The 56,869-nt window shown below is 72.4% G+C and carries 46 protein-coding genes and 1 pseudogene (1 of these 47 cut by a window edge); 21 read left to right on the top strand and 26 right to left on the bottom strand.

Annotation, left to right across the window (positions count from 1 at the left end):
* The 12 genes from ACFWZ2_RS30260 to ACFWZ2_RS30205 all read right to left on the bottom strand — a co-directional run.
* Positions 1-613 carry the 5' portion of an ABC transporter ATP-binding protein gene (locus tag ACFWZ2_RS30260; protein ID WP_384551038.1) on the bottom strand. 179 nt of this gene lie to the left of the window's left edge, so the window shows 613 of its 792 coding nt (coding positions 1-613); the start codon lies at positions 611-613; its stop codon lies beyond the left edge, outside the window.
* 36 nt (positions 614-649) lie between these two features.
* Positions 650-1,753 (bottom strand): ABC transporter substrate-binding protein, encoded by a 1,104-nt coding sequence (locus ACFWZ2_RS30255; protein WP_384551036.1) that lies wholly within the window; start codon positions 1,751-1,753, stop codon positions 650-652.
* 227 nt (positions 1,754-1,980) lie between these two features.
* Entirely contained in the window at positions 1,981-3,348 is a 1,368-nt protein-coding gene (locus tag ACFWZ2_RS30250) for a sulfate adenylyltransferase subunit 1 (RefSeq protein ID WP_384551034.1), read from the bottom strand.
* A 2-nt stretch (positions 3,349-3,350) separates the two neighbouring features.
* Complete coding sequence (gene cysD, locus ACFWZ2_RS30245) at positions 3,351-4,289, bottom strand: sulfate adenylyltransferase subunit CysD (protein WP_384551032.1); 939 nt, start codon at positions 4,287-4,289, stop codon at positions 3,351-3,353.
* Positions 4,286-4,867, bottom strand: coding sequence for an adenylyl-sulfate kinase (gene cysC, locus ACFWZ2_RS30240; protein WP_384551030.1), 582 nt, complete (start codon positions 4,865-4,867; stop codon positions 4,286-4,288). Before cysC ends, cysD begins: the two co-directional genes overlap by 4 nt.
* On the bottom strand, positions 4,867-5,580 hold the full coding sequence (locus ACFWZ2_RS30235; RefSeq protein ID WP_384551028.1) for a phosphoadenylyl-sulfate reductase: 714 nt from the start codon (positions 5,578-5,580) through the stop codon (positions 4,867-4,869). The genes cysC and ACFWZ2_RS30235 overlap by 1 nt, the downstream gene beginning before the upstream one ends.
* The gene (locus ACFWZ2_RS30230) at positions 5,577-5,756 is read right to left on the bottom strand and encodes a hypothetical protein (RefSeq protein ID WP_384551026.1); all 180 of its coding nucleotides are present in this window, start codon (positions 5,754-5,756) and stop codon (positions 5,577-5,579) included. Before ACFWZ2_RS30230 ends, ACFWZ2_RS30235 begins: the two co-directional genes overlap by 4 nt.
* Positions 5,753-7,450 (bottom strand): nitrite/sulfite reductase, encoded by a 1,698-nt coding sequence (locus ACFWZ2_RS30225; protein ID WP_384551025.1) that lies wholly within the window; start codon positions 7,448-7,450, stop codon positions 5,753-5,755. The genes ACFWZ2_RS30230 and ACFWZ2_RS30225 overlap by 4 nt, the downstream gene beginning before the upstream one ends.
* Before the next feature lie 138 nt (positions 7,451-7,588).
* On the bottom strand, positions 7,589-7,672 hold the full coding sequence (locus ACFWZ2_RS30220; RefSeq protein WP_324611535.1) for a putative leader peptide: 84 nt from the start codon (positions 7,670-7,672) through the stop codon (positions 7,589-7,591).
* 157 nt (positions 7,673-7,829) lie between these two features.
* Positions 7,830-8,417, bottom strand: a complete 588-nt coding sequence (locus tag ACFWZ2_RS30215) for a GNAT family N-acetyltransferase (RefSeq protein WP_384551023.1) — start codon at positions 8,415-8,417, stop codon at positions 7,830-7,832.
* Positions 8,418-8,480: 63 nt separating this feature from the next.
* The gene (locus ACFWZ2_RS30210; RefSeq protein WP_384551077.1) at positions 8,481-9,737 is read right to left on the bottom strand and encodes a GAF domain-containing protein; all 1,257 of its coding nucleotides are present in this window, start codon (positions 9,735-9,737) and stop codon (positions 8,481-8,483) included.
* Between the two features lie 326 nt (positions 9,738-10,063).
* Complete coding sequence (locus tag ACFWZ2_RS30205; RefSeq protein ID WP_384551021.1) at positions 10,064-11,701, bottom strand: acyl-CoA dehydrogenase family protein; 1,638 nt, start codon at positions 11,699-11,701, stop codon at positions 10,064-10,066.
* A gap of 17 nt (positions 11,702-11,718) precedes the next feature.
* Here ACFWZ2_RS30205 and ACFWZ2_RS30200 point away from each other — a divergent pair, with 17 nt between their 5' ends.
* Positions 11,719-12,870 carry a YihY/virulence factor BrkB family protein gene (locus ACFWZ2_RS30200; protein WP_384551020.1) on the top strand — a complete coding sequence of 384 codons (1,152 nt, stop codon included), beginning with the start codon at positions 11,719-11,721 and terminating at the stop codon, positions 12,868-12,870.
* Positions 12,871-12,921: 51 nt separating this feature from the next.
* Here ACFWZ2_RS30200 and ACFWZ2_RS30195 read toward each other — a convergent pair whose 3' ends face one another.
* Positions 12,922-13,761, bottom strand: coding sequence for an NAD(P)H-binding protein (locus ACFWZ2_RS30195; protein WP_384551018.1), 840 nt, complete (start codon positions 13,759-13,761; stop codon positions 12,922-12,924).
* Between the two features lie 80 nt (positions 13,762-13,841).
* Between ACFWZ2_RS30195 and ACFWZ2_RS30190 the strand changes: the two genes are divergently transcribed.
* Positions 13,842-14,780, top strand: coding sequence for an AraC family transcriptional regulator (locus ACFWZ2_RS30190; protein WP_384551016.1), 939 nt, complete (start codon positions 13,842-13,844; stop codon positions 14,778-14,780).
* Between the two features lie 10 nt (positions 14,781-14,790).
* A complete protein-coding gene (locus tag ACFWZ2_RS30185; protein ID WP_384551014.1) occupies positions 14,791-15,546 on the top strand; it encodes a DUF6597 domain-containing transcriptional factor in 756 nt (251 codons plus the stop codon).
* Between the two features lie 51 nt (positions 15,547-15,597).
* Here the strand turns inward: ACFWZ2_RS30185 and ACFWZ2_RS30180 are convergent, their stop codons facing one another.
* Positions 15,598-16,011 (bottom strand): VOC family protein, encoded by a 414-nt coding sequence (locus ACFWZ2_RS30180; RefSeq protein ID WP_384551012.1) that lies wholly within the window; start codon positions 16,009-16,011, stop codon positions 15,598-15,600.
* A 140-nt stretch (positions 16,012-16,151) separates the two neighbouring features.
* Here ACFWZ2_RS30180 and ACFWZ2_RS30175 point away from each other — a divergent pair, with 140 nt between their 5' ends.
* Both ACFWZ2_RS30175 and ACFWZ2_RS30170 read left to right on the top strand, forming a co-directional pair.
* The gene (locus tag ACFWZ2_RS30175; RefSeq protein ID WP_384551010.1) at positions 16,152-16,820 is read left to right on the top strand and encodes a DUF4389 domain-containing protein; all 669 of its coding nucleotides are present in this window, start codon (positions 16,152-16,154) and stop codon (positions 16,818-16,820) included.
* A 37-nt stretch (positions 16,821-16,857) separates the two neighbouring features.
* Positions 16,858-17,268 (top strand): NUDIX hydrolase, encoded by a 411-nt coding sequence (locus tag ACFWZ2_RS30170; protein ID WP_384551008.1) that lies wholly within the window; start codon positions 16,858-16,860, stop codon positions 17,266-17,268.
* 13 nt (positions 17,269-17,281) lie between these two features.
* Here ACFWZ2_RS30170 and ACFWZ2_RS30165 read toward each other — a convergent pair whose 3' ends face one another.
* Both ACFWZ2_RS30165 and ACFWZ2_RS30160 read right to left on the bottom strand, forming a co-directional pair.
* Complete coding sequence (locus ACFWZ2_RS30165; protein WP_384551006.1) at positions 17,282-18,016, bottom strand: hypothetical protein; 735 nt, start codon at positions 18,014-18,016, stop codon at positions 17,282-17,284.
* A gap of 45 nt (positions 18,017-18,061) precedes the next feature.
* Positions 18,062-19,483 carry a hypothetical protein gene (locus ACFWZ2_RS30160; RefSeq protein ID WP_384551004.1) on the bottom strand — a complete coding sequence of 474 codons (1,422 nt, stop codon included), beginning with the start codon at positions 19,481-19,483 and terminating at the stop codon, positions 18,062-18,064.
* A 63-nt stretch (positions 19,484-19,546) separates the two neighbouring features.
* Between ACFWZ2_RS30160 and ACFWZ2_RS30155 the strand changes: the two genes are divergently transcribed.
* Positions 19,547-20,365, top strand: coding sequence for a dienelactone hydrolase family protein (locus ACFWZ2_RS30155; RefSeq protein ID WP_384551002.1), 819 nt, complete (start codon positions 19,547-19,549; stop codon positions 20,363-20,365).
* Between the two features lie 10 nt (positions 20,366-20,375).
* Here ACFWZ2_RS30155 and ACFWZ2_RS30150 read toward each other — a convergent pair whose 3' ends face one another.
* Positions 20,376-23,222 (bottom strand): glycoside hydrolase family 2 TIM barrel-domain containing protein, encoded by a 2,847-nt coding sequence (locus ACFWZ2_RS30150; RefSeq protein ID WP_384551000.1) that lies wholly within the window; start codon positions 23,220-23,222, stop codon positions 20,376-20,378.
* A gap of 186 nt (positions 23,223-23,408) precedes the next feature.
* Between ACFWZ2_RS30150 and ACFWZ2_RS30145 the strand changes: the two genes are divergently transcribed.
* The gene (locus ACFWZ2_RS30145; protein WP_384550998.1) at positions 23,409-24,101 is read left to right on the top strand and encodes a pyridoxamine 5'-phosphate oxidase family protein; all 693 of its coding nucleotides are present in this window, start codon (positions 23,409-23,411) and stop codon (positions 24,099-24,101) included.
* A gap of 39 nt (positions 24,102-24,140) precedes the next feature.
* Here the strand turns inward: ACFWZ2_RS30145 and ACFWZ2_RS30140 are convergent, their stop codons facing one another.
* Positions 24,141-25,436 carry a hypothetical protein gene (locus ACFWZ2_RS30140; RefSeq protein ID WP_384550996.1) on the bottom strand — a complete coding sequence of 432 codons (1,296 nt, stop codon included), beginning with the start codon at positions 25,434-25,436 and terminating at the stop codon, positions 24,141-24,143.
* Positions 25,424-26,680, bottom strand: a complete 1,257-nt coding sequence (locus tag ACFWZ2_RS30135) for a hypothetical protein (RefSeq protein ID WP_384550994.1) — start codon at positions 26,678-26,680, stop codon at positions 25,424-25,426. Before ACFWZ2_RS30135 ends, ACFWZ2_RS30140 begins: the two co-directional genes overlap by 13 nt.
* 127 nt (positions 26,681-26,807) lie before the next feature.
* Between ACFWZ2_RS30135 and ACFWZ2_RS30130 the strand changes: the two genes are divergently transcribed.
* Positions 26,808-29,342, top strand: a complete 2,535-nt coding sequence (locus tag ACFWZ2_RS30130; RefSeq protein WP_384550992.1) for a polysaccharide lyase family 8 super-sandwich domain-containing protein — start codon at positions 26,808-26,810, stop codon at positions 29,340-29,342.
* A gap of 27 nt (positions 29,343-29,369) precedes the next feature.
* Here the strand turns inward: ACFWZ2_RS30130 and ACFWZ2_RS30125 are convergent, their stop codons facing one another.
* Complete coding sequence (locus ACFWZ2_RS30125; protein ID WP_384550990.1) at positions 29,370-29,501, bottom strand: hypothetical protein; 132 nt, start codon at positions 29,499-29,501, stop codon at positions 29,370-29,372.
* A 192-nt stretch (positions 29,502-29,693) separates the two neighbouring features.
* On the opposite strand from ACFWZ2_RS30125, the gene ACFWZ2_RS30120 reads away from it, so the two are divergent.
* On the top strand, positions 29,694-30,605 hold the full coding sequence (locus tag ACFWZ2_RS30120) for a TetR family transcriptional regulator C-terminal domain-containing protein (RefSeq protein ID WP_384550988.1): 912 nt from the start codon (positions 29,694-29,696) through the stop codon (positions 30,603-30,605).
* 18 nt (positions 30,606-30,623) lie between these two features.
* Here ACFWZ2_RS30120 and ACFWZ2_RS30115 read toward each other — a convergent pair whose 3' ends face one another.
* The gene (locus tag ACFWZ2_RS30115) at positions 30,624-30,818 is read right to left on the bottom strand and encodes a ferredoxin (RefSeq protein WP_384550986.1); all 195 of its coding nucleotides are present in this window, start codon (positions 30,816-30,818) and stop codon (positions 30,624-30,626) included.
* 9 nt (positions 30,819-30,827) lie between these two features.
* Positions 30,828-32,027 (bottom strand): cytochrome P450, encoded by a 1,200-nt coding sequence (locus tag ACFWZ2_RS30110; RefSeq protein WP_384550984.1) that lies wholly within the window; start codon positions 32,025-32,027, stop codon positions 30,828-30,830.
* Between the two features lie 182 nt (positions 32,028-32,209).
* Between ACFWZ2_RS30110 and ACFWZ2_RS30105 the strand changes: the two genes are divergently transcribed.
* The 8 genes from ACFWZ2_RS30105 (at position 32,210) to ACFWZ2_RS30070 (ending at position 44,020) form a co-directional block, all read left to right on the top strand.
* On the top strand, positions 32,210-32,827 hold the full coding sequence (locus ACFWZ2_RS30105; protein ID WP_384550982.1) for a TetR/AcrR family transcriptional regulator: 618 nt from the start codon (positions 32,210-32,212) through the stop codon (positions 32,825-32,827).
* A 121-nt stretch (positions 32,828-32,948) separates the two neighbouring features.
* Entirely contained in the window at positions 32,949-33,485 is a 537-nt protein-coding gene (locus ACFWZ2_RS30100; RefSeq protein ID WP_384550980.1) for a DUF4188 domain-containing protein, read from the top strand.
* A 96-nt stretch (positions 33,486-33,581) separates the two neighbouring features.
* Positions 33,582-36,806, top strand: coding sequence for an NACHT domain-containing protein (locus ACFWZ2_RS30095; protein ID WP_384550978.1), 3,225 nt, complete (start codon positions 33,582-33,584; stop codon positions 36,804-36,806).
* A gap of 199 nt (positions 36,807-37,005) precedes the next feature.
* Positions 37,006-39,138, top strand: a complete 2,133-nt coding sequence (locus ACFWZ2_RS30090) for an ATP-binding protein (RefSeq protein WP_384550977.1) — start codon at positions 37,006-37,008, stop codon at positions 39,136-39,138.
* A gap of 6 nt (positions 39,139-39,144) precedes the next feature.
* Entirely contained in the window at positions 39,145-40,743 is a 1,599-nt protein-coding gene (locus ACFWZ2_RS30085; protein ID WP_384550976.1) for an ABC transporter substrate-binding protein, read from the top strand.
* 52 nt (positions 40,744-40,795) lie between these two features.
* Positions 40,796-41,017, top strand: a complete 222-nt coding sequence (locus tag ACFWZ2_RS30080) for a hypothetical protein (protein ID WP_384550974.1) — start codon at positions 40,796-40,798, stop codon at positions 41,015-41,017.
* 207 nt (positions 41,018-41,224) lie between these two features.
* Positions 41,225-42,376, top strand: coding sequence for a ribosome small subunit-dependent GTPase A (gene rsgA / locus ACFWZ2_RS30075; protein ID WP_384550972.1), 1,152 nt, complete (start codon positions 41,225-41,227; stop codon positions 42,374-42,376).
* Between the two features lie 162 nt (positions 42,377-42,538).
* Positions 42,539-44,020, top strand: coding sequence for a DNA-3-methyladenine glycosylase 2 family protein (locus ACFWZ2_RS30070; protein ID WP_384550970.1), 1,482 nt, complete (start codon positions 42,539-42,541; stop codon positions 44,018-44,020).
* Here ACFWZ2_RS30070 and ACFWZ2_RS30065 read toward each other — a convergent pair.
* The 4 genes and pseudogenes from ACFWZ2_RS30065 to ACFWZ2_RS30050 all read right to left on the bottom strand — a co-directional run bounded on the left by ACFWZ2_RS30065 (position 43,959) and on the right by ACFWZ2_RS30050 (position 48,415).
* Positions 43,959-44,327: a PPOX class F420-dependent oxidoreductase gene (locus ACFWZ2_RS30065; protein ID WP_384550968.1), complete on the bottom strand. Its 369-nt coding sequence runs from the start codon at positions 44,325-44,327 to the stop codon at positions 43,959-43,961. The two genes, ACFWZ2_RS30070 and ACFWZ2_RS30065, sit on opposite strands and share 62 nt — an antisense overlap.
* A 43-nt stretch (positions 44,328-44,370) precedes the next feature.
* Positions 44,371-46,721: pseudogene (locus ACFWZ2_RS30060) on the bottom strand (glycoside hydrolase family 95-like protein).
* Positions 46,722-46,852: 131 nt separating this feature from the next.
* The gene (locus tag ACFWZ2_RS30055; protein ID WP_384550966.1) at positions 46,853-47,335 is read right to left on the bottom strand and encodes a DUF456 domain-containing protein; all 483 of its coding nucleotides are present in this window, start codon (positions 47,333-47,335) and stop codon (positions 46,853-46,855) included.
* A gap of 36 nt (positions 47,336-47,371) precedes the next feature.
* Entirely contained in the window at positions 47,372-48,415 is a 1,044-nt protein-coding gene (locus ACFWZ2_RS30050; protein ID WP_384550964.1) for a helix-turn-helix domain-containing protein, read from the bottom strand.
* 205 nt (positions 48,416-48,620) lie between these two features.
* Here ACFWZ2_RS30050 and ACFWZ2_RS30045 point away from each other — a divergent pair, with 205 nt between their 5' ends.
* The 4 genes from ACFWZ2_RS30045 (at position 48,621) to ACFWZ2_RS30030 (ending at position 56,815) form a co-directional block, all read left to right on the top strand.
* Positions 48,621-52,379: a S8 family serine peptidase gene (locus ACFWZ2_RS30045; protein WP_384550962.1), complete on the top strand. Its 3,759-nt coding sequence runs from the start codon at positions 48,621-48,623 to the stop codon at positions 52,377-52,379.
* Between the two features lie 131 nt (positions 52,380-52,510).
* On the top strand, positions 52,511-54,079 hold the full coding sequence (locus ACFWZ2_RS30040; RefSeq protein ID WP_384550960.1) for a protein phosphatase 2C domain-containing protein: 1,569 nt from the start codon (positions 52,511-52,513) through the stop codon (positions 54,077-54,079).
* 70 nt (positions 54,080-54,149) lie between these two features.
* Positions 54,150-55,892: a pyruvate dehydrogenase gene (locus ACFWZ2_RS30035; protein ID WP_384550958.1), complete on the top strand. Its 1,743-nt coding sequence runs from the start codon at positions 54,150-54,152 to the stop codon at positions 55,890-55,892.
* Between the two features lie 155 nt (positions 55,893-56,047).
* A complete protein-coding gene (locus tag ACFWZ2_RS30030) occupies positions 56,048-56,815 on the top strand; it encodes a hypothetical protein (RefSeq protein ID WP_384550956.1) in 768 nt (255 codons plus the stop codon).
* Positions 56,816-56,869: the final 54 nt, after the last annotated feature.

Here is a 56,869-nt window from a genome sequence, read left to right as displayed (position 1 = left end):
CGCGCACGTTGTGCGTGACGAACAGGACGGAGACGTTCGTCTCGCGCCAGACGCGGGTCAGCTCGTCGTGCAGGACGTCCCGGGTGATCGCGTCGAGCGCCGCGAACGGCTCGTCCATCAGCAGGAGTTGGCTGTCCTGGGCGAGCGCGCGGGCCAGCGCGACCCGCTGGCGCATGCCGCCGGACAGCTCGTGCACCCGCTTGCCGTGCGCCCCCTGCAGCCGTACGAGTTCCAGCAGTTCATCGGCCCGGGCGCGGCGCTCCGCCTTGGGCATGCCGCGCAGCTTCAGGGCGAGTTCGATGTTCTTGCCCGCGGTCAGCCACGGGAAGAGCGCGTGGTCCTGGAACATCAGCGCGGGGCGGCCGTCCGTGCTGATGGTGCCGGCGGACGGCCCGTCAAGCCCGGCGACCAGGTTGAGCAGCGTCGACTTTCCGCAGCCCGAGGCTCCCAGGAGGGTGACGAACTCGCCGGGGGCGACATCGAGCGTGATGTCGTCGAGGACGAGCTGCGGCCCGGCGGGTCCGCCGAAGGACTTCGAGACGTGCTCGATCCTGGCGGCGTGCGGTGCCGTGCCGCGGCTGTCCTCCGCGGCCTTGGCGAGGGTGGTTGCCATGGTCGTCACCTCCTGGGAACTGGTCTTCTACCGGGGCTACTTGACGCCGAGACCGGCGTCGTCGACCGGGGACTCGCCCGCGGCCTTCAGGACCTTGTTCAGCGGACCGAGGTCGTAGATGCCCTTGAGGTCGGGCTTCTCCAGGAGTCCGGCCTTGACCGCGTGGTCCGCCTCGGCGTCGAGCGTCGAGGCCAGCGGGTCGTTGGTCGTCTGGATGGACTTCCACGCCGGGTCGATCACCTCGGCGGGCAGCGCCTTGCCGGAGTCCGCCTTCAGCCGGGCGTTCGCGGCGGCCTTGGCCTTCTCGGGGTTCTTCGCGATCCACGCGTTGGTCTTCACCGCGCCGCGCAGGACGGCCTCGACGACCTTCGGGTGGTCCTTCAGGAAGCTCTGCTTCACGATGATGTTCGTGATCACGAACTTCTTGTCCGGCCACAGGTCGGCCTCGTCGAGGAGGACCTTGCCGCCCTCGGCGACCAGCTTGGACGCGGTCGGCTCCGGCACCCAGGCGCCGTCGATGGAGCCGGACTTGTAGGCGTCGGGGGTGATCTTGTTGTCGGTGCGGACCACCGACACGTCGCCCTTGCCGCTCTGCGCGTCGACGTCCCAGCCCTTCTCGGCGATCCAGTTGAGGAAGGCCACGTCCTGGGTGTTGCCGAGCTGCGGCGTCGCGATCTTCTTGCCCTTGACGTCGTCCAGGGACTTGATCTTCTTCGGGTTCACCACGAGCTTCACACCGCCGGAGGCCGAACCGCCGATGATGCGCAGGTTCTTGCCCTGGGACTTGGTGTAGCCGTTGATGGCGGGCGACGGGCCGATCCAGCCGATGTCGATGGAGCCCGCGTTGAGCGCCTCGATCTCCGAGGGGCCCGCGTTGAACTGGGAGTACTTCGCCTCCGTGCCGCCGAGTTCCTTCTGGAACAGGCCCTCCTGGTTGCCGACCAGGGCGGTGGCGTGGGTGAGGTTCGGGAAGTACCCGATCTTCACGCTGTCCAGTCCTTCGATCTTCTCGGCGCCCGATGCGACCTTGGACTTCTCGTCGTTCTTGTCCGCCTCGGAGCCGTAGCCGCAGGCGCCGAGCGCCAGGGCGAGCAGGGGGAGTGCCGCGATGGCGGTGAGTCGGGTACGTCGTGCAGGCACGGGAGGTGGTCCTCTCGTTGGCCCGGCGCTCACGCCGTCAGGGCGCGGCCGGGTGGTCGGCAGGTCTTCGTCTTCGTCGTGCGGGGGACGGTGCGTGGGCGCGCGAGCGGTGCGCGTACGTCTTCACGCACATCGCGCGACCCCGCCCTGCCCGCTGCCGAGGGCGCCGCTGCCGATGCGGCCGCCCTCTTTCGCGAACGTCGCGAATACGTCGACGTAGGTCATGGTCAGAAGTCCCACCCGTCATCACTGCCGTCCGTGGCGGAGTCGGTCTCCTCGGCGGCCGTGGCGAAGGCCTCGCCGACCATGCCCGCCGCGAGCGTCGTGCCGTCCGCCGGGTCGATCAGCAGGAACGAACCGGTGCGCCGCGAGTCCGCGTAGGCGTCGAGCGCGAGCGGCTCGGCGGTGCGGACCTTGACGCGGCCGATGTCATTGGCGACGAGCTGCCCGGGCTCCGGGTGCTGCGAGAGGTCGTCCAGGGTGAGCCTGGAGGGGATCTCCTTCACGATCGCCTTGACCGTACGGGTGGTGTGCTTGAGCAGCACCCGCTGGCCGACGGCGAGCGCGGTGTCCGCGACGTGGCAGACCGTCGCCTCGACGTCCTGCGTGGCCTTGGGGACGTCGCCGCTCGGCACGATCAGGTCGCCGCGCGAGATGTCGATGTCGTCCTCCAGGAGCAGCGTGACGGACTGCGGCGTCCACGCCACGTCCACCGGCTTGCCCAGGAGGTCGATCCCCGCGACCTTCGACGTCCGGCCCGACGGAAGCACCGTCACGGACTCGCCGACCCGGAACGTACCGGCCGCGATCTGGCCCGCGTAGCCGCGGTAGTCGGGGTGCTCGGCGGTCTGCGGGCGGATCACGTACTGCACGGGCAGACGCGCGTGGCAGGAGGTCAGGTCGTGGCTGACCGGGACCGTCTCCAGGTGCTCCAGGACGGTCGGGCCGCCGTACCAGTCCATGTTGGAGGACGGCTCGACGACATTGTCACCGGCGAGCGCGGAGATCGGGATCGCGGTGATCTCCGGGACGCCCAACTCGCTGGCGTACGCGGTGAATTCCTCGGCGATCTTCGCGAAGACCGACTCCTCGTACGCGACGAGGTCCATCTTGTTGACCGCGAGGACGACGTGCGGGACGCGCAGGAGCGCGGCGACCGCGGCGTGCCTGCGGGTCTGCTCGATGACGCCGTTGCGGGCGTCGACCAGGACGACGGCGAGGTCGGCCGTGGAGGCACCCGTGACCATGTTCCGGGTGTACTGCACATGCCCCGGGGTGTCGGCGAGGATGAACCGGCGCCGGGCCGTGGCGAAGTAGCGGTACGCCACGTCGATGGTGATGCCCTGCTCCCGCTCGGCCCGCAGACCGTCCGTGAGCAGTGCCAGGTCGGGGGCCTCCGCGCCGCGGCTCGCCGACACGCGTTCCACGGCCTCCAGCTGGTCGGTGAGGACCGACTTGGAGTCGTGCAGCAGGCGGCCCACCAGGGTGGACTTGCCGTCGTCGACGGAACCGGCGGTGGCGAACCGCAGCAGGGTGGTGGCCGACAACTGCTCGGTGGAGAGCGGCTGTACGGGCTCGGTGGTGCTGTTGCTCATGGTTAGAAGTACCCCTCGCGCTTGCGGTCTTCCATCGCGGCCTCGGAGAGCTTGTCGTCGGCCCGCGTCGCCCCGCGCTCGGTGAGGCGGGACGCGGCGATCTCGGCGATGACGGCGTCCAGCGTCGTCGCGTCCGAGTCGACGGCTCCGGTGCAGGACATGTCGCCGACCGTGCGGTAGCGGATCAGGCGTCTCACGACCGTCTCGCCGTCCTTGGGGCCGCCCCACTCGCCCGCGGTCAGCCACATCCCCGAGCGCTGGAAGACGTCCCGCTCGTGCGCGAAGTAGATCTCGGGGAGCTCGATCTCCTCGCGGGCGATGTACTGCCACACGTCCAGCTCGGTCCAGTTGGACAGCGGGAAGACGCGGACGTGCTCGCCGGGCGCGTGGCGGCCGTTGTAGAGCTGCCACAGCTCGGGGCGCTGGCGGCGCGGGTCCCACTGCGAGAACTCGTCGCGGAGGCTGAAGACGCGCTCCTTGGCGCGGGCCTTCTCCTCGTCGCGGCGCCCGCCGCCGAAGACCGCGTCGAACTTCTCGCTCTGGATCTTCTCGGTGAGCGGCACGGTCTGCAGCGGATTGCGCGTCCCGTCGGGCCGCTCGCGGAGCTTGCCCGCGTCGATGTACTCCTGCACGGACGCGACGTGCAGCCGGAGCCCGTGCTCGGCGACCACGCGGTCGCGGTACTCGATGACCTCGGGGAAGTTGTGCCCGGTGTCGACGTGCAGCAGCGAGAAGGGGACCGCCGCGGGGGCGAACGCCTTCAGCGCCAGATGCAGCATGACGATGGAGTCCTTGCCGCCGGAGAAGAGGATCACCGGCCGCTCGAACTCGCCCGCCACCTCGCGGAAGATGTGCACCGCCTCGGACTCCAGGGCGTCCAGGTGGCTGAGCGCGTAGGGGCTGTCGGTGCCCTCGTCGTTCACTGTGGCGACGGTGGTCATGCGAGACCCCTCTCGGTGAGCAGAGCCTTCAGGGCCGCTGCCGACTCCTGCACGGTCTGGTCCTGCGACTCGATGCGCAGATCGGGGGAGTCCGGCGCCTCGTAGGGGTCGTCGACCCCGGTGAGCCCGGATATCTCGCCCGCCGCCTGCTTGGCGTACAGGCCCTTCACATCGCGTACGGAGCAGACCTCGACCGGCGTCGCGACATGCACCTCGACATACGCGGTGCCGTTCGCCTGGTGGCGCTTGCGGACCGCCTCGCGGCTGTCCGCGAACGGGGCGATCACCGGGACGAGCGCCAGCACGCCGTTGCGCGCGAGGAGTTCGGCGACGAAGCCGATCCGCTGCACATTGGTGTGCCGGTCCTCGCGGCTGAAGCCGAGGCCCGCCGAGAGGAACTCGCGGATCTCGTCGCCGTCGAGCACCTCGACGCGGCGGCCCTCCGCGCGCAGGCGGCCCGCCAGTTCGTACGCGATGGTGGTCTTGCCGGCGCTGGGCAGGCCGGTGAGCCAGACGGTGGCTCCGGTCGTCACGTGGTTCTCCCGGGTCTGTTGCTGCGGGGTCTGCGGCGCGGCCATCAGTGGATCCCGCACTCGGTCTTGGCGTTCCCGGCCCAGCGGCCGGCCCGCGCGTCCTCGCCCTCAAGGAGGCGGCGGGTGCACGGGGCGCAGCCCACGGAGCCGTAACCGTCCATCAGGAGCGGGTTGGTGAGCACGCCGTGCTCGGCGACGTAGGCGTCCACGTCGTCCTGCGTCCAGCGGGCGATCGGCGACACCTTGACCTTGCGGCGCTTCTCGTCCCAGCCGACGACCGGGGTGTTCGCGCGGGTCGGCGACTCGTCGCGGCGCAGTCCCGTGGCCCACGCGGCGTACCCCGTGAGGCCGTCCTCCAGGGGCTGCACCTTGCGCAGCCCGCAGCACAGGTCGGGGTCGCGGTCGTGCAGCTTCGGCCCGTACTCGGCGTCCTGCTCGGCCACCGTCTGACGCGGCGTCAGGGTCAGGACGGTCACGTCCATCACGGCCTCGACGGCGTCGCGGGTGCCGATGGTCTCCGGGAAGTGGTAGCCGGTGTCGAGGAACACGACGTCCACGCCGGGCCTGGCCCGCGAGGCGAGGTGCGCCACGACCGCGTCCTCCATCGAGGAGGTCACGCAGAACCGGTCGCCGAAGGTCTCGGCCGCCCACCGCAGGATCTCCAGGGCGGACGCGTCCTCCAGGTCGCGCCCGGCCTGCTCGGCGAGCGCCTTCAACTCCTCGTCCGTACGCTCCTGCCGACTCTGAGCAGTCGTCATATCTGGTCCCCTCCACCGCTGGTGTGCCGAACTCCGCGGGCGAGCAGCCCGAGGAACTTCAGCTGGAATGCGCGGTTGCACGCCGCGCATTCCCAGGCGCCGTGACCGGTCTCGTTCGGACGCAGGTCCTCGTCGCCGCAGTAGGGGCAGTAGAAGGGGGCGGCTCGCTCGCTCACTTGAGAGCCTCCTCGTCGGCGCGGGCCGCCCAGGTGGCGAAGCGCTCGCCGTCCGTGCGCTCCGCCTCGAAGCGCTTGACGACCCGCTCGATGTAGTCGGGCAGTTCGGTCGCGGTGACCTTCAGGCCGCGGACCTTGCGGCCGAAGCCCGCCTCCAGGCCGAGCGCGCCGCCCAGGTGCACCTGGTAGCCCTCGACCTGGTTGCCCGCGTCGTCGAGGACGAGCTGGCCCTTGAGGCCGATGTCGGCGACCTGGATGCGGGCGCAGGCGTTCGGGCAGCCGTTGATGTTGATGGTGATGGGCTGGTCGAACTCCGGGATGCGGCGCTCCAGTTCGTCGATGAGCGAGGCGCCGCGCGCCTTGGTCTCGACGATGGCGAGCTTGCAGAACTCGATGCCGGTGCAGGCCATCGTGCCGCGCCGGAAGGGCGAGGGCTTGACCCGCAGATCGAGGGCTTCGAGCGCGGAGACCAGCGAGTCGACCTGGTCCTCGGCCACGTCGAGCACGATCATCTTCTGCTCGGCGGTGGTGCGCAGCCGGCCCGAGCCGTGGCCTTCGGCGACCTCGGCGATCTTGGTGAGCGTGGCGCCGTCCACGCGGCCGACGCGGGGCGCGAAGCCGACGTAGAAGCGGCCGTCCTTCTGCCGGTGCACGCCGAGGTGGTCGCGCCAGGTGCCCGCGGGCTGCTCGGGCGCGGGCCCGTCGGTCAGCTTCCGCTTCAGGTACTCGTCCTCCAGGATCTGCCGGAACTTCTCCGGGCCCCAGTCGGCGACGAGGAACTTCAGACGGGCGCGGTTGCGCAGGCGCCGGTAGCCGTAGTCGCGGAAGATCCCGATGACGCCGCCGTACACGTCCGGCACGTCATCGAGGGAGACCCATGTGCCGAGGCGCACGCCCAGCTTGGGGTTGGTGGAGAGGCCGCCGCCGACCCACAGGTCGAAGCCGGGGCCGTGCTCGGGGTGCTCGACGCCGACGAACGCGATGTCGTTGATCTCGTGCGCGACGTCGAGCTGCGGCGATCCCGAGATGGCGGACTTGAACTTGCGCGGCAGGTTGGAGAAGTCGGGGTTGCCGATGAAGCGGCGCTGTATCTCGTCGATGGCGGGGGAGCCGTCGATGATCTCGTTCGCGGCGACGCCCGCGACCGGCGAGCCGAGGATCACGCGGGGCGTGTCGCCGCAGGCCTCGGTGGTGGAGAGCCCGACGGCCTCCAGGCGCCGCCAGATCTCGGGGACGTCCTCGATGCGGATCCAGTGGTACTGGATGTTCTGCCGGTCGGTGAGGTCGGCGGTGCCGCGCGCGAACTCCTGGGAGATCTCGCCGATGACCCGCAGCTGCTCGGTGGTCAGACGCCCGCCGTCGATGCGCACGCGGAGCATGAAGTACTCGTCGTCCAGCTCCTCCGGCTCGAGGACCGCGGTCTTGCCGCCGTCGATCCCGGGCTTGCGCTGGGTGTACAGACCCCACCAGCGCATCCGCCCGCGAAGATCATTGGGGTCGATGGAGTCGAATCCGCGCTTCGAGTAGATCGTCTCAATGCGTGTCCGCACATTGAGACCGTCGTCATCCTTCTTGAACTGCTCGTTGCCGTTGAGCGGAGTGAAGTGACCCACGGCCCACTGTCCCTCGCCGCGGTGACGGCTCGCCTTGCGGCGGGGCGTGGCTGGGGCGGGCTTCTCTGGGGTTGCGGGCATGGGTGTACGTCCTTCGGGGCAGCGAGACATGCGTCTCTGACCTGCGGGGATGGGCACATGACGAGATGTGCGCGCGGCGCTGCGCAGGGAGAGTGTTCAGGGGGAGCGGTGCTCAGAAGTGTGGCGGGGCTGAGTCGATCAGCAGGCCGGACACATGGCGCTGGACATGCGGCCGAGGTCGACGTGACGCCGACTCACCAAGGCTGTTCCAGTGCGATCCATGACGGAAGCGTGTCACGGGACTTTCGGCCCAGTCCAGCATTATCCAAAATGCGGACACCTCTGTCCCGTATCGTGGACAGAGGTGTCATCGGTCACAGTGGGTCGCGGGAGGCGCGGCGGGACCCGAGGGTACCGACGGGGCCGCCCGCGGAGCGGGTCAGTCGCGCGCGGCCCCCGGCCACGGTCCCGGGTTCGGGACGTCGGGCTCCTGCTCGACCTTGGTGTCGAAGAGCTTGAAGCCGCGCCGCAGATAGTTGTCCATGGCGTGCTCGCCGTCCTTGGAGCAGGTGTGCAGCCACACCCGCTCGGTCGGCGCGAGCCCCGGCCACCGCTCGGCCAGGTCCCAGGCGCGCGCGGTGGCGTACGACAGGAGGTGCCCGCCGATGCGGCGGCCCCGGAAGGCGGGCAGCAGCCCGAAGTACACGATCTCGACGACGCCCTCGGCCGCGTCCCCCTGCTCACCGCGCGCCGCGAACTCCACGTATCCGGCGGGCGTCCCCTTCTCATAGGCGACCCAGGTCTCCACGCCCGGCCGGTCGAGCAGCTTCTGCCACTCCGCATGGGTCATGGACAGCCGGTCGGTCCAGCGGATGTCCCCGCCCACGGACGCGTACAGGAACCGGCTGAACTCGGGCGAGGGCACTTCGGCGCGCACGATCCGTACGTCGTCGTCGGGGGCCGCGGCGGGCAGCAGGTCCGTGGGGGACGTCTGCTCCAGGGACCACGTGGTGACAGTGATGCTCATGCCGCTCAGCGAATCATGGGCCGGGCTCCGCGGCGCGGCCGGGTCCATGACGGGGGCCGTGGCTCATGGCTCCGCCACGCTCCTCGCCCGTCGTATCGCCGGGGCCAGCGAGTGCGGCAGGAGCTCCGCCGGATTGGCGGGCAGGATCACCTGGACATCGATGTCCTCGTGGAAGCGGTAGGGGCGATGGGCGAGCAGTCCGCCCAAGTAGCGCCGCACGCGGGAGAGTTCGGCGCGCACCGTGACCGTGCGGGCCGGGTCGCCGAACATGTCGTCGGCCAGGCCCGAGGCACTGCGGCCCCTGCGGTGCGTGGAGAGCAGGAAGAGCAGCTCGGCGTGGCGCGGGCTCAGGTCGTGGGTCCAGTCGCGGGCGCCGCCGAGCACCGCGAGGGTCCAGTACCGGGGGCTGCTCACGTCCAGGACGAGCCGGGTCGCGGCGAGCGGCTCGGGGGTGTCCCGGGGGTCCTCGGGGCGCAGCAGCCAGCCGCCGGGCAGCGGTTCCGCCAGGCAGGGGCCGAGGGAGGGCAGCCAAGTGCGGCCCGCCGCGAGGGACTTGGGGAGCGTGAAGCGGTCCGCGGGGGCCATGCCCGTCACCGCGGCGGTCCAGCCGTGCACATCCACCGCGACGGCCCGTCCGGTGAGCCGGGCGAGGACCGGCGCGGCCACCGCGCGCAGCCGGTCGAGGGACGTGATGTGCCGGTCCCGCAGCCGGGCCTCGGCGAGCTTGGCCACCGAGTCGACCAGGGCGAGCGTCGCCGGGTGCATGGTCTGCAGCGGGCCGCTGACGTCCACGACGCCGAGGAGTCTGCCGTCCCGCGGATCGGTCACGGGCGCACCCGTGCACGTCCAGGGATGGTGGGTCTGCACGAAGTGCTCGGCGGAGAAGACCTGGACGGGGCGGCGGACCACCAGGGGCGTCCCGACGCCGTTCGTGCCGACGACGCTCTCGTTCCAGTCGGCGCCGAGTTCGAAGCCGAGCGAGTCCGCCTTGCGCAGCACGGACGAGCTGCCCTCGCGCCACAGCACACGGCCGTCCGCGTCGCAGACGACCATGATGTGGTGCGCGGCGTCGGCCACCGACACCAGGGCGTCGCGCAGGACCGGCAGGATGTCCCCGAGCGGCGAGCCGCGCCGGCGCTCCGCCAGTTCCTGCTCGGTCAGGAGCCGGGACCTGAAGTCGTGGTCGGGGTCGACCCCGCGCAGCATCATGCGTCCCCAGGAGTCGCCGATCACCGGCCGCGGCTGGACGCGGGGCCGCTGCCCGGAGAGTGTCGCGTCCCGGACCCCCTTCAGGAGCCGCGCTGCGTGCGCGAGGTCCATGTCGGAGATCCGCGCGAGGTCGATCGTCGAGTTCGCGTTCGTCACCACAGGGTCCTTTCCGGTCAGAAACGTGCGGAGGGGCTCTCAGTTCATCGTGCCCCTTGCGGACTGCCCGGGGTGATGCTTCGGAGATGAATCAACTGGCTGTCCCGGTGAGTTGCAACCTCATGCAACTCTGGCGAACAGCCGTACGGGGCCCGAATCTGGACAGCACACCGCCCGTGCGGTGTTCGCGCTCCTCAACGGGGCCTGAAGACGGGGGTGGTGCCGTGTCGGCGCAGCACCACCCCCGCGTCAGCCGGGAGTCCGGCTGGAACTGACGCCGGTCAGGGGCACCGCGGCGCGGCCCGCTCCACCACCGACGCCAGATCGAGACTGTGCGGCAGCGTGCCGAACGCCGCGCCCCAGTCCCCGCCGAGCCGCGAGGCACAGAAGGCGTCGGCGACCTCGGGCGGCGCGTACCGCACCAGCAGCGAGCCCTGGAGCACGAGCGCCATCCGCTCCACGAGCCGCCGCGCCCGCGCCTCGATGCCCTCCAGATCGGCGAGTTCGGTCAGCATGTCCTTGATCGCGCCGTCCAGGCGGTGGTCGGCGCCGCGCGCCTTCCCGACCTCCTGCAGGAAGGCGTTCAGGGCCAGCGGCTCGCGCTGCAGCGCCCGCAGCACATCAAGCGCCTGGACGTTGCCCGAGCCCTCCCAGATGGAGTTGAGCGGCGCCTCGCGCAGCAGCCGGGGCATGCCCGACTCCTCGACGTAGCCGTTGCCGCCCAGGCACTCCAGGGCCTCACCGGCCAACGGCGTACAGCGCTTGGTCACCCAGTACTTGGCGGCGGGCACCGCGAGACGCAGGAACGCCTGCTCCTGCTCGCCCCCGTCGTCGTACGCCGCGGCGAGCCGCATCGCGAGCGTCGTGGCCGCCTCCGACTCCAGGGCCAGATCGGCGAGCACGTTGCGCATGAGCGGCTTGTCGACGAGCTTGCCGCCGAACGCCTCCCGGTACGTGGCGTGGTGCACCGCCTGTGCGACGGCCTGCCGCATCAGCGCCGCCGAGCCGATCACACAGTCGAGGCGGGTCGCCGCGACCATCTCGATGATGGTGCGCACCCCGCGCCCCTCGTCGCCGACCCGGCGCGCCCACGTCCCGTCGAACTCCACCTCGCTCGACGCGTTGGACCTGTTGCCCAGCTTGTCCTTGAGGCGCTGGATGGCGAAGACGTTCCGCGAGCCGTCTTCGAGGACCCGCGGCACCAGGAAGCAGGTGAGGCCCTGCTCGGCCTGCGCGAGCACCAGGAACCCGTCCGACATGGGCGCGGAGCAGAACCACTTGTGGCCCGTCAGCGCGTACGTGCCGTCCTCCGCGAGCGCCCGCGCCCGCGTCGTATTGGCCCGTACGTCGCTGCCGCCCTGCTTCTCCGTCATGCCCATCCCGAAGATGACACCCGCCTTCCGCGACGCCGGGCGCAGCCCCTCGTCGTACACGGAAGAGGTCAGCCGCGGCTCCCACTCGGCGGCGAGCGCGGGGTCCGTGCGCAGCGCGGGCACCGCGGCGTGCGTCATGGAGACCGGGCACCCGTGCCCGCCCTCCGCCTGGCTCCACACCAGGAATCCCGCGGCCCGCCGCACATGCCCGCCGGGCCGCGACCAGGCGCCGGTCAGCCCCGCGGAGACCGCCTTGCCGAGCAGCCGGTGCCACGCCGGATGGAAGTCGACCTCGTCGACCCGGTTCCCGTAACGGTCGTGCGTGCGCAGAACGGGAGGATTCTCATTGGCCTGCACGCCCCACTCCTGCACCTGGGCGGAACCCGCGGCGCGGCCGAGCAACGAGAGCTCCTCGCGGGCGGAATCGAGGAGTGCCGGTTCCAGATGCCGCTCGACACCCTCCACGAGGGCCCGGTCGGACGCGAATACGTCATATCCCACCAGGGGCGGAGCCTGGTTGGTCACTGTGTGGGTGGTGGCTGCCATGCCGCTACGGTAAGGAGGTGCACCAGGCAAAAGAAACACCCGGGCGGCCCTCCGGACGCTGGAACCGGGCCCGCGCTCTCTACCGCAACGTCTCCAAGCGACGGACCGCCTGGCTGCTGCTCAAGGACACCGTCAACTCGTGCATGGAGTACCGCATCCTGGGACTCGCGGCCGAGGCGGCGTTCTTCACGCTGCTCTCCGTGCCGCCGCTGCTCCTGAGCCTGATCGGGCTGCTCGCCTACGTCGACCGGTGGACCGGCGCCAACACGATCGCCAGCGTCGAGAGCAACATCCTGGAGGCGTCCCGCACGGTCCTCTCCGACCGCGGCGTCAGCCAGATCGCCCAGCCGATACTGGAGGACGTCATGCGGGTCAGCAGGCCCGACATCATCTCCATCGGCTTCCTCTTCGCCCTGTGGTCGGGCTCGCGCGCGGTGAACGTCTTCATCGACACCATCACCGTGATGTACGGCCTCGACGGTGTGCGCGGCATCGTCAAGACCCGGATCCTCGCCTTCGGCCTGTTCCTCGTGGCCCTGCTGATCGGCTCCGTCGCGCTGCCGCTGATGGTGGCGGGGCCCGACGCGGTGGTGAAACTCCTGCCCGGCTCCACGACGGTCGTCCAGATCCTGTACTGGCCGGTCGTCGTCATCCTCTCCGTGGTCTTCCTGACGACGCTCTACCACGTGTCCGTACCGGTGCGTTCGCCCTGGGTCGAGGACATGCCGGGCGCGCTCATCGCCCTCGCCATGTGGGTCCTCGGCAGCTTCCTGCTGCGCATCTACCTCACCAGCACGGTCGAGGGCCCCACGATCTACGGCTCCCTCGCCGCCCCCGTCGCCGTCCTCCTGTGGATCGGCGTCTCGGCCTTCGCGGTCCTGGTCGGCGCCGCGGTCAACGCCGCGATCGACCGGGTCTGGCCCTCCGTCGCCACGGCGGCGGCGCGTGCCGCCAACGACCGCATAAGGGAGGCCCAGGCCGCGGAGGTCGTCGCCCGCGCGGCCGCCGCCCGCGAGGCCCCGGTGGACCCGGACGACCCCGAGATGCCGTCCGAGTTCCCCGAGCGGTGGTCGCGCTTCCTGCCGCCGGACGACGTGACCTCACGGCTGCGGACACACGCCAAACGCAACGGGAACGGTGGCGGGGAGAACAGCCCCTCCGGCGACTGAGGAGCGGGGTCCGGGCCGGAGCCCCGGGAGGCCACGCCCCGGACGGGCGGGTCAGGCCTTCCAGACCCCGTCGTCCGCACACTCCCGGGCAAAGTCCGCGAAGTCCCGGGGCCCCCGGCCCAGCACCTCTCGTACTCCCGCGGAGAGCACCGCATTGCGCCCGTCGAGGTTCGTCTCGAAGAGTCCGACGAGGAACTCGACCTCCTCCGCGGAAAGCCCGAACTCCGCGAGGGCGACCCCGTACTCGCGCGCGGTCACCGGGACGTACGCGATGTCGCGGCCCGCCGCCCGCGCCACCTCGGCGACCGCCTGGCGGAAGGAGAGGAGCCGGGGGCCTGTGAGGTCGAGGACCTGTCCCGTGTACCGGTCGCCGCCGGTGAGCGCGGCGACCGCCACGTCCGCGATGTCCCGTGCGTCGATGAAGGGTTCGAGCACCTCGCCGCCGGGGAAGACGAGTTCCCCGCCGCGCATCCCGTCGAGGAGGGGCCCCTCGCTGAGGTTCTGCGCGAACCAACTGGCCCGCAGGACGGTCCACTCGGCACCGGACTCCTGTACGGCCCGCTCCGTGGCGTGCGCCTGGTCCTCGCCGCGCGCCGAGAGGAGCGTGAGCCGCCGTACGCCGAGTTCGACGGCGAGCCGCGCGAAGGCGCCGACCGCGTCGGCCGCGCCGGGGGCACCGACGTCCGGCAGGTAGGCGATGTGCGCCGCGTCGGCACCGCGCAGGGCGTCCGCCCAGGTCGAGCGGTCGTCCCAGTCGAACCGCACCGCGCCGGACCGCGAGGCCGCGCGCACGGTGAGCCCGGCGGCCTGCGCGGACTCCACGACCCTGCGGCCGACCCGTCCCGTCGCGCCCGTCACCAGCACCGTCATGTTCTCTGTGTTCGTCGTCATGGCTTCAGTGAACTTCCGCGCGTGCACCGGGACCATCGCCGAGAAGCTCACGGCCATGCGCGTGCGTCTACGCTGCCGTCATGGACGTACTCGGAGGACTGCTCGAAGGCCCGCGCGCGCGAGGAGCCTTCATGATCCGCGCCCTGTTCGAGCCCCCCTGGTCCGTCCGGATCGCGGACGAGGCACCCGTGTCCGTCATGATCATGGTGAGCGGCAGCGCCTGGATCGTCCCCGACGACGGCACGCGGCCGCAGCTCATCCGCCCCGGCGACCTCGCGATCGCGCGCGGCCCCGGCCACTACACCTGCGCCGACGACGTGGGCACGGCCCCGTTCGCCGAGATCCGCCCCGCCCAGCACTGCGTGCCGCTGGACGGCGCCCCGGTCGCGCGCTACCGGGACCTCGGCCTGCGCGCCTGGGGCGAGTCGGCCGAGAGCCCCGTGGAGATGCTGATCGGCACCTATCAGATGCGGGGCGAGATCACCGACCGGCTCCTGGACGCGCTGCCGCCGCTCCTCGTCCTGCCGACGGAGGTGTGGGACTGCCCGCTCACCCCGCTGCTCGCCGAGGAGATCGGCAAGGACGAGCCGGGCCAGGACGTCGTCCTCGACCGGCTCCTCGACCTGCTCCTGATCGCCGCGCTGCGCGCCTGGTTCTCCCGCCCCGAGGCGGCCGCGCCCGCCTGGTACCGCGCGATGGGCGACCCGGTCGTCGGCCGCGCACTGCGGCTGCTCCAGGACGATCCCGCGCACCCCTGGACGATCGCGGACCTCGCCGCGAAGTCGGGTGTCTCGCGGGCCGCGCTCGCCCGGCGGTTCGCGGAACTCGTGGGCGAGCCCCCGATGACGTACCTGACGAACTGGCGGCTCGCGCTCGCCGCCGACCTGCTGCGCGACAGCGAGCTGACGATCGGCTCGATAGCGCGCCGGGTCGGGTACGGCAGCGCGTTCGCCCTGTCCAGCGCCTTCAAGCGGGTCTACGGGATCAGCCCGCAGGAGCACCGCACGCGCGCGGCGTAGCCTTTTCCCTGTGACCGAGGAGACCGGCTCCGGCGCCTACCGGGAGCGTCCTTCCCTGCTGACCGGCGCGGTCGTGTGGACCCGCGCGGCGGCGGACGGCCCCGGTGCCGCGCGCCCCGTCCTGCCGGACGGCTGCATGGACCTGCTGTGGACCGAGGGCAGGCTGTTCGTCGCGGGCCCGGACACCCGTGCGTACGATCCCGGCGGCGGTCCCGGACGGTACGTCGGCGTCCGCTTCTACCCGGGCACCGCCCCGTCCTTCCTGGGCGTGCCCGCGCACGAGCTGCGCGACCGGCGCGTGGACCTCGCCGACCTGTGGACCGCCGCCGAGGCGCGGCGCCTGGCCGAGCGCGTGGACGCCGCGGGCGACCCGATGGCCGCCCTGGAGGCGGTGGCCATGGAACGCGCCGCCGACGCCGGGACGCCCTGCCCCGCCCCGGGCCCGTCGCCCCGCCCGATCAGGGGCGACCCCTTCCTCGTCCAGGTCGTCGGCTGCCTGGAGGCGGGCATGTCGGTCGCCGCGACCGCCGCGGCGTTGGGCGTCAACGCCCGTCTGCTGCACCGCCGTTCGCTGCCCGCGTTCGGCTACGGACCCAAGACGCTGGGCCGGATCCTGCGCCTGCAGCGGGCGCTCGCGCTGGCCCGCGCGGGGACGCCCTACGCGGCAACGGCCGCCGCCGCGGGCTTCGCCGACCAGGCCCATCTCGCCCGCGACGTCAAGGAGTTGACCGGTCTGCCGCTGACCGGGCTGCTCGGCGGAGGCTAGCGGCGCTACCCGGCGGAGGCTAGCGGCGCTACTCGGCGGAGGCCAGCGGCGCTACCCGGCGGAGGCCAGCGGCGCGAAGAGGTCGACGCTGTTCCCGTCCGGGTCGAGCACGACCGCGTACCGCTGGCCCCAGGCCGCGTCCCACGGCGCCATCTCACCCTTGTGTCCCGCGCCCACCAACTCCTCGTACACGGTGTCGACGCCCTCGGCCGTACCGCAGTGGAAGGCGAGCCCGATGCGCCCCGCACTCGGGGGCGGCGTCCAGTCGGTGGCGAAGGAGCGGACCGTCTCCTCGGTGTCGAAGGCGATGCGCAGTCCGCCGGGCAGCGTGGCCTCGACGTGCGGCTGCTCCTCGGCGCCGGCCGGGAACTCCAGGCCGAGCCCGCGGTAGAAGGCGAGCGAGGCCGCCAGGTCGGAGGTGACGATGCCGATCAGATCGAAACGTGGTGTCGGTGTGCTGTTCATGCCCGCAGCGTAGGCAGCGGCCCGCCGCCCGGTCTTGAAGGAAACGGACACGGCGCCTCTCCTTGCCGACAGCGGCTCCCGGTCGTACATGGAGAGGGGAGGGCGGGCGCGGCCCCGTGCCCGCGAGGGAGATGATCGCCATGGAGACCATGGCCACCGCACCGCACAAGCACCCGGCAAGTCCGGTCCGGCTGTGGACGGAGTACGACCCCGTACCCTCGCGCTGGCTGTGGCTCGTCAAGTGGCTGCTCGCCATCCCGCACTACCTGGTCCTCCTCTTCCTGTGGATCGCCTTCTTCCTCGTCACCGTGGTCGCGTTCTTCGCGGTCCTGATCACCGGCGGCTATCCGCGCGCCCTGTTCGGCTTCAACGTCGGTGTGCTGCGCTGGAGTTGGCGCGTGGAGTACTACGCGTACGGCACGCTCGGCACCGACCGCTATCCGCCCTTCGCGCTGCGCGACGTCCCCGACTACCCCGCGCACCTGGAGATCGACCACCCCGCGCGGCTCTCCAGGGGCCTGGTCCTCGTCAAGTGGTGGCTGCTCGTCCTGCCGCAGCTCGCGGTCGTCCTCCTGCTCTCCGGCGGCTACCGCTTCAACGGCGGCCTCGCCGGGCTGCTCGCCTTCTACGCGGGCGTGACCCTGCTCTTCCGCGGCCACTACCCCAAGGGCATGTACGACCTCAACATCGGACTGCACCGCTGGGTCGTACGGGTGATGGCCTACGGCAGTCTGTTGACGGACGTCTACCCTCCGTTCCGGCTCGACCAGGGAGAACGCGAGCCGACGGCCGGTGAGCCCCTCGCCTGACTGTCACCCTCCCAAAATCCCCGCTACGTTGGAAGGCATGGACTATCCCGGTGACAACCGGTTGGCGGCCGCTGTCGTGACGCACCGCGGCCGTGTGCTGCTCGTGCGGCGCAGCGCGAGTGAGCGGTTCCTGCCCCGGGTGTGGGGCGTGCCGTGCGGAAAGCTGGAGGCGGGCGAGAGCCCGCGCGACGGCGTCCTGCGCGAGCTGAAGGAGGAGACGGGACTGCTCGGCCAAGTGCTGCGCAAGGTCGGCGAATCGTCCTTCGTCAGCACCTACCACGGGCACGAGGTGAAGAACTGGCAGGACAACTTCCTGATCAGGCCGCTCACCTTCGACGTGGTGCTGCCGCTGCCCGACCAGGACCACCGCTGGCTCGCCCCCGCCGAGCTCGGCACGGTCGACATCGACGACTACAACCGCGAGATCGTCCGCCAGGCCTTCGGCTGACCGGGCACGTCCCTCAGGCGAGCAGCCCGGCGAGCGCGGTCAGTTCCGCCAGATAGTCCCGCACTTCGAGCGGCTTCTTCGCGACCGACGAGGCGAGCGCGTCCGGTTCGGCGCCGGTGAACACGTCCGTGTACTGCCGTCGGCCCGCCCCGGTCTCCAGGAACAGCGTGACCGTGGGGCCCGTCGACGCGCACCATGCGCGGTGCAGGGCGTACGGCGGCAACGCATAGCCGCTGCCCGCCGCGTACTGCGCGGTCTGCGTGAGCCGCAGCCGGGCCCGGCCCGCCGGTTCCAGGAGCCAGTCGCCCTCCTCGCCCGACAGGGACTCCCGGTACCACGACGTGGCGATGCCGCCGCCCGCTGCCGGGTCGGCACTGTCATGGGGTTCGTACAGCTCCATGCCGAGCGCGCCCCGCACCACACAAGAGGCCAGCGGCGAACGGTGGTTGTGGATGTCCTCGCGCGCCCCCGCCCCCGGATGCCACACGTGCGCCCGCAGCATGTGCCGGGGCCCGCCGTCGATCAGGAGCAGCTTGTCGAAGCCGAGCACGTGGCGGTACGACAGGAGTGCGCATCCAGAAGGGTCGCCGAAGCCGCCCGCCAGCTCCCGCACCAGCGGCAACAGCCGCTCCGGGGTGCCCAGTTCGGTGACGACCGTGCGCGCGGCCCGCACCAGGTCGTCCTCCGTCGGCCCGTCCAGGGCCCCTTCGAGGAGCCGCCTGGCGCTGTGCACGTGCCGACCACCCAATGCACTCTCCCCCTCGTCCCCGCGCGACCGCGCCGAACCGGGGGTTCAGATACCCGGCTGATACATCCATACGGCATGTGCCCGCAGCGCCGAAAGTCCCTGATAGGTCATCCACATCGGGTAGGCGAGATCGCCCCCTTCCCACGTCCAGATCCCGCCCTCCTGCTGCCGCCACACCGAGGCGGCCGCCCCCGAGAGCAGCTCCTGCCAGGCCGCCTCCTGCCCCTCGTCCGCCGCGGTCTCCACGGCACCCGGGGTGAGCAGCGCCCGTACCACCCAGGCCGCGGCGAAGTGCCGTACGGAGAGCACCTCGTGGCGCGAGGCATCCACCGGATGCGGGCGGCGCACCGTGTCGTGGCTGCTCTCCAGGTCCTCGCAGCCGTCGTGCGCGGGGCCGGGGCAGGAGAGCAGCCAGCGGACGCCCTCCTCGCGCGTGGCACGGGCGTTGGCGTCCTCGCCGAGCACCCGGGCGGCCCGGTCGAGGGCGACGACGGCCTGCGCCGTGTGCACCGACGTGGGTACGACCGTCCTGCCGCGCAGCGGGGTGAGCCGGGAGCCCCAGCAGCGCCGGTGCCCGCGCGCCGGATCGGTCACGGCGCCGTCGACGAGCGCGTCCCGCAGGACGGGCAGGGCCGGCGAGTCCGGCGCGGCGCGCAGCAGACCGCGCAGCACCGTGGTGACGACATGCGTCATCTCCACGCCCGCGGGCTCCAGTTCGCGGCTGAACCGCGCGGTGCACCGCTCCGCCTCGGCCGCCAGGCGCTGCGGGTCCGCGCCCGCCCTCGCGAGCGCGCCGAGCACGAGCGCGGTCACCTCGGGGCGGCCCACCGCACCCTGCGAACGCGCGGCCCAGCCGCCCTCGGGCAGCCGCAGCCGCCACAGCGTCTCCACCAGGTCCGAGGCGCGCAACCGCCCGTCGGGCAGCCCGAGTTCGAGGACGATGTGCAGTCCGTACGCGGTGCCGGTCGCCGTCGGCCGGATCGGCCGCGACTGCTCGTCGAGGGCGTGCGGCCAGCCGGTGAGACGGCCGCGCAGCGGATCGTCGAAGACCGTCAGACGCTCGGCGAGCGTCGCGTACGAGGCGGCGGAGAGCCCCGGCAGCGGTCCCGGCGCCTCCGGTTCCGGCGCGGCGGGCCCGGTGGCCGCGGCGCGCGGGCCGCGCGGGGAGGGAACCCCGTTCAGGCCGCCCGCGGCCCCGTCGTCCCGCCCCGTCGCGCGGGCCCGCAGGAGCGCGCCCGCGAGCCAGGCGCACAGGCCCGTGCCGACGCCGCTGACCACGGCGAGCGAGTAGCGGGCCGCGTCGCCGAAGAGGGCGTCGGGCAGCAGGCCCACCAGGGCCTGGAAGACGGCGTATCCCACGGCGACGGGCCCGAGTCTGCCGAGCCAGGCCACGATCCGTCCGGGCGGTGGGTCGGGCGGCGGGTCGGGTGGCACGGGGTGCCGGGTGGGGTCTGTGCTTCCGCGCATGTGTGCTGTATGCATGAACTCCACTTACCCATCGGACACGTGTGACGAAAGGGAGCGAGCGCCGTGTCAGGTTCGCAGCCGACATCGGACCTCACCGGCTGGAGCAGGGCTCCGTTCACCGGAGCCGGGTTCACCCATGATGTCTATGAGAAAGGGACTGGTCCGGGCGTCGTCCTGGTTCCCGAAATTCCGGGAGCGACCCCCGAAGTGCTCGCTCTCGGCGACCATTTGGTGGAACAGGGGTTCACGGTCGCGATTCCGTCCCCGTTCGGTGAACCGGGCCGTCCGGTGTCGACGGGATATGTGCTCGGCGTCATCGCCAGGGTCTGCGTGGCCGCCGAGTTCCGTGCCTTCGCCACCGACGCGCGCCGCCCCTTCGCCGACTACCTCCGGGCCCTGGCCCGGGACCTGGCGTCGCGCACGCCGGGCCCCGGCGTCGGCGTCATCGGCATGTGCTTCACGGGCGGCTTCGCCCTGGCGGCCGCCGTGGACGAAGCCGTCGTCGCCCCGGTGCTCAGCCAGCCCTCGCTGCCGCTGCAACTGCCGCTGAGCCGGGCCCGGCGGGTCGACCCGGGCCTGTCCCGCGCCGAGTTCGACACGGTCGTGGCCCGCACGAAGAACGACGGACTGTGCGCCCTCGGCCTGCGCTTCACCGGCGACAAGCTGGTTCCCGCCGACCGCTTCGCCACGCTGCGCCGCCACTTCGGCGACGCGTTCGAGGTGATCGAGCTGGACTCGGCACCGGGCAACGAAGGGGGCTTCGGCACGAGCGCGCACTCCGTCCTGACCGAGGAGGTCCGCGAGACCCCGGGACACCCCGCCCTCGCCGCGCGCGAACGCGTCGTCGGCTTCCTGCGGGAGCGGCTCACTCCCGTGGCGTGAGCGGTGCCCCTCACTCCTCCATGAGGGAGAAGGTGCAGGTCAACGAGGCGGGCCGGGCGTGGAGTTCGTACGGGGGCAGCGTCCCGGGCCCGCAGGACCCGGTGCCGATGCCGTGCTGGCCGATGTCGAGGTTGACCCAGAGCGTGTCGCCGGGCGTGAGGTCGGTGCGGTGGCGGGCCGCGTCGAGCTGCTCGGTGGTCCAGCGGCGTGCGGTGAGCCAGGGCCCGTCGTCGCTCGCAACCCGCAGGCCGCCGAGTTCCGCCCACCGGATGTCGGGGCGGGCCCCGTTCTCCTGCGGGCGTACGTACGGGGTCTGCAGGGCGTCGACGTCCGCCTCCCACACGCCGAGCAGCGAGGCGGCCCGGGTGTCGGGGTAGGCCTCGCCGGGCCCGCCGCCGAACCACCTCACCCGTCCCGCCGCGCCCGGCAGCCCGAAGCGGATGCCGAGCCGGGGGAGCGGCACCGTCCACTCGCCCTCAGGACGCACGTCGAGACGCAGCAGGAGGCGGCTCCCGTCCGACTGCCAGCGGTACGCCACACGCAGGCCGATGTCGCTGGCCGCGGGCGCGACCCGGGTGCGCACGGTCAGCGCCTCGTCGCTCAACTCCACGGCGTCGAGGCGGTGTTGCATCCGGTCGAGCCCGGCCTTGCGCCACCGTGCGGCGAGGGGCGGCTCGGGGCGCCACGGCATGCCGTTGTCGTTGTCGGTGGGCGCGCGCCACACGTCGAGGCGCAGGTCCCTGATCGCCAGGCCGCCGAAGGAGCGCAGCGTCCCGTGGGCGTCGAAGGCGGCGGGCCCGAGCGTGATCCGTCCGCCGTCGCGCACCGGGGGCGTGCCGCCGGGCGCGGGCGGGACCGTGCCGGATCCGACGGGCAGTTGGGCCCACGCCACCACATGGCCGCGCGGCGCCCACGCCGTGTCGTCGGCGAGCACCGCCCGCACCGTCCACCGGGTCTCGGCGTCCGGGGCGCGGCGCGGCGGGGGCGGCAGTTTCACCTCCGTGTGCGCACCGGGCCCGACCTGCGGCACCGCGAGGACACCGTCGGCGACGGGCGTGCCGTCCTGCTCGTACGACCAGGTGAAGGCGAGGTGGGAGAGGTCGGCGAAGTCGTGCAGATTGGTGATCCTGACGATGCCGTCCCGTCCTTCGCCCGTGATCCGGACCGGCTCGATCACCTTCTTGTACTCGACGAGCCCGGGCGATGGGGTCCGGTCGGGGAAGACCAGGCCGTCGCAGACAAAGTTCCCGTCGTGGGGTGCCTCGCCGAAGTCGCCGCCGTAGGCGTAGCCGTACGCGGGGTGGGTGATGCCGTGGTCGATCCACTCCCAGACGAAGCCGCCCTGGAGGCGCTCATACGTCTCGAAGAGCCGCTGGTACTCGCCGAGGCCGCCCGGGCCGTTGCCCATCGCGTGCGCGTACTCGCAGAGGACGAAGGGCAGTCGGCGCCGGGACGCCGGGCCCTCGTCGGTGCCGCGGCCGATCCGTTCGACCTCGGCGTGGTCGGCGTACATCCGCGAGTAGACGTCGGTGTCCGCGCAGGACCGGTCGCCCTCGTAGTGGATGAGGCGGTCGGGGTCACGGGCGCGGATCCACTCGGCCATCGCGGTCAGGCCGCGGCCCGTGCCGCATTCGTTGCCGAGCGACCAGACGATCACCGATGCGTGGTTCTTGTCGCGCTCGACCATGCGGGCCGCGCGGTCCAGGAGCGCGGGCGTCCAGCGGTCGTCGTCGACGGGGTTGCCGCGCCACTGCTGCATGGTGAACCCGTGCGTCTCCAGGTCGCACTCGTCGACGACCCAGAGCCCGAGTTCGTCGCAGAGGCCGAGGAAGGCGGGGTGGGGCGGATAGTGGCTGGTGCGGACGGCGTTGATGTTGTGCCGCTTCATCAGGAGGAGGTCCGCGCGCATCGTGTCGATGCCGACGGTGCGGCCCGTGTCCGGGTGGAACTCGTGGCGGTTCACGCCACGGAAGAGGATCCGGCGGCCGTTGACCTTGATGACGCCGTCCTCGACGGCGACCGTGCGGAAGCCGACGCGCAGCGGGATCCGCTCGCCCGCCGTGGCGAGCACCGCGCCGTACAGCCGCGGCGTCTCGGCGGTCCACGGCGCCACGGCCACGGTGACGGACTCGCCCGTCGCGGCGTCGATCCCCAACTCCGGTACGGTGACGCGGCCTTGGACGTCCGAGTCGACGCGCAGCGTGCCGGTGCCCGTCCGGTGGTCGTACGAGGCGTGCACGAAGTGGTCGCCCGCGCAGCCTTCGGGGCGGTGCAGGAGCGTCACCCCGCGGAAGATGCCGGGCAGCCACCACTGGTCCTGGTCCTCCAGGTACGAGCCCGACGACCACTGGTGGACGCGGACCGCGAGGACGTTGCCCGCGGGGCGCAGCAGGTGGCCGACCGCGAACTCGTGGGGGAGCCGGGAGCCCTTGAACTCGCCGAGCGGTGTGCCGTTCAGCCAGACGCGGGCGCAGGACTCCACGCCGTCGAAGCGGAGCGTCGCCCCGCCGTCGGACGGCCAGCCGGCGGGCAGGTCGAAGGTGCGCAGGTGGTCGCCGGTCGGGTTCTCGGTGGGGACGCGCGGTGGGTCGACGGGGAACGGATAGAGCTGGTTGGTGTAGTGCGGGGTGCCGTGACCCTGCAGCACCCAGTGGCCGGGCACCGCGACGGTGTCCCAGGTCCGGGCGTCGAAGCCGGTGGCCGCGAACGACTCGTCGGCGGTGTCGGCGGTGGGGGAGAGGCGGAAGCGCCACGTTCCGTCGAGGGGGAGGGTGGGGGCGTCCGACGCCGCGTACCACGCGCGGGGCGGGAGGCTGCCGGTACCGGGGGACACGTCCTCGTGGTGGGGAAGCTCCATGCGGTCCATCAGACCGTGCCCGGGCACCGGCTCACAATTGTTTCGGACCGGGAGTCGTTGGACTCTTCGGACCGGACTTGGACGGGTGGCGGGGCGGCTGCGGATATCGCGGCCTGGGTGGGGCGTCGTAAACGAAATTCGTTGATGTGTGGCAACTCGGGCGCGGTATCGGTAACTTGTCACCGTGTGAACCAACGATCTCAGCCGTCGTCGCTGCCCGCCGCGCTCCCCGTCACCGACCGCACCCGCCACCGCCGACTGCGCGACCAGGGCAGCCTGGAGCGCGCCGACCTCGAAGCGATACTCGACGCGGGATTCGTCTGCCACCTCGGCGTCCTCGTCGAAGGGCACCCGATGGTCGTCCCCACCGTCTACGGCCGCGACGACACCCACCTCTTCCTGCACGGCTCCGTCGCGAGCCGCAGCCTGGCCGCCGACCCCGATGCGGCGGTCTGCGTCACCGTCACCCACGTCGACGGACTGGTCCTGGCCCGCTCCGTCTTCGAGCACGGCGTCAACTACCGCAGCGCGATGATCCACGGAGTGCCGCGCCGGGTGACCGACCCGGAGGAGAAGCTGCGCGGACTGCGGCTGCTCACCGAGCACGCGACGCCGGGCCAGTGGGACTACGCCCGCCGCCCCAGCCGCAAGGAACTCGCCGCGACGACCCTGCTCGCGCTCTCCCTCGAAGAGGCCTCGGTCAAGGTCGCCGTCGGACCGCCCGACGACGGCGAGGGGCCGGACGCCGCGCTCGGCGTCTGGGCGGGCAACCTCCCGCTGACCGCCACCTGGGGCGCGCCCGTCCCCGACCCGCTGCTGCCCGCGGGCATCGCCCCGCCGCCGCACATCGCGGACCGGAGCGGGACCCGGCAGGGGTGACCGGCCGACCCCGCAGGACGGGCCCGGCCCCGCACGACGTCAGGGCAGCTTCGGTGCCGCGCAGCCGTGCTCCTTCGCCGAGCGCCGCGCGAACTCCCGCAGCGCGGCGCGTTCGTACGCCAGGTCGGCCGCCGACTCCTTCGCCTCGCGGCGCTTGCCGTGCGCGTCGTACTCGTCCCCGTCCGTGGCGTCGCTCGGCCGCACCGTGAACAGCGCGGGCCCGCCGCCGTCCCGGCATGCGGCGCTCGCCCAGTGGCCGCCGCCCGCGAGACGCCCGGCGGGGGCGTCGCCGGGGCCCGGCTCCTCGGAGTAGTTGTGCTCCTGGTGGTCCAGCCGCTGGTTCCGCGCGTACGGCCCGTAGTACGCGACGAGGTGGTGGCGCCGCGCCCCTTCGGGAGATCCGGCGGAAACGGCGGCGTCCGCGGTCGGCGTGCCGGTCGGCCCGCCCCCGAGCACGCACACCTCGACCGGGCCGCCGGACCGCGCGCCCTCCCACACCCGTGACACCCGCGAGCCGCGTGCGGGGAGGCCGCGGCAGGACCCGGTCGCGTCGGCGAGCGGCACGTCCTCGTCGGCGTTCACCGGCAGCGCCACCGTGCGCAGGGGCTTGCCGAGCGGGGCGTCGTCGCAGCCCCACTGCCGGGAGGCCTCGGCGGCCGTCGCGGTGGCGATGCGCGCATAGGCGGTGCGCCGCCGGGGATCGTCGAGGGTGACGTCCTCCTCCTTCACGTCGACCGTGACGAGCAGGCCGCCGCGGTCGCGTGCGCAGTCCAGGAGCACCGACGTGGTCGCCGCATCGTCGTCGACGAGGTGGTCGAAGCCCTCGCCGGTGGTGAAGACGCCCCGCCAGCCGCGGCCGAGCGCGGCGGGCGGCAGCTCGTCCGACACGAACGGGTACAACGGGCCGTATCCGCGCGGGCGTTCGGCCGCACGGTCCCCGCCCAGGTCGTTCCCCTTGCGCTCCGGCACGCTCTGCACGGTGACGTCGACGGAGGCGTCGTGCGTCGGATGGCCCGCATGGTGCTCGGTGTCCCGCCGGACGGCGCAGGACACCTGACGGATCTCACCCCGGTCGCCCTCGTCGGCCCGCCCCGCGTCCCGCAGGTTCGCCTTGCCGGGACCGCTCTCGAACGGCCCGTCGCCGAGGACGGCCCGCAGCTCGGCGGAGGGCAGCACGCCCCGGCACGCCTCGTCCAGGACCTGCTGGGCCACGCGCCGTTCGTGCGGGCCGCCCCACCAGTAGTACCCGCCCGCGATCAGTGCGAGGACGACAAGGACCCCGCAGGACGTGAGCGCCGCGCGCCCCTTCTTCGTCTCCCAGGTCAGCCGCGCCACTGGGCCACCTCTCCCATGACCGTCGTGTTCCGGCAGTGCGCGCGGTGCGGCCAGCCGTCGGGGGCCGCCAGATAGCGGTCGAGCACGGCGCGCGCCTGTCGCGAGAGCCGCCGCTGGTCCTTCGGTTCGAGCACGGACCTGCCCTGCTCCAGGCCGTACTCGAAGTCGAGTTCGGGGGTCACCGTCACCCGGTGGTAGGTGGTGCCCGCCGCGCACTCCGAGCGTGCCCACAGGGCGAGCAGCGGATCGTCGCCGGACTCCTCGATGGTGACGGGCTTGTCGTGCGGGGGCTGCTTCCCGGGGCCAGGCACCTCGCCGTCGCCCCGGTGGTCGTCGTACGCCCCGCGCGCGAGGACCCCCGACCAGCTCTCCGCGCTCGCCGCCTTGACGGATCGATCGGCGGGCGAGCCCGCGGTGTCGTCCCACCGTCCGCCGCACGCGCCGGTGCGCCTGCTGTACGTCTTGGCGTTCCCGTCGAAGGACCAGCGGCCCGGCGAGAGGTGCAGCGCCTTGGGCGAGAGCCAGGCGCAGAGTTTCGGTGCGTCGGCGGGGGAGCCGGCCGCGGCGGGCTCGGTGGGCAGCGGCCTGCTCCCGCAACCCTGCTTCCTGGTCACCCAGTTGGCGACGTCCGCGGCGGTGCGGGACGCGACGAGGCGTTCGGACTTCGGCACGTCGTACTCGTCGGAGTGCGAGGGCAGGTCCACCGTGACGAGCAGGTCGCGCGCCGGACGGACCCGTCCGGTCAGGCCCTTGGGGCAGTCGGCGAGCACGGAGGCCGTCACCGTGCTGCCCCGCAGCCGGTCGTCGACGGAGACGGCGCCCAACGCCGTCTCGGGCAGGGGCAGTTCGTAGCCGCCGTCGAGCGTGGGCGGCGCCGTGCTGCCGAGGACGGCCTCGGCCCGCACCCGCGCCTGCGCGTCCGGCTCCCAGGCGTCACCGCCGCCGCCCCAGGAGAGCGTGCAGTCAAGGAGTGCGCGGCTCTCCTGGCCGGGCCGCAGCATCGTGCCGAACTCGTCGAGGGCGCCGCGTTCGTCGTCGGAGACGAAGGGGCGCATCTCTTCGGGGAGCAGGCCCGCGCAGGCCCGGGTGAACTGGTCCGCGTTGGCGGCCCGCACCTCGTCGCGCTCCTGGTCGTCGGCCACCAGGAACCACGTCACCGACGACGCGACCACCAGGACCACCAGAGCGGTCACCACCAGCCAGGTCCGTTTCCGCGCGGCACGCGGCGCGCCCCTCCCGGGCATGGCGAATCCTTCCCCCGTTTGCGCATCAAGATCGGAGGCGACCGTATCAAGTGGGGACCCTTGTAGCCGGTGGGGGCGTCTGCTTGACTCCGGCCGCCGGGACGGCACTTCGTCGGTGGAGGACACCATGGAGATCACGCGCAGACGCCTGTTGTCAGCTCTCTCGGCCGCCGGTCTGCTGGCGGTGGTCCCGCTGCCCGCGGTGGGTGCCGCGGGGGACACCGCACGGCTGCTCGCCAACACCGTCGCGGTCTTCGCGGGCACCGCGGAGTCCAACGCCCGCCCCGAGACGGCCGCGAAGCTCGCCGCCGTCGAGAAGACCGCGCGGGCCGGTCTGCAGGCGATGGACGACGCGGGCGAGGGCGAGCTCTTCGCCGGTCTGGTGCTCGGCACCGACGAGGCCAGCCTCAACACCGCCTACCGCCGCCTGTACGAGATCGCGCTCGCCACCCGCACCCCGGGCATCCCCGCCGACCTGTACGGCGCCGCCGCCGTGCAGCGCCGGGTGATCGACGGCCTGGTCTGGCTGTACGAGCGGTACTACGGAGACCAGTCCAAGGGCTACTACGGCAACTGGTTCCACTGGGAGATCGGAATCTCCCAGCACATCAGCAGGACCCTGGTCCTGCTCGCCGACCGAATAGGGGCCCAGCGCCCCGAGTTGACCGCCACCTACATCGCCGCCATGGACGCCTACCTCCGCAACGGCAAGAACGGCGACGTGGACCTCGACTCCCGCTTCCACACCGGCGCCAACCTCGCGGACATCACCACCAACCGCATCCTCCAGGGCGCCCTCATGGCGGACGGCGGCGACGCGCGCATCCGCAAGGCCCTCACCGACCAGCTGACGGTCTTCGTCACCGTCGACCCCTACCACCTCAACCACGGGGTGACGGACGGCCATTACGCCGACGGCTCCTTCATCCAGCACGGTTCCGTCGCGTACACGGGTTCGTACGGCAAGGGCCTGCTCACCCGCGTCGTACAGACCCTCAAGATCCTCGAAGGCACCGGCTTCGCGCACGGCGACGAGCTGGTGCCGACCGTGCACGGCTGGGTGCGGGACGGCTTCGCGCCGCTGATCTTCGAGGGCTGGATGATGGAGATCGTGAAGGGCCGCGCGGTGTCGCGCACGGACTCCGGCTACACGGACGTCGTGGTGGTCGTCGAGGCCGTCGTCGACCTCTCCTCGCTCGCGACGGGCGCCGCGGCCACCGCCCTCAAGAGCTACGTCAAGCACATCAGGGCCACCTCGCCCACCGCCCTGGACCCGGCCCGCTTCGTCTCGCCGCTCAGCATCGTGCGCTACGCCGACATCATCGGCGACACCACCGTGCCGCCCGCCGACCTCAACCCCGCCGCGCGCAGCGTCGCCTTCAACGCCATGGACAAGACGGTGCACCGCAGACCCGGTTACGCCTTCGCGCTGGCGCGCAGCTCCGACCGGATCAGCAAGTACGAGTACATGAACGGCGAGAACCTCATGCCGTGGTTCCAGGGCGACGGCGCGCACTACCTCTACCTCTCCGGTCAGGACCAGACCCGGGCGTACGGCGTCGACTACTTCACCACCGTCTCGCCGTACGGCCTCGCCGGGGTCACCGCGCCGGTCGAACAGCGGCGCACCGTACCGGAGTTGTACGGCAAGCCGTACTACGACAACCCCGATCACCCCCTCCACTTCACCTCGTCGTCCGAGTCGCAGAACACCTACGTCTACTTCCCGCGCGGCACGAACGGCTGGTCCGGCGGCGCCGTCCTCGGGGCGTACGGCGCGGCGGGCCTGGTCCAGTCGAGCGACGCGGCCTACCGCGACCGGGAGATCCTGCCCGACGACTTCGTGGTGTACCGGGGCGCGACGGCCACGAAGTCGTGGTTCCTGCTCGACGACGAGATCGTGGTGCTCGCGGCCGACGTCGGCGACCCGGCGGGACGCGCCGTCACCACGACCGTCGACGCCCGCATCGCCGCACCCGACGACCGGACCTCGCTCACCGGCGCGCTCCTCGACGGCAGCCCCTGGACCGGGCCCGGCACCGCGCCGCTGCGCTGGCTGCGCTACGCCAACGCCACCCGGGGCACCGCCGTCGGCTATGTCTTCCTCGACACCCCGCAGGTCAGGGCCGCCGTCGACCGGGTCACCCGCAGCCGCCGCGTCGTGCGCACCGCGAACCCGGACACGGCCGTGACCCGCGCCGTCCTCGGCGTCACGGTGGACCACACCGCCGGGGCGAAGGCCGCCCGCCTCGCCTACGCGCTGGTGCCCAACGCGACCGAAGGACAGCTGCGTTCGCACCGGAACGGGCCGCTGAAGGTCCTCGCCAACACGGCGCGACTGCAGGCCGTCGCCCACACCGGGCTCGGCCTGAGCGCCGCCAACACCTTCACACGCGGACGCCACGAGACGGCGGGCCTGCGCGTCGAGGGCCCCGCCTCGGTGATCGTGCGCCGCCGGGGCCCGCGCGGCACGACGACCGTCGCCGTCTCCGACCCGACCATGGACCGCGACACGGTCACGCTGCTGCTCCGCGGCCGCACCCTGCGCGCGGTCTCCGCGGACCCCGGCGTCCGGGTGACCCCGGCCCACGGCGGCACCCGCATCGAGGTCGACACGCACCACGCGTACGGCAGGAGCTTCGCGGCGACGCTGCGCGAATAGCCCCGAGGGCGCCGCTCTTTGCGCACGTCACCGCCGCCCCAGCACGTCGAGCAGCGCCCTGAGCACGGCGAGCGCGCACAGGACGAGGTGGACCACGGCCCGGCCCGCCGTGGCGCAGGCGAGCACCAGAAGGGCCGTGGTGAGGACGGTGGTGGGCATCGGCGTCACACCTCGCTGAGGGACGGGTCCTGGCGTACCGTCCCGGTATACGGCGGTGACCGGGCCGCGAACAGCTGCGCAGGCGCGCGCAACGTGCCCTCGGCGCACGGTGGTTCAGGGTGTACGGGGCACCGGAACTCGCGCGCGGGTGCGCACCTGGTGTGCCGGCGGCCGGGGTCCGAGCATGTGGGGATGGACGCAACCAACGAGCCGCATCCCCGCAAGCGCCATCTGCCCTTCCCGTACGACCAGGACCTGTCCCAGGTGCTCCGCCACCTCAACCGGCGTACGGCAGCGGGCCGTCGGCGGCTCGCCAACGACCCGCACACCGCCGCCTACCTCGCCGCGGGGATGCGGCTGGTCGAGCAGCACCTGGGGCCCGGCGCGGCGCGCCGCGCCACCGTGCGGGGCCGACACCGGGTCGAGCGGGCCGTCCTCGGCTTCCTGTCCCAGCGCGCGGTCGCGGCGGAGGTCGCCAACAACCCCGCGGTCTTCCCCCGGCGCGGCCTCGTCTCGACGCTGCGCACCCAGTGGCGCACCCAGTCGGACTACGTCGCCGACCTCATCAACTTCGCGATGTGGCCGGTGAATTACCGGCCCGGTTACGTCGAGCAGCGGGCGGTCAACACGGCGCGGCTCGTGACGGGCGAGGACTTCGTGCGGACCGTCCACGAGACGGCGTACCAGCACACCGCGGAGGGCGCCCGCACGCCGTCCGTGCGGCTCAGCCTCGCCCTGATGGCGGTCGCCGACGGCGACGACACGGTGCAGCAGGCCCTCGCGGACACCTACCGGGGCTACCTCGCGTCCTGGAAACAGCTCTACGCCGAGGTCATCGAGGCGCGGAACCTGCGGCTGCGGCCCGGGATCACCCTCGACGACCTCGCCGACGCGTTGTCCGCCGCCACGGACGGCATGATCCTGCGGTCCATCGGCGACCCGGGCTCCGGCGTCGTCGACCACGACCGGCACCGCTCCCTGATGGGCACGGTCTCGCTCGCGCTGATCCACGCCTTCCTCGAACCCGCCGACGCCGCGGAAGGCCGCACCCTGGAACAGGCCGTCGAGGCCCGGCTCGAAGGGCGGCCCGGCGGGGCGGGCTGAGCCGCCCCACGGGCGGGGTCAGTCGTCCTCGACGGCGATCGCCGACACCGGGCAGGCCCGCACGGCCTCGCGCACCATGGGGTCGTCGGTGCCGTCCTCACGGCCGGGCAGCACCTCGCTGAGGCCGTCGTCGTCCTGCGTGAAGACGCTCGGTGCGGTGAGCGCGCACATGCCCGCGCCCACGCAGCGGTCCTTCTCTACGTGGATCGTCATGCCCAACTCCTACCATGCGACGGGGAGTTCGATCATGCCTTGGATCGTGTCGCCCGGCTTGAACGGGATGTCCTCGGCGGGCACGGCGAGGCGCAGGCCCGGCAGCCGGTCGAAGAGGGCGCGCATCGCGATCTCCAGCTCGGCCCGCGCGAGGTTCTGGCCGAGGCACTGGTGGATGCCGAAGCCGAAGGCGAGGTGGTGGCGGTTCGTGCGGTGCCAGTCCAGTTCCTCCGGTGCGTCGAAGGCCGCGGTGTCGCGGTTGATGAGGGACGTGGAGAAGACGACGCCGTCGTCGGCGCGGATGGTGCTGCCCTGGATCTCGATGTCCTCCTTCGCCACCCGCAGCATGCCCTCCGCGATGGACAGGAAGCGGAGCAGTTCCTCGACGGCGGCGGGCATCAGGGCGGGCTCGGCCCCGAGTCCGGCGCGCAGTTCGGCGAACCGCTCGGGGTGCTGGAGGAGCGTGAAGGTGCCGAGCGAGATCATGTTCGCCGTGGTCTCGTGCCCCGCGATCAGCAGGATCGTCGCCAGGCTGACCAGTTCCTCGCTGTCCGGCGCGCCCGCCTCCTGCTGCCTGGCGATCAGCTCGTCGAGGAGCCCGTCGCCCGGGTCGCGCCGCTTCTTGCCGATCAACGTGTGGAAGTACGCCTCCAGTTGGTCCCGTGCGTCCTCGGTGTCCTCGGAGGTGGGCCCGCGCAGCAGGCGCCGCGACTGCTCCTCGAAGAAGACGTGGTCGTCGTACGGCACGCCGAGCAGGGCGCAGATCACCATGGAGGGCACCGGCAGCGCGAAGGCGTTCACCAGCTCGGCGGGCGAGCCCTTCTCGATCATGGTGTCGAGGAGCTGGTCGACCGTCTCCTGGATCCGCGGGCGCAGCTCGTTGATGCGCTTGACGGAGAAGCTGGGGATCAGCATGCGCCGCTGGGTGTTGTGCTCCGGGTCGTCGACGCCGATCAGGGCGACGCGCTTGGTGCGGACGCGGGCGAACCGCTCGGTGGGCGCGGGAAATCCCTCGGTCTCGCGGTCGGAGGAGAGGCGCGGGTCCGCGAGCAGCTCACGGGCCGCCGCGTGCCCGGTGACGAGCCATACGGAGCGGCCGTCGAAGAGGGTGACCTTGGACAGCGGGCGGTCGTCGAGCAGCGGCTCGTACGCGGCGGGCGGGTGATAGGGGCAGGTGCGGTCCTGGGGGAAGGCGACTGATTCCGTCATGGGTGTACCTCGCAAGCGGAGAGCGTCCCGATTTCTGCCCTCATTCGATGCCCGGGGCATCTAACCGGTACACCGCAAGACCGGCCAGATCACCCGCACGGGACAATTGGCCGGAATCGCCTCCTCCGCTCAACTCGACTGCGTCTACAGTGCCCTCTCGGCCATGTGGTAGCACTGCTGGCATGAAGGACAAGCCCGCGGCACGCTCCGGCTACCACCACGGCTCGCTGCCCACGGCCCTTGTCGCCGCCGCGCTCGAACTGCTCGACGAGGGCGGCCAGGACACGGTGACCGTGCGCGAGGTCGCGCGCCGTGCGGGAGTGTCGCCCGGGGCGCCGTTCCGTCATTTCGCCGACCGGCAGGCGCTGTTGACCGCGCTCGCGGAACGGATTCTGGCCGACTACGAAGCGTGGCAGATCGCCGAGCTCGAACACGCGGAGGGCTCGTCGATGCGCGCTTTCGGCCTCGGCTTCGTGCGCTACGCGATCCGCCACCCGCACCGCTTCCAGTTGGTCAAGCCCCTGGTGTTCGGCCCGCACAGGCCCGCCGAGATCGACGCGCGGGTGACCGCCATCGAGGCGGCGCTGACCGGATCCATCGTCGCGGACCAGCGTGCGGGCGAGCTGCGCGCGGGGGATCCCGCGGTGGTCGGTCTGGCCGGACAGGCCCTTGTCTACGGTCTGTCCCAGATGATTGTCGACGGATATCTGCCACCGGATCACGCCGAGCATCTGGCCGAACAGGTACTGGACACCTTCGGCCTCGGCATCGTCAACTACGCCCGCCATCAAGCCCCTTGACGGGCGCCCGTACTCCCTGTCCCCGCCGTGCAAAACCCTTGACCGCCCACCCGGGCGCTGATGTAATCACCGATCACATCAGCGCATTCGCGACGACGTCAGCGCACTCACTGGGGGCCGCATGTTCGCCAAGCCGACACCGGGCTTCACCACCGCGGCAGCCGAGGGGGACGTGGCGGTCCTGCTCATCGGCATGCGCATCAACCACTTCTGGGCGGTGCACCACTGGCTGCCGGTGTTCGTCTCCATGCCCCGCATGCTCCGCGAACTGGGCAAGGACAGCAGCCGGGGCCTGCTGAAGAGCGTCCTGCTCACCGCGTCGCCGCGCACGTACTACGTGGTCCAGTACTGGGAGTCCAAGGAGAAGCTCTACGCCTACGCCCAGTCGCCCGACACCATCCACCACAAGGCGTGGCAGACCGCCAACCGCAAGATCCGCGCAGGGAAGACGCGTCGGCATGTGGGGCTGTGGCACGAGACGTACATCGCCCCCGAGGGGTCGTACGAATCGATCTACTTCGACATGCCCCCCTCCGGTCTCGCGGCAGCCACGGGGGTGCTGCCGCTGGAGCGCAGGGGACGGCGTGCGGCGGACCGCTTCGCGCACCGCGCCGGGGCGGCCGCCGGGGCGGGGGCGGCCACATCGCCGGAGGCGTGACATCCGCTCCCGTGCGACCCGTTCTGCGCCGTAGCCCGCGTCCTCCCGCACCCTCTAGGGTTCCCGTAAGCGGGCCGTTCACGGATGGGGGCTTGAGTGGACGCGGGAACGGTAGGGCTGCGCATCGCGTCGTCGGTGATGGTGCCGCTGATCAAACGGCTGCTGCTGCCGCCGAAGGGGCCGGGCGCGGAGTTCGGCGAGCGGCCCGTACGGATCGGGCGGCTGCTGTCCTTCACCGGTGACCGGCGCACACTCGGCGAGGCCGATCTCTACCAGCTGGCACGGGAGTTGGTCCGCAGGGCGATGCGCGCTGCGGGACCGCACGACCCGCCCATCGCCCCCGACGAGCAGAACGCCGTCGGCTACGCGCTCGGCCACACCCTGCGCGCGCTCGGCGACCTCGACATGGACGACGTACAGGCCTACGACCTCGGCCCCGAGAAGCTCGCCGCCGCCCTGGTGCGGGCCAGCGCCCCGGAGACCCGCGCCCTGCTCAGCGCCGACGCGGCACGGCTGCACGACCGCCTCCTCGTCACCGCCTGCCTGCACCTGGTGCACCAGTTCAGCCTGCGCCCCGGCTTCGCGGGACGCACCCAGGTCGAGGTGCTCCAGCGGCTCGGCCGCCAGCAGGAACAGCTCGAACTGCTCCTGGAACGGCTGCCGTCGACGCCCGCGCAGGACACCGAATTCGAGCGGGGATACGCCGACTACATCGTCGGCCAGCACAGCACCCTGACCATCTACGGCGTCGACCTGCACGACCCGCAGAGCCACGCCTGGCCGCTGGAGACCGCCTATCTGAGCCTGGAGGCCGTGCCCGCCCGCGACCTCGTCGAACCGGTGCCCGCGGTGAACGGCGACGCGGACGGCCGCGGCGTCGACCCCGACCCCGACGCCGAACGCCCCGCAGGCCCCGTCGAGACCGTGCTCGCCGGGCACGACAGCGTCCTGCTGCGCGGCGTCGCGGGCACCGGCAAGACCACCCTCGTGCAGTGGCTCGCCCTCACCACCGCACGCCAGGACCAGGTGCCCGGCCATCTGCCGCAGCTCCTCGGCCGCGTGCCGTTCGTCCTGCCGCTGCGCACCCTCGCCCGCGACGACGCCGAACTCCCCATGCCCGAAGGGTTCCTGCGGTGGATCGGCTGCCCGCTGGTCGGCACCGAACCCGACGGCTGGGCCGTACGCGTCCTCGGCTCGGGACGCGGAGTGCTCCTCGTCGACGGCGTCGACGAGATACCCGAGGCCGAACGGTCCCGCGCACGGACCTGGCTCACCAAGCTGCGCACCACGTTCCCCGGCAACCTCTGGCTCGTCACCACGCGCCCCTCCGCGCTGCCCCGCGACTGGCTCGGCCGCGAGGGCTTCCAGGAGTTCACCCTCACCCCCATGCGGCCCGGGCGCGTACGCCGCTTCATCCAGCGCTGGCACGAGGCGGCGGGCGCCGGCGACGAACTCGCGCAGTCCCTGATGCGGTCGCTGCGCGCCAGCCCCGAACTGAGCCGGCTCGCCACCAACCCCCTGCTGTGCTCGCTGATCTGCGCCCTGCACCGCGAGCGCCGCGGCTTCCTGCCGCAGGGGCGCGTGGCGCTGTACGACGCGGCGCTCTCGATGCTCCTGGAACGCCGCGACCGCGAGCGCGACCTGTACGGACGCCGGGCGCCGACCCTGGACCAGAAGTCCGCGACGGAGCCGCTCAAACGCCTCGCGTACTGGCTGATCCGCAACGAACGCACCAGCCTGAAACGGCAGGACGCCGTCGACCTCATCGAGCGGCTCAGCCCCTCCGTGCCGCAGCTCGCCCGCGCCGGAACCGCCGAGGACGTGCTGCGGCTGCTCCTCGACCGCTCCGGACTCCTGCGCGAACCGGCCGACGACGCCGTGGACTTCATCCACCGCACCTTCCAGGACTTCCTCGGCGCGAAGGCCGCCCTCGAAGAACACGACATCGGGGCGCTCGTCTCGCACGCCCACCTGGACACCTGGGAGGACGTGCTGCAGATGGCCGTCGCCCAGGCCAGGCCCGACGAGCGCGCCGAACTCCTGACCAGGCTCGGCGGACGCGCCGACCGCGAGTCGGACGACGCGGTGCGCGCCCGCCTCCGGCTGCTCGCGCTCGCCTCGCTCGACCAGGCCACCCGCCTCGACCCGGACGTCCGCGAGGCCGTCGAGGAGCGCGCCGCGCAACTCCTGCCGCCCCGCAGCCTGCGCGAGGCACGCGCCCTCGCCGAGACCGGCACCCTGCTGCTCGGCCTGCTGCCCGCCGCCGACACCCTCGAAGGCGACGCCGAAGTGACCACCGCCCACGCGATCTGCCGCATCGGCGGCGACGCCGCACTGGCCCGCCTGCGCGACTTCCTGACCACCCGGCAGTCCGGCGTCCGCGCCCAACTCCTCGGCCACTGGGACCGGTTCGACACCGACGCGTACGCGGAGGAGATCATCCAGCCGCTGCTCGCCGCGGGCGCCGACGAGGCCGTCACCGTACGCTCGGCGGCCGAACTGAAGGCGCTCGACGCCATGCCGGGACTCGAACGCGTCGTACTGCAGGGCGACTTCACCGAGGCGGAGATCCTCGGCGCGCTCGACCCGGAGCGGCTGCGCGAGCTGCGCCTTCGCGGCAACATGCGGCTGACGGGACTCGACTTCCTCACCGCCTTCGGCTCCCTGGAAGCGCTCACCCTGCAGGGCTGCCGGTCCGTCAGCGACACCGCGCCGCTCACCGGCCTGCCCGGGCTGCGCCGCCTCACCCTCGCCGACCTGCCCCAACTGGAGCCCCTCGCCCGGCTCTCCGCCTGCCCCCGGCTCGACTCGCTGATCCTGGGCGCCGCGGTGCCCTGGCGCGGACTGCGCGACCTGCCCCGCCCCGGCGAACTCGAACTGCTCGCCCTGCCGCCGGACGCCGTCGAACTCACCGACGTGACCCGGCTGACCCGGCTGCGCGAACTGCGCCTGCACAACGCGAGCGACCGGCTCAGGCCCGACGACTGGGACGCGCTCCTCGCCCGGCTGGACACCCTGCGCACGCTGCGGCTCTCGCACGACCAGCTCAGCCTGATGCTCTTCCCGCCGGGCACCCCCATCCCGCAGCTCACCCGCCTGGAGGTGCGGGCCCGCCCCGGTGCCGCCGTGTCCCTGCGGCGCACCGCACGGCGTCTCACGGGACTCGAGGAAGTCCACCTCTCGCAGTTCGACGCCGTCGACCTGGTGCACCTGGTGGGGCTGCCGCGCCTGCGCCGCGTACAACTCGACTACCCGGGCGAGGTGTCCGGCGCCGCGGAACTGCCCACGGGCGTCGAACTGGTCGTGCGCCCGCGCACCTGAGCGGCGCACGCAACGCCCGCGCCGCAACCCATCCGCCCCGTCCGGCCCCATACCGCCGGGATATGCCCAACTGCCTGCCCCGAACGCTCTGGCCAGTGGATAGTGAGGGGAGTAACTTCACTGGCCCTTGGGTCAGTTGATCTGCCCTTGGGACAGTTGATCTGGCGGACGGCGAAGGACGGGAGCGGTTTCCAGCGAGATGCACACATCCGAAACGCCTCGGCTGTACGCACGCGATCCGCTCCTGCACTCCCTCGTCCCCGGACTCACCGGCCTTGCCTACGCCCGGCGCGCCCGGGTGCCGTGGGAGTACGACAAGGACCTCCCCGTCGTCCTCCTGACCGGACGGCACGGCATGGGCCGCACCGCGGTGCTCGCCGCCCTGGAGCGGCACTACACCGGACGCCTGCCGCTCGCCCGCGTCGACACCGCCGCCTCGCACCTCGTCGTGGAACTCCTCGAAGAGCTGGTGTGCGCGCTCGCCCCCGACCTGAGCAGACGCTTCCCGCTGCTGCTGCCCGGCCTCGTCGCGGTCGTCGGCGGGCACGGGGACAGCGACCGCGAGCGCTCGGCCGCCGCGGCCCGCGTCGCCCGGCTCCTCGTCGCCTGCGGCCTGGAACCCGGCAGCACCGCCGAGGCCGCCCAGCACTGGTCCGCCCGCGTACGGGCCCGCCTGGAGGGCACGGGCGGCCGGTCCGACGCCCCCGGCCCCCAACCGTCGCGCGCCCAACAGCCCCGAGCCCAACAGCCGCCCGCCCCGCGGCCTTCCGGCGACGCGCCCGCCCGCCACGACCCGCACGCCGTGCACTACGCCGTCCTCGCCGAGTACTTCGAGCGCTACACCCGCGCCCGCAGCGCCGCACCCCTGCGGCAGTGGTACGAGGAGCGCTACGCGGAGAGCGCCCGCGGCGCCGCAGCGCCCGAGGGACAGGACGGCCTCATACGGCTCGCCGAATGGTTCCACCGCGGCGGCGACTACCGGCGCGCGGCCGAACAGACCCTCCTGCACGCCTTCCTCGCCGACCTCGAAGCGGCCCGCAGCAAATGGCAGCGGCTCAACCGCGACCCGCGCCCGCTGGCCCTGCTCGACAACACGCACTCCGCCGCGGGCGCGCGCCTGATCGACCTGATCCTCGAATACCGCGCCCGGCCCGACGCCACCCACCAGGACCCGCTCGTCGTCGTCGCGACCCGCCTCGGCGACGCGCCGCCCGGCGCCACCGACGCCGTACGCCGCGAACTGCCCGACCTGGTCGGCCCGTCCGGCTGGCGGCGCACCGGACACGCCCCGTCGGCCGGACTGCTCGTCGTGCCGCTCACCCCGCTCAGCCGCGAGGACATCCTGCTGATGCTGGACAGCGCGTCCGTGCCGCTGCACCCGTATCTGGCCTCCGCGCTGCACAGCCTGACCGGCGGCCATCCGCTGGCCAGCGCCCTGCTCTGCGACGCCGTCCTGGAACAGGCCGACGCCGCGTCCTCGGGACCCGCGGCAGGACCGCTCGACCCGCGCAACCTCCTCGACCTCACCACTAAGGACGGGAGCCCCGTCAGCCGCGTCATCCTGGAGCGGCTGCTGCCCGCACAGCACCACCGCCAGCGGCTCGTGCCGCTCTCGCTGGCCCGCGACAGCACCGCCGCACAGGCGCTCGCCGCCCATCTGCGCCTCGACGGACCCGAACAGCTGCCCGCGAACGCCGCCGCCGACTACCTGGAAGCCGAGCAGTGGCAGCAGGACACCCCGCAGGACCGCCCGCTGGCCGCCGACCCGCTGCTGCACACCCTCCTCGTGCACGAGGCACGCCGCACCTCGCTCGGCGCCGACTCGCGCCGCGGCTGGCAGGAGATCCACGGCTTCCTCAGGCGCCACCACACCACGCGCGGCGAGGAGAGCGAGGCGGACGCGCTGCGGCACGCCCTGGCGGCGGGGGACGCGCGGACCGTGGTGGCCGCACTGTCCGAGGAGTACCACTCGGAGCAGGACCGACCGAGCGCGCTGCGCTGGCTCAACTGCCTCCGGTACGCGTCCACCGCACCGGCCCCGCCGGCCGCCGACTGGGCCGACGAGCGCGCCGCGACCGCCGCGGGCGCCCACGACGACCGCTACCAGGACATAGACGAGATAGACCGCTGCATCAACAGGCTGCTGCACGGCCTGTGGTACCTCTCCGACGCGCACGCGGAGCCGGAGGCAGACCTGTGCGACGACATCGGCGCCGAACTGGCCTTCCTCTCGCTGCGGCACCAGACGTGGCGCGCGGTCCTGAGCCAGGCCGCCCGCACCTGGCCCGCCGCCGCCCGCGCCAAGCGCCCCCTGCCGCTGCCCGAACTGTGAGGAAGCATGCTCCTGAGTCGACTGAGGCGACGCCGCAACGGATTCGGTCCGCTCGACAAGGCGATCGCCGTCGTGGTGCCGCTCGTCCTGATCGCGGTGGCCGTCGTCGTCTACCTCGCGCTGCGCCCCGATGACTGCGCGGGCGGCCTGGAGAAGCACGGCGGCGAGTGCGTGGGCGTCACCGAGGACACGTTCGACGCCGATGCCGACGTCAAGGACCTGATCAGGGCGGTGGCGGACGAGAACGAACGGGTCAGGCGCGCCTGGGAGTCACCCGCGAAGGGCGAGAACCCCATACCGTACGGGCGCATAGCGCTGATGATGCCGTTCACCTCGGACGACTCCAGCGCCATGACCGCGGCGATGATCCGCCGCGCGCTGGCGGGCGCGCACATCGCCCAGTTGCGGGCCAACAGCACCGGCGGACCGCACTACCAGCTCCTGATGGCGAACGACGGCAAGGACCTCGACCAGTGGCGGCCCGTCGTCGACGGCCTCACCGAGCTGGCCGACGACCGTCAGTCCCCGCTCGTCGGCGTGATGGGCCTGCCCAGCAGCACACCCGAGACGCGCGACGCGATGAACTCCCTGAGCGACCACCGCATCGCGACGGTCGGCCCGGTCATCACGTCCGCCGACATGAACGCCCCGTACTTCTTCAAGACCTCGCCCAACAACCAGCTGTTCGTGGACGCGCTCAGCCACTACCTCAAGAAGAACCCGGCGAAGAAGAAGGGCTTCCTCGTCTTCGACAGCCGCCCCGACGACGTGTACTCGCGCAACCTCCAGCGGCTGATGGAGCAGAAGTTCGGCGCGACATACGGGCTGCGCAAGCGGTCGGCGTCCTTCCTCGGCTCGACGGGACCCGCGGCGGGCATCCCGCAGCGCTTCCAGTCGGCCGCCCAGAAGATCTGCGTGACCGACTCGGACACGGTCTTCTTCGCCGGACGCGACCAGGACCTGCCCGCACTCGTCAAACGCCTCTCGCAGGAGCCCTCCTGCGACCACAGCGACCCCGTGCGGATCCTGAAGGTGGGCATCGGCCTGGAACCGACGCTCACCACCGGCGAGCTCACGAAGATGCTGCGCGACACCAGGACCTCACTCGTGGCCGCCGCCTCCGTCGCCCCCGACTGGTGGGCCAAGAAGAGCGGCGCGCCCGTCGGACTCGGCGACTTCCTGCCGACGTTCACGAAGCTCGACGACCGGTACGCCTTCGGCGCGAAATTCCTCGACGACGGCTACGCGATCATGTACCACGACGCGTTCAAACTGCTCTCCGACGCCTTCGACCGCTCGTACACCGAGGCCAACGAAGGCCGCGGCGACCGGGACAAGACCCCCGACCCGGCCCGCACACCCACCAAGGACGACGTCTACAACACCCTCATCGACGCGAGCATCGTCGACACCGGCGAGACGACCCGCTGCATCGGATGCCTGCGCGGCGCCGCCGGCACCTACGGCTTCGAGAAGTCCTCGGACACGGAACAGTGGCCGGTGTGCAAGCCGGTCCCGGTGATCGAGTATCCGACGCCGAAGGGCGGGGGGTCGCTCGGCACGTACCGGTCGTTCGAGAAGACGTTCAAGAACGGGTGTCCGTAGGGGCGGCGGCGGTCGGCGAGGCCGAGGCCCCGGCCCTGATCGCGGCCTCCCGGTGACCGGCCACGACGAACTGTCCGACCTCACCCGGACGTTCGCCGAACGCGAATGCGGCCTGACCAGTGAAGTCCCGGCGATGACAGGGAGGTTGAGCGCGACCGAGACCACCCCGTGGACCGTGCGCTGCGACGCCAACGGCAACGCGGTGCCGTTCACCGGGGACCGCAGAAAAGGGACCGCGGAAAATAGGTGGCGCCCCGTCGAGGACCCTGGTTAGGCTCTGCCGTGTTCCTTCGGTGACCGGTGACGGTCGCCGTCAGTCGAGTGTGGTCCAGGAGGTGTGAACGATGGCTGTCGTTGAGATGGGCGCTGCCCGCATCCGGACGTTCGTTCATTCCACCTCCGTGGTCTCCGGCTGACCTACCTCTTCTTCCACGCGCCGAGCGGCGCGTGCGCCGGGGCCACCCTTGTGAAGGGTCACCCCTTGTCTTCCTCTTCATCTCAGCGCTCCGCCTCGCGCCCGCACCCCCTCGCCCCGTACGGCTGGGACGCGGACTGGGAGGCCGAGTTCGCCCCGTACGCGGCGCAGGGTCTGCTGCCGGGTCGGGTGGTCCGCGTCGACCGCGGACAGTGCGATGTCGTCACCGCCGAAGGGACCGTGCGGGCCGACACCGAGTTCGTCACCCCGCACGATCCTTCCCCAAGCTCTCGGCTTCGCTCGAGCAGGGGAGGCCCCATCCGGGTCGTGTGCACCGGTGACTGGGCCGCCGTCGACCCGGAGGGCGGCGACCCCCGCTACGTACGCGCGTATCTGCCGCGCCGTTCCTCCTTCGTGCGGTCCACGTCCTCCAAGCGGTCCGAGGGGCAGATCCTCGCCGCCAACGTCGACCACACGATCATCGCCGTGCCGCTCACCGGGGACCTCGACCTCGGCCGCATCGAGCGGTTCCTCGCGCTCGGCTGGGAGTCGGGCGCACAGCCCGTGGTCGTGCTCACCAAGGCCGACCTGGTGCCCGACGCCGTCACGCTCGCGCATCTCGTCCAGGACGTGGAGACCTCCGCGCCCGGCGTGCCCGTGCTGCCGGTGAGCGCCACGTCGGGGGACGGCGTCGACGTCCTCGCCGCGGTCGTCTCCGGCGGTACGTCGGTGCTGCTCGGGCAGTCCGGCGCGGGCAAGTCGACCCTGGCGAACGCGCTGGCCGGGGCCGACGTCATGGCGGTGCAGGCGATCCGTGACGTGGACGGCAAGGGCCGCCACACCACGACGACCCGCAACCTCCTCGTACTGCCCGGCGGCGGGGTCCTCATCGATACGCCCGGGCTGCGCGGCGTCGGCCTGTGGGACGCCGGGAACGGTGTCGGGCAGGTCTTCTCCGAGATCGAGGAGCTGGCCGAGCGGTGCAGGTTCCACGACTGCGCCCACGGGGCCGAGCCGGGCTGCGCCGTGCTCGCCGCGGTGGACGACGGGACGCTGCCCGAGCGTCGGCTCGACAGCTACCGGAAGCTGATGCGCGAGAACCAGCGGATCGTCGCCAAGACCGATGCGCGGGTCCGTGCGGAGCTTCGGCGGGAGTGGCGGCTCCGCGGGGCGGAGGGGAAGGCCGCCATGGAGGCCAAACGAGGGCGCGTTCGGTAGCTCTGCCTGCCCTGGCGGGGCGGGGGAGTGGGGAGCTGCGGGCCCGGTGGGGGCTGGGCGCGCAGTTCCCCGCGCCCCTATTGCGTCGTTCCCCGCGCCCCTTGCGGGGCTCTCAGCGTCGTGTCTGAAATCCGCCAGCCGTCCCGTCCGTACCGGACCACAATGGATGGCGTGATCGATGAAGAGACCAGGTACGAGGCCGTGCGCAGTCGGGATGCCCGGTTCGACGGGGAGTTCTTCTTCGCCGTCGAGACCACGGGGATCTACTGCCGTCCCAGCTGCCCCGCCGTCACCCCGAAGCGTCAGAACGTCCGCTACTACACGACCGCGGCCGCCGCCCAGACCTCCGGCTTCCGTGCCTGCCGGCGGTGCAGGCCGGACGCCGTGCCGGGCTCGGCGGAGTGGAACGTGCGCGCGGACGTCGTGGGGCGTGCCATGCGGATGATCGGCGACGGCGTGGTCGACCGGGAGGGCGTGCCCGGTCTGGCCGTGCGTCTCGGGTACAGCGCCCGCCAGGTGCAGCGCCAGCTCACCGCCGAGCTGGGCGCGGGCCCGGTCGCCCTCGCCAGGGCGCAGCGCGCGCACACCGCCCGGGTGCTGCTGCAGACCACGGACCTGCCGATCACGGAGATCGCGTTCGCCGCGGGATTCGCCAGTGTCCGTCAGTTCAACGACACGATCAGGGCCGTGTACGCGCTCACACCGACCGCCCTGCGCGCCGCGGCCCCCAAGCGCGGCACGGCGCGGGCCACCCCGGCCGCGGGCATCCCGCTGCGGCTCGCCCACCGCGGCCCGTACCAGGCCGCGCCCGTCTTCGATCTGCTCGCCCGCGAGGCGGTCGACGGCATCGAGGAGGTCGTCGGCGAGCCGGGCGACCGCACCTACCGGCGTACGCTCCGACTGCCGTACGGCACCGGCATCGTGGCGGTCAGGGAGGCGGTCCCCGAGCCCGCCGCGGGCGCCGGTTCGAGCAGTGAGGCCATGCACCGCGGGGGCTGGCTCGACGCCCGGCTGCACCTGACCGACCTGCGCGATCTCACCACCGCCGTACAGCGGCTGCGCCGGCTCTTCGACCTGGACGCCGATCCGTACGCCGTCGACGAGCGCCTCGGCGCCGACCCCGCGCTCGCCCCGCTCGTCGCCGCCCGCCCCGGCCTGCGTTCGCCGGGCGCCGCCGACCCCGACGAGTTCGCGGTGCGCGCGCTCGTCGGACGCGAGGGCGCGGCACGCCTCGTGGCGCGGTACGGCAAGGCGCTCGACGCGGCCTGCGGCGTCCTCACCCATGTCTTCCCCGCGCCCGCGGACCTGACCGGCGAGCCGGGCCCGCTCGGCGCCCTGGCCGCGGCCCTCGCCGACGGCACCCTGCGCCTGGACGCGGGCGCCGACCGCGACGACGCGGAGGCGACCCTGCTGGCCCTGCCCGGCATGGACGCGCGCACCGCCGCGCTGATCCGGATGCGGGCCCTCGGCGACCCGGACGTGGATCTGCCCGGCGGGCCGGGGCAGGCCCCCGACACCTGGCGCCCGTGGCGTTCGTACGGCCGCCGTCATGGGTGGGCGGCGGCCGGTCCCGACGGGGGCGTCAGCGGTCGAGGCCCCAACTGTGGATCCACTCCGGATGCACCTGGATCAGTTCCTCGCTGAAGTGCGGGCCCAAGTCGTGCGGTCCGGTGAGGAGTTCGGCCCTGCCCCGGATCTCGACGCCACGGACCCGCCACGGAGTGACGCTGACGATGTCGTCGATCACCAGGGACACCTTCGGGTGCGCCTGGAGGTTGCGCCATTTCTTCGTGGTGGCCAGGGCGTGTCCGCCCACCAGGATCGTGCCGTCGTCCTGCGGGAAGTAGCCGACGGGGTTGGCCTGCGGCTGGCCCTTGGGGTCGACCGTGGCCATGCGGGCAAGCCGCTGGGAGGCGAGGTACGCGCGCTCGGCCGCGCTGAATCGGGTCATGGCGCGAGCCTCGCACGCGGACCCGCGCCGTGGCACGGCCAGGTCATCGGGCGGGCAGGCCCCAGCGGGGCGCGGGCTCGTTGGGCTCGACCGGTGTGATGCGCAGCTCGGGCCGGTCGCCCTTGGCGGTGATCAGCGCGGATCCGCCCCGGCGCAGGGCGAGTTGGATCGTGCCGTCGCCCGCGTCCTCGTGGCCCAGCGGAGCGCCCCGCGCGTCCCGCACCTCGACGGGTCCCTCGATGCCGTGCCGTACGACGCAGGGTGCGCCCGCCTCGCTGACCAGCCGCACCCACCGGGTCCTGCCGCCCTCGCGCACCGCGCTGAGCAGGAAGGCGCCCTGGGTGCGGAAGCCGTGCACCGTGAGGTCGGCCCATGCGGCGGGCAGTGCGGGGAAGACGCGGATGACGCCGCCCCAGGACTGGCACACCATGTCGTGCAGCGACTGGGCGGCGGACAGCGGGGTCTCGATGACCGGGCCCGACTCCTTGTACATGGTGTTGGCCTGGATGAAGCGGGACATCAGCCGGCCGAGGTACGTCAGGGCGTCCTCGCCCTTGCCGAGCAGCGCCGACATGGAGGCCGCGCCGGTGAACGTGTAGCCCTGCAGGGCGCCTTCGAAGCCGACCCAGTGGGCCAGGGACCGTTCGATCAGGGCGCGTTCGTCGGCGCTGCGCCCCGTCACCTCGTACAGCGGGTAGACCGCGAGCAGGTGGGAGTAGTGGCGGTGGGACTTCGCGAAGGGGATGTCCGCGCCGATCATGTAGCCGTTCGCGTCCGTCGGGTACGGCGTGAGCCGGTTCAGGACGTCGCGCCAGCGGGGCGCCGACTCGTCGTCCACGCCCAGGAGTTCGGCGGATTCCAGGAGTGTGCGGCAGGCCCACGTCAGCAGCATCAGGTCGTAGTTGCAGTCCCGGGTGTTGCCGCCGTACTCGGGCGAGAACGTCGCGGGCAGATGCAGCTTGCCGTCCGGGCCGGGGGCCAGGAAGTGCAGGTAGTAGGCGACCGCCTGGCGAAGGAGCGGGAAGAGGACGTCGCGCAGGATCGACTCGTCCATGGTGTGGCGGTAGCTGAGCCAGACGTTGTGCAGGGCCCAGGTGAGGTTGCCGACCTCGGGGGTCGGGGGATCCTGGCCGGGGATGCCGACGCCGTAGCCGCCGTCGGTGACCGCGGCGCCGTTGACGAGGGACGGGTCGGTGGTGCGCGGGATGCCGAGCGAGTCGGCGCGGTAGGCGGGCGCCATCTCCTTGCGGAGGTTGTCCCTGAACTCGCTCAACGCCCGGGTGACGGCGTCGAGTTCGAGGTGGTTGGAGCCGTGGATGAGCCAGTACTCCAGCTGCGCGTTCAGGTTCCACCAGGTGTTGGGCCACGGCGTGGGCTCCAGCCAGGGCCCGCACGTCGCCATCACGGGAGCGTCCCTGCGGGCCGCGGCCGCCGTCTTGTAGAGCTGGATCCAGTAGAAGCGCTGCATCCGGGCGTCGGGCAGGGACAGGAAGCTCTTGCGGTAGAAGGCGTGCCACCAGGAGCGGTGCGGCCGCGCCAGTTCGTCGTACGACAGGTCGGCCGCGTCCCGCACCGCGCGCAGCGCCCGGTCGAGGGCGGTCGGCCGGGGATGGGAGTGCGCCACGTTGACGTACAGCGTCCGCCGTCCGCCCCGGCTCCGCTCGCGCCACGCGGTGACGTACTGCCCGCCCGCCCGCAGCGTCTGGACGGCCGCCGACACCCCGCCGTGCTCGCGCACTTCGGCGGGCGGGTTGGCCTCGTACCCGGCGGGCACGGGCTTGAAGGCGGCCCGTGGGCTGAGGGACTCCGCCGGATGGAAGGCCCACCGGAAGCCGCGCTCGCCGACGCTGGGGGTGACCTCGACGGCAAGCACGGAGCGGGAGTTGTGCACCTGGGCGCGGAGCGTGAGGGTGCCCCGGTCCGTGGTGAGGGTGCCGGTCAGCTCGGCGTCCCGCAGCCGAAGGCGCCAGTCGACGGCGGTGACGGCGCCGACGGGCTCCAGCGTGAAGTGCCCGATCGGCAGCCTGGCCAGGCCGAAGAGGGAGCCGAACTCGGGGGAGGGGGTCCCCCCTGCTCCTTAAGAGCTTGGGGGAGGTCCTGCACCTCGGAGTGCTGCACGTTGAAGCGGATCGCCTTGCCCTGCGCCCCCGGTTCCGCGTAGATCCCGGAGCCGAGGAAGCCGTTGCCGAGGTAGGGGCCCTCGTACCAGGTCGTCGGCATCTCCTGCCAGACGAGGTCGGCGTCGTCGAGGACGGTGCGCCAGGGGTCGGCGTCCGTCTCCCGGGGGTGCGCGGTTGCCGCCTGTGCGGGCAGCGCCCCGACGGCGAGCGCACCGCTGAGCGCGGATCCGGTGGCGAGCACGGTTCTTCTGGACGGGCTCGGTGGCTTGGGCATCGCGCCTCCTGGCGTACTCGCGTACCGATTCATCGGAGCTATCTCCCGCCGCAAGCTAGAGATGAGCCAGGAGCCCGTCAACGATCCGGACGGAATCCGTCAGAGGTCCGATGGATGGGCCCGGATGGCGGTCAGCCCCAGAACACCGCCCCGAGCCACGCCCCCACGATCAACAGGCAGGCGAACAGCTCGGTCAGCACGCTCGTCCCGCCCATCCGCATGGCCGTCCGCGTCGCCGTCACCGCCTCGCCGTGCCCGCCCAGACGCAGCCGCTCCCCGGTGTAGATCCCGCCGATGAAGCCGGGGATCGCCCCGACCACCGGCAGCACGCAGAAGCCGAGCAGCGCACCGGCCCCCGCGAAGACCCCCATGCGGCGGGTTGCGCCGCTCTCCCGCAGCCTTCGGGGCGGCAGCTGCCAGCGCACGGCCTGGGCCGCGAGCAGGACGACGCTCGCACCGACGAGGACGCCCCAGGCCAGGCCGTTCGGGTCCTGGAGCGCCCACCACAGGACCGCGGCCCACACCAGCCACGGCCCCGGCACGCCGGGCACAAGCACTCCGCACAGGCCGAGCAGCAGCACCACGCCGACCAGCAGGAGTTCCCACGCTCCCATCTGCCCAGGGTGCAGGAAGACGGGCGAAATCGCAGGTCAGGTTAGTCCTGGGGCGGGCGGAGCGGACGGGGTGGACGCGGCCGGCGGGGTGCCGTGCGGGCGGCGTGCCACCCAGTCCCTCTCGTACGCGTGCCAGCCCAGCTGGAGCCGGGTGGAGACGCCGGTCAGCTCCATCAGGCGCTTGACCCTGCGCTGCACGGTGCGCAGCCCCAGGTCGAGCTGTTTGGCGACGCTCGCGTCGGTCAGCCCGGCGAGCAGCAGCGACAGGATCTCCAGGTCCGTGCCGTCGGGGCCCTCGGGGGAGTCCTCGGTGAGCGCGCCGTCCTCGCCGAGGCGCAGCGGCAGCGCGTCCCGCCAGACCGCCTCGAAGAGCCCGGACAGCGATTCGAGCAGCCCGCTCGCGTGCACCACGAGGGCGGCGGGCTCGGCCGTGCGGGAGGTCAGCGGCACCATCGCGAGGGAGCCGTCGGCGATCACCAGCTTGGTCGGGACGCGGTCCACCACCCGCACCTGCTCGTCGCGGCCGATCGCCGCCGACAGTTCGGCCAGGCCCGTCGGCAGGTCGAGGACCGCGCGCTCGACGACCACGCGGTAGCTGACGCCGCGCCCCGCCGCCTGTTCCTCCGCGCTGTTCTCCATGCCGGTGACCGCGATGGGCCTGCCGGTCACCAGGGCGCACACCTCGTCGCTCGCACCGAGCTGGAGCTGGAGGAAGCGCTGCGAGACGGCGGCCGCCCCTGTCACCACCTCGACCAGGTCATGGACGGTGGGCTCGGCGGCCTGCGCGCGGTACTCCTCGGCGAGCAGCGTCGCCGCGAGCTCCGCCTTCTCCAGCTCGTGCCGCTGCTGGGTGAGCAGCGCGCCGAGCGCGACACCGGGCGGCGCCGCGACCCAGCGGCCCGCCCTGCCGGACGCCTGCGCGGCGAGACCGTGCCGCTCCAGGCGGCGCAGTGCCCGCTCGGTCTCCGGCTCGCCCAGGGTGAGCCTGCGCGCGAGATCGGGCACGTCGGCCGCCCCCACGGACACCAGCGCCCGATACGCCGACTCGTGCGTCTCGTCCAGACCAATCGCTGCCAGCATGCGGCGACGTCCCTCCCCAAGGCTCCGTTCGCGCGGCGCCGTGGCGGAAAGCGGCCACGGCGTAAACCCGCCCCGGGACATCATCCCCGCACCACCCTTCCCTCTGCCAAGGTGACGCCACCGCAGCACCAACCGCAGCCGCGTATATGGCTTTTGGTCCGAATCGACCTGCGGTCTTGCCATGCCCGACAACCCTGGGAGAGCGATGCGCCCGATATCGCGTACGGCCTTGGGGGCGGCGTCCGCCGCCGTCATCGCCGTCACCGCGGCCGTGCCGTCCACGGCCGCGCCGCGCGCCGCCGCGGCGGAGGACAGACCGCTGGTGGGGAGCGCCCCACGGGACGGGGGCGGCTCCGTCGTCACCCTCGTCACCGGTGACCGGATCCTCGTGACCTCCGACGGCAAGGGAGGCGCAGGGGCGGCCGCGCTGCCCGGCGCCGACGGTGCCACGCCCCTGATCCAGACCCGGCAGTCCGGCAAGGACCTGTACGTCTACCCGGAGGGCGCCGTCCACGCGATCGCCCAGGGCCGTGTCGACGAGGAGCTCTTCAACGTCACCGGGCTCGTCCGCCAGGGGTACGACGACGCGCACGCCAAGAAGCTGCCGCTCATCGCCGTGTACGACAAGTCCGTCGACGTCACCCGCTCGCTGCCCGCGGCCCCGCGCGGCGCCGAGCGGGGCCCCGTCCTCGAACCCGTCGACGGCGTCGCCCTGAAGGCCGACAAGAAGCAGGCCGCCGCCTTCTGGGCGGACATCGCGAACCCCAGGTCCCGTGCCGCGGGCGACCTGACGAAGCTCTGGCTCGACGCCAAGGTCGAGGCCACGCTCGACACGTCGACGAAGCAGGTGCACGCCCCCGAGGCGTGGGCCGCGGGCTACGACGGCAAGGGCACCAAGGTCGCCGTCCTCGACACCGGCGTCGACGCCGAACACCCCGACCTCAAGGGCCGGATCGGCGCGACGAAGAACTTCACCGACTCCCCGGACGGCGAGGACCGCCAGGGCCACGGCACCCACACCACCTCCACCGTCGGCGGCACCGGCGCCGCGAGCGGCGGCAAGAAGAAGGGCGTCGCCCCCGGCACCGAACTGCTGCACGGCAAGGTCCTCAACGACAGCGGTTCCGGCGCCACTTCCTGGATCATCGAGGGCATGCAGTGGGCCGTCGACCAGAAGGCCGACGTCGTCTCGATGAGCCTCGGCAACCCCGCGCAGACGGACTGCACGGACCCGATGAGCACGGCGACCGAGGAACTCGCGCAGTCCGCGCAGAACACCCTCTTCGTCATCGCCGCGGGCAACACAGGACCGAGCCTCAACTCCGTCTCCTCGCCCGGCTGCGCGCCGAGCGTCCTGACCGTCGGCGCCGTCGACCGCGACGACACCACCGCGAGCTTCTCCAGCCGCGGCCCCGCGTACGGCTCGCACACCCTCAAGCCGGAGATCGCCGCACCCGGCGTCGGCATCTCCGCCGCCGCGGCGGGCGGCCGCGGCGTCTACGCGTACCAGTCCATGAGCGGTACGTCGATGGCGGCCCCGCACGTCGCGGGCGCCGCCGCCCTCGTCAAGCAGCGCCACCCCGACTGGAGTTCGCGGCAGATCAAGGCGGCCCTCGTCGCGTCCGCGGACAGCGGCATCTCCGGTGACGTCCGCGGGACCGGCGGCGGACGGCTCGACGCCAAGGCCGCGATCGACCAGCGGGTGCTCGGCTCCCCGGCCGTGCGGGGCGGCAGCTTCGGCTGGCCGCAGGACTCCTCGGACCGCACCACGGTCGACGTGCCATACACCAACACCACTGACAAGACAGTGAAGTTGAAGCTGTCGCTCCAGGGCGTCACCGGCAACGACGGCTCCGCCCCGCGCTCCACGGTCGCCGCACTCGGCGCGCGCTCCGTGACCGTCCCGGCCGGGGCCACCGCCAAGGTCCCGCTGAAGCTCACCCCCGACGCCGACCTCAAGCGCGGCCAGTACGGTGACATCACGGGCCGCGTCCTGGCCGCGGCGGACGGCGGCACCCACGTCTCCACCCCGTTCTCGCTCTACGTCCAGCCGGAGACCGTCAGCCTCCGCGTGAAGCTGATCGACCGCAACGGCAGGCCCGCCGACGGCGCTTCGTCCCTCGACCTCATCGGCACGGACACCGCGAGCGGCGAGCGCCGCTTCAACGAGGGCGCCAACGACCAGACGTACCAAGTACGCCCCGGCGCCTACTTCTTGACGGGATTCATCGCCACCCCGGACGCCTCGGGGGACGGCAGGCTGACCGACTCCCTCACCCACATCGCCCGCCCCCAGATCGAGGTGAAGAAGGACACCACGATCACCCTCGACGCCCGCAAGGCCCACCGCCTCGCCGTCAGGACCGACAAGGCGTCCGAAGTGCGCGGCGCCACCCTCGCGTTCGCCCGCACCTGGGGCAGGGACAACTGGCTGCACGCGGGCACCGCGGCGGGCCCGCGCACCATCCGCGGCTACTACCAGTCGGTCGAGGGCAGGACGTCCGAAGGCACCTTCGAGTCGGGCAGCTACTGGCGCGCCGCGGCACCCCAGATCTCCGAACTCGCCGTCGCGGGCGGCAAGTCGCTGCACCCCGTGACCGCGTCCACCGGCTCCGCCAACCTCGACGGCACCGGCAGGGCGGCCGTCGTCGACGCGAAGTCCGGCACGCCGGAGCAGCTCGCGGCCGCGGGCGTCAAGGGAAGGATCGCGCTCGTCGAGGTCCCGGACAGCGGCAACGCGACCACCGTGGCGGCCGACGCGAAGAAGGCGGGCGCCGTCGCCGTCCTCGCCCACCGCGCCGCTCCCGGCCGCTGGTACCCGTCCGCGGGCCTCACGGGATCCCCACTGCCGGTCCTCGGTATCCCGGCGGACGAGGCGGCGTACGTACTGGCCCAACTCGGCTCCGGAACAGTCGAATTGAAGTGGAAGGCGACGGCCAGGAGCCCCTATGCCTACCACCTCGCGTTCCCCGAGTCCGGCCAGATCCGCGACGACCGCACCTACCGCGTGCGGGACAAGGACCTCGCGGCGAACGAGGCGACGTACCGGGCGATGGGCGTGGCCACGGACTACGTGGACCTGCCGTCGGCCGTGCGCCCCACCGGCCTGGAGGTCCACTTCGGCGACATCGCCTCGGTCCCGGCCCCCGGAAAGCGCATCGAGTACTACTCGGCGGGCACGACGGGCTGGGGCCACCAGGTCTCCAGCAGCTTCCCGTACGGCGAGTTCATGATCGACCCGGTGCGCACGTACACGAAGGGCGAGCGCCGCACCGAGACCTGGTACGACGGGGTCCTCACGCCCGGCGCGCCGCGCGCCGCGGACGGCGGGCAGGCGCTCGCCGGTGAGCGGCAGGGCAACCAGATCGGTGTCGCACCCGGCTTCTGGTCCGACGCCGAACACGCCGGAATCCAGGGGAGTTTCGGCGACATCGGCTCCGTGGAACTCAAGCGGAACGGCGAGGTCGTCGGCAACTCCGGCTGGCCGTACGGGGTGTTCACCGTGCCCGCCGAGGACTCCGCGTACGAACTCACCCTGAGGACCCAGAAGATCGGGTCGCAGGTCTGGCGGCGATCGGCGTCCACGGAGACCACCTGGTCCTTCCGCTCGCACCTCGACGAGTCCGCGTACTCGCAGGGCATCCCGATGCTCTTCCCGACGTACGCCCTGCCCGAGGACGGCCTCAAAACACTCGCGGCGAAGGACGGACAGCGGATTGAACTCGCCGCGACGGGGCACTCGGGCTACCAGCCGGGCGCGCTCACGGAGGCGCAGCTGTCGTACTCCTACGACGAGGGCAGGACCTGGGTGGCGGCCACCACCGCCCAGCAGAACGGCACATGGAGCGCGACCGTGCACCACGCGGGCGCATCCGGCAAGCAGGTCTGGCTCAGATCCCAACTGACGGACGCCCACGGCAATTCCGTCACACAGACCGTGGCCCGCGCCTACGACGTGCGCTAGCCACACCGGTTCCGCCGGACGGTCCTCCCGTGGGGGGTGGGGCCGTCCGGCGGGCTCCGTGTCACTCGTATGGCGGCCGGAATTTCCGGATGCACCGTTTTCGTACGGCTCCTGCGGTGGACAATAGGGGCATGAGCCAGCAGGGGGAGAGGCGCACCGGTCGCGACGACGACTGGTGGGGGCAGCTGTACGACGACTCCGCACAGGACACGGGCCCGACGCCCGCACCGGACACCCTCGACGACAGGTTCGCCTCGGCGTCCGGCACAGTGAAGGAAGGGTTCCGCACCCCGGAACCCCCCACACCACCACCTCCCTTTGCACCCGCGGACACGGCGGCCCCGCCACCGCCCCCACGGATGGACACCCTCACCCTCAGGGGCACGGACGAACCACCCGCACCGGAGCGACGCCCCCCGTCCGCAGGCGAGTCCCCACCCGAGGACCCGCCCCCCGATCGCCCTGCTCAACAGGCGTCGTACGCCGACGAGTTCACACCCCACGCGCCCCACGCGCCCGCGGTCCCGCCCCCGCCCCGCACCGGCCCCGCCCCCTGGCAGCCGCCCACCGCGCCCGCCGGCCCCGTGACCTTCTCCTCCTCGTCGGAGGGGGCGTCCGGCGACTCCTCGCAGCCCTCATCGGAGAAGCCCCGCCCCGCCGTGCCCGCCTCGCGCGCTCCCGAGGAGACGGAAGAGCCGGTGCGCCCGTCCGGTACCGGAGCCTCCGCGGCGCCCGCCGTTCCCGAGTACGTGGGGGACGGGCCGCCCACCTACGAGGCCGAACCCACCGTGCTGCCCGCCGCCGACCCGGACGACCTCGGGGACCTCGTCGCCGACACCGTGCTCGACGGCGCACGCTACGGCTCCAGCACGCTGCGCGCGGTCTCCGTGCGCGGCGACTCCGCCAGGTACCGCGGCGAGCCCCGCCGCGACGCCCTGCTCACCGCCCGCTTCGGGACCGGCGAGAGCGCCCTGGTCCTGGTGGCCGTGGCGACCGGCGCCCGCGCCACCCCCGGCGCGCACCGCGCCGCGGCGGAGGCGTGCCAGTGGATCGGCAGGGCCGTGGGCCGCAGCCACCGGCGGCTCGCGGAGGACATCAGGGCCGCCCGGCGCGGCGACCTGAAGTCGGGACTGCACCGCCTCACCGACCGCAGCCTCGGCAGGCTCCGCGCGCACGCCGCCGACCTGGGCCTGGAGCCCGAGGAGTACGCGGCGTCGCTGCGCTGCCTGCTGCTGCCCGCCGACCCCGAGTGCCGCACCCGCGTCTTCTTCGGCGTCGGCGGAGGCGGCCTGTTCCGGCTGCGGGACGGCGAGTGGCAGGACATCGAGCCGCGCGTCGCCGACACCACGGGCGACGCCGTGGTCGGCTTCGGCTCGCTGCCCCCGCAGACCCCGGAGGGCGACCGGCTCACCATGGACCTGGGCATCACCACGCCCCCGAGCCCGTACGAACCCGCCCCCGAGCCGCCTCGCGACCCCTTCCGCTTCCGTGCCTCGGTCGCCCGCCCGGGTGACGCCCTCGTGCTGTGCAGCGGCGGCCTCGCCGAACCGCTGCGCGGCGAGCCCGAGCTGTCCGAACACCTCACCCGCAGGTGGCAGAAGAGCGGCCCGCCCGGTCTCGCCGCCTTCCTCGCGGACATCCAGGTCAGGGTGAAGGGATACGCGGACGACCGGACCGCCGCCGCCGTTTGGGAGGCATGACGGCCGCACCTGTGAATTCATGGAACCCAAGAGACGACCGGGTCCACGGGTTACAAGGGGTGCGTGCAGCATGGCCAAGCAGAACGTCGCCGAGCAGTTCGTCGACATCCTCGTCCGCGCGGGCGTGCAGCGTCTGTACGGGGTCGTCGGCGACAGCCTGAACCCCGTGGTGGACGCGATCCGCCGCACCCCGGAGATCGACTGGATCCAGGTCAGGCACGAGGAGACCGCGGCCTTCGCGGCGGGTGCCGAGGCCCAGATCACCGGCAAGCTCGCGGCCTGCGCGGGCTCCTGCGGCCCGGGCAACCTCCACTTGATCAACGGTCTGTACGACGCGCACCGCTCCATGGCCCCGGTCCTCGCCCTCGCCTCGCACATCCCCTCCAGCGAGATCGGCCTCGGCTACTTCCAGGAGACCCACCCCGACCAGCTGTTCCGCGAGTGCAGCCACTACAGCGAGATGATCTCCAGCCCGAAGCAGATGCCGCGGCTGCTGCAGACCGCCATCCAGCACGCCGTCGGGCAGAGCGGCGTCAGCGTCGTCTCGCTGCCCGGCGACGTCGCCTCCGAGCCCGCACCGGAGAAGGCCGCCGAGACCGCCCTCGTCACCTCACGGCCCTCGGTGCGCCCCGGCGACGCGGAGATCGAGAAGCTCGCCGCGATGATCGACGAGGCCGACCGCGTCACGCTGTTCTGCGGCAGCGGCACCGCGGGCGCCCACGCCGAGGTGATGGAGTTCGCCGAGAAGATCAAGTCCCCGGTGGGCCACGCCCTGCGCGGCAAGGAGTGGATCCAGTACGACAACCCGTACGACGTCGGCATGAGCGGCCTGCTCGGCTACGGCGCCGCGTACGAGGCCACCCACGAGTGCGATCTGCTGATCCTGCTCGGCACGGATTTCCCGTACAACGCCTTCCTGCCCGACGACGTGAAGATCGCCCAGGTCGACGTGCGCCCCGAACACCTGGGCCGCCGCTCGAAGCTGGACCTCGCGGTCTGGGGCGATGTGCGCGAGACCCTGCGCTGTCTGACCCCGCGCGTCTCGCCGAAGACGAACCGCAAGTTCCTCGACAAGATGCTGAAGAAGCACGCGGACGCCCTGGAAGGCGTCATCAAGGCGTACACGCGCAAGGTCGAGAAGCACATCCCGATCCACCCCGAGTACGTCGCGTCCGTCCTCGACGACCTCGCCGCCGACGACGCGGTCTTCACCGTCGACACCGGCATGTGCAACGTCTGGGCGGCCCGCTATCTCACCCCCAACGGCAAGCGCCGCATCATCGGCTCCTTCAGCCACGGCTCGATGGCGAACGCCCTGCCGCAGGCGATCGGCGCCCAGTTCATCGACCGCAGGCGCCAGGTCGTCTCCATGTCGGGCGACGGCGGCTTCTCGATGCTGATGGGCGACTTCCTCACCCTGGTCCAGCACGACCTGCCGGTGAAGGTCGTCCTCTTCAACAACTCTTCTCTGGGAATGGTGGAGTTGGAGATGCTGGTCGCGGGCCTCCCCTCGTACGGGACGACGAACCACAACCCGGACTTCGCCGCCGTCGCCCGCGCCTGCGGTGCCTACGGCGTACGCGTGGAGAAGCCCAAGCAGCTCGCGGGCGCCCTGAAGGACGCGTTCGCGCACAAGGGCCCCGCCCTGGTCGACGTCGTCACCGATCCGAACGCCCTCTCCATCCCGCCCAAGATCAGCTCGGAGATGGTGACCGGCTTCGCGCTCTCCGCGAGCAAGATCGTTCTGGACGGCGGTGTGGGCCGGATGGTGCAGATGGCCCGGTCGAATCTCAGGAACGTGCCGCGGCCCTGACCTCGCACAAGGCGGGACGACGGCGCCTGCGCGACTGGATCGGCGCCTGCGCCGTACGAGTGGAAGACAGGGCCGGGTGGAGGACTCTTCGGTGCGGCGCGGAAATGTCACCAAGTGACCATCACACTTTCTCCACAGGAAGGTCCGTGACACCCATGTCGTCCTACCGTCGCGTCTCCGCCGTCGCCGTCGCCGCGCTCCTGATCTCGGGAGTCACCGCTCCCGCCGCGCTGGCCGCGACCCCCGACAAGGCCCCCGCAGCCACCACCGTGGCGCCGAGCCCCGACAGCCCGCTGGTCGGCGCGGGACTCTCCCTCGACCTCAACGCCGCTCTCGACCTGGAGGCCCACGGCATCGTGGCCGCCGCGGTCGGCGGTGCGGTCGACGTCGACGGGGCGGTCAGCCTGACGGTCGGCAAGGGCAGCAGGATCACGCACAGCAAGGGCAAGATCCTCGGCGGCAAGGTGCTGCTCAAGGGCGGCATCCAGCTGTCCAAGGGCGCCAAGAAGGTCGTCATCTCGAACGTCGCCGTGGACGTCAAGACCGGCCTGATCACCGCCAAGGTCGGCGCCAAGGCCAACGTCCGCATCGGTGCCGTCGCCAACCCGGCGAACGTCGAGGTCGAGCTCCTGGAGGGCTCGACCAACGCCACCCTCAAGCTCGGCAACGACGGCATCATCCTGAACGCCGGCGTCATCGCGAGCATCGACACCACCCTCGGCACCTGCCTGTCCACCGACGTGGACCTCGACACCGGCGTCGCGGTGGACGCCGCCCTCGACGTGGACGCCAACCTCGCGGTGGGCACCCGCCTCAACGCGGACCTGATCGTCGCGCTCGGCCTCGACGCCGACATCGACATCAGCCTCGGGGTGCAGGGGCTGCTCGACGCGGTGCTCGACGTCGACATCAGCCTGTTCTGACCCGGGGACTTCGTCCCTAAGGCCGGTGCCCGGCCCCGAGAGGGGGCCGGGCAC

The organism is Streptomyces sp. NPDC059002, assembly GCF_042740435.1.
Lineage (GTDB): Bacteria > Actinomycetota > Actinomycetes > Streptomycetales > Streptomycetaceae > Streptomyces.
This window is presented reverse-complemented; position numbering and strand designations above follow the sequence as displayed.

What these genes read in the sequence shown, in the direction of transcription:
- ACFWZ2_RS30250 (WP_384551034.1), bottom strand. Translation starts at nt 3,348, where the DNA reads ATGAGCAACAGCACCACCGAGCCCGTACAGCCGCTCTCCACCGAGCAG.
- cysD (WP_384551032.1), bottom strand. Translation starts at nt 4,289, where the DNA reads ATGACCACCGTCGCCACAGTGAACGACGAGGGCACCGACAGCCCCTAC.
- cysC (WP_384551030.1), bottom strand. Translation starts at nt 4,867, where the DNA reads ATGGCCGCGCCGCAGACCCCGCAGCAACAGACCCGGGAGAACCACGTG.
- ACFWZ2_RS30235 (WP_384551028.1), bottom strand. Translation starts at nt 5,580, where the DNA reads ATGACGACTGCTCAGAGTCGGCAGGAGCGTACGGACGAGGAGTTGAAG.
- ACFWZ2_RS30225 (WP_384551025.1), bottom strand. Translation starts at nt 7,450, where the DNA reads ATGCCCGCAACCCCAGAGAAGCCCGCCCCAGCCACGCCCCGCCGCAAG.
- ACFWZ2_RS30220 (WP_324611535.1), bottom strand. Translation starts at nt 7,672, where the DNA reads ATGGATCGCACTGGAACAGCCTTGGTGAGTCGGCGTCACGTCGACCTC.
- ACFWZ2_RS30215 (WP_384551023.1), bottom strand. Translation starts at nt 8,417, where the DNA reads ATGAGCATCACTGTCACCACGTGGTCCCTGGAGCAGACGTCCCCCACG.
- ACFWZ2_RS30210 (WP_384551077.1), bottom strand. Translation starts at nt 9,737, where the DNA reads ATGGACCTCGCGCACGCAGCGCGGCTCCTGAAGGGGGTCCGGGACGCG.
- ACFWZ2_RS30205 (WP_384551021.1), bottom strand. Translation starts at nt 11,701, where the DNA reads ATGGCAGCCACCACCCACACAGTGACCAACCAGGCTCCGCCCCTGGTG.
- ACFWZ2_RS30195 (WP_384551018.1), bottom strand. Translation starts at nt 13,761, where the DNA reads ATGACGACGAACACAGAGAACATGACGGTGCTGGTGACGGGCGCGACG.
- ACFWZ2_RS30190 (WP_384551016.1), top strand. Translation starts at nt 13,842, where the DNA reads ATGGACGTACTCGGAGGACTGCTCGAAGGCCCGCGCGCGCGAGGAGCC.
- ACFWZ2_RS30180 (WP_384551012.1), bottom strand. Translation starts at nt 16,011, where the DNA reads ATGAACAGCACACCGACACCACGTTTCGATCTGATCGGCATCGTCACC.
- ACFWZ2_RS30175 (WP_384551010.1), top strand. Translation starts at nt 16,152, where the DNA reads ATGGAGACCATGGCCACCGCACCGCACAAGCACCCGGCAAGTCCGGTC.
- ACFWZ2_RS30170 (WP_384551008.1), top strand. Translation starts at nt 16,858, where the DNA reads ATGGACTATCCCGGTGACAACCGGTTGGCGGCCGCTGTCGTGACGCAC.
- ACFWZ2_RS30160 (WP_384551004.1), bottom strand. Translation starts at nt 19,483, where the DNA reads ATGCGCGGAAGCACAGACCCCACCCGGCACCCCGTGCCACCCGACCCG.
- ACFWZ2_RS30150 (WP_384551000.1), bottom strand. Translation starts at nt 23,222, where the DNA reads ATGGAGCTTCCCCACCACGAGGACGTGTCCCCCGGTACCGGCAGCCTC.
- ACFWZ2_RS30135 (WP_384550994.1), bottom strand. Translation starts at nt 26,680, where the DNA reads ATGCCCGGGAGGGGCGCGCCGCGTGCCGCGCGGAAACGGACCTGGCTG.
- ACFWZ2_RS30130 (WP_384550992.1), top strand. Translation starts at nt 26,808, where the DNA reads ATGGAGATCACGCGCAGACGCCTGTTGTCAGCTCTCTCGGCCGCCGGT.
- ACFWZ2_RS30125 (WP_384550990.1), bottom strand. Translation starts at nt 29,501, where the DNA reads ATGCCCACCACCGTCCTCACCACGGCCCTTCTGGTGCTCGCCTGCGCC.
- ACFWZ2_RS30120 (WP_384550988.1), top strand. Translation starts at nt 29,694, where the DNA reads ATGGACGCAACCAACGAGCCGCATCCCCGCAAGCGCCATCTGCCCTTC.
- ACFWZ2_RS30115 (WP_384550986.1), bottom strand. Translation starts at nt 30,818, where the DNA reads ATGACGATCCACGTAGAGAAGGACCGCTGCGTGGGCGCGGGCATGTGC.
- ACFWZ2_RS30110 (WP_384550984.1), bottom strand. Translation starts at nt 32,027, where the DNA reads ATGACGGAATCAGTCGCCTTCCCCCAGGACCGCACCTGCCCCTATCAC.
- ACFWZ2_RS30105 (WP_384550982.1), top strand. Translation starts at nt 32,210, where the DNA reads ATGAAGGACAAGCCCGCGGCACGCTCCGGCTACCACCACGGCTCGCTG.
- ACFWZ2_RS30100 (WP_384550980.1), top strand. Translation starts at nt 32,949, where the DNA reads ATGTTCGCCAAGCCGACACCGGGCTTCACCACCGCGGCAGCCGAGGGG.
- ACFWZ2_RS30090 (WP_384550977.1), top strand. Translation starts at nt 37,006, where the DNA reads ATGCACACATCCGAAACGCCTCGGCTGTACGCACGCGATCCGCTCCTG.
- ACFWZ2_RS30085 (WP_384550976.1), top strand. Translation starts at nt 39,145, where the DNA reads ATGCTCCTGAGTCGACTGAGGCGACGCCGCAACGGATTCGGTCCGCTC.
- ACFWZ2_RS30070 (WP_384550970.1), top strand. Translation starts at nt 42,539, where the DNA reads ATGGATGGCGTGATCGATGAAGAGACCAGGTACGAGGCCGTGCGCAGT.
- ACFWZ2_RS30065 (WP_384550968.1), bottom strand. Translation starts at nt 44,327, where the DNA reads ATGACCCGATTCAGCGCGGCCGAGCGCGCGTACCTCGCCTCCCAGCGG.
- ACFWZ2_RS30055 (WP_384550966.1), bottom strand. Translation starts at nt 47,335, where the DNA reads ATGGGAGCGTGGGAACTCCTGCTGGTCGGCGTGGTGCTGCTGCTCGGC.
- ACFWZ2_RS30050 (WP_384550964.1), bottom strand. Translation starts at nt 48,415, where the DNA reads ATGCTGGCAGCGATTGGTCTGGACGAGACGCACGAGTCGGCGTATCGG.
- ACFWZ2_RS30045 (WP_384550962.1), top strand. Translation starts at nt 48,621, where the DNA reads ATGCGCCCGATATCGCGTACGGCCTTGGGGGCGGCGTCCGCCGCCGTC.
- ACFWZ2_RS30040 (WP_384550960.1), top strand. Translation starts at nt 52,511, where the DNA reads ATGAGCCAGCAGGGGGAGAGGCGCACCGGTCGCGACGACGACTGGTGG.
- ACFWZ2_RS30035 (WP_384550958.1), top strand. Translation starts at nt 54,150, where the DNA reads ATGGCCAAGCAGAACGTCGCCGAGCAGTTCGTCGACATCCTCGTCCGC.
- ACFWZ2_RS30030 (WP_384550956.1), top strand. Translation starts at nt 56,048, where the DNA reads ATGTCGTCCTACCGTCGCGTCTCCGCCGTCGCCGTCGCCGCGCTCCTG.